Here is a 57671-nt window from a genome sequence, read left to right on the forward strand (position 1 = left end):
ATGGACGTGCCAAGCCTGGGCGCGCGCGAGGGCCGCACGCAGTGGCGCCATACCCACGTGCTCAACGACCCCGTGCATCCCGTCGAGGTCGTGCCGGGCTCGTTGCTGGAGCGCGCGCTTGGCGGGCACAGGCTTATCCAGACCAACTCCGCACACCACTGCTGCATCGATCGTCTGGGTAAAAGCACGCGCTTGGTCGCCAAGGCAACCGATGGCGTGCCCGAGTGCATCGAAGTCGAAGGCCAACCCTTCTGCCTGGGCGTGCAATGGCATCCCGAGTACACCTGGCAGACGCTCGAAACCGACTTTAACCTCTGGAAGTCGTTTGTCGAGGCGGCGGCAAAGGTTAAGCAGGCTCGCTAGCTCTTATTCAGCCGCCTCGCGCAGGGCCGACATCGTAGCCGCATATTGCTGCTGCAGCGCATGCATCCCCTCGCGGGCGCCGTCAACGGCATCGGCGCCGCGCAGCGCTTCGGTTACCACGACCGCCGGCTCGTACAGATTATCGAATCCCAGGTTCTGGCTCACGCCCTTGAGCGTGTGCGCTGCCATAAACGCACCTTCGGCGTCTCCTGCCGCCATGGCGGCCTCCAGCTTGTCCATGCTCTCGTCATCCAAAAACTTGAGGGCAAAGCGGGCAAGCATTTCCCCGCCCATCAGCCGAGCGCACGCGTCGTCATAATTAGCGCCGATCTTCTCATACGCCTCACGCATGGAAATCATGGATTAAAAACTCCTTTGGTCAAACTAAATCGTGGGAAACGCGACGACGTCGGCGGGGCGTGCCAACGTCTCGGCAATTTGGTCTTGCACCTCGAGCAGGCAATCGAGCAGCAGCGGGTTAAAGGTGCCGCACTTACCGTCCAGGATCATCTGGATCGCCTCCTCGTGCGGGATAGCGTCCTTGTATACGCGCACGCTCGTCAGTGCATCGTACACGTCAGCCACCGAAACCACCTGCGCGGCGATGGGAATTTCGTCGCCCTTAAGGCCATCGGGATAACCCTTGCCGTCCCAGCGCTCGTGGTGCCAACGCGCAATCTGGTACGCATATTCCAAAAGCGCATTGCCGGCGTGATGGCTGCCCAGCTCGAGCAGCATGTTGGCGCCAATCGTGGTATGCGTCTTCATAATCTCGAATTCCTCGGGCGTGAGGCGCCCGGGCTTGTTGAGGATCGCATCGTCAATCGACATCTTGCCGATATCGTGCAGCGCCGAAGCCATGGCGATCGTGGAGCGTTCCTCATTGTCGAGGGAGATCGTGCCGCTACGCTGGACCAGATAGCCAAGCAGCAGCTCGGTCAGCTTTTCGATGTTCGTAACGTGCCTGCCGCTCTCGCCGTTGCGAAGCTCCATGACGCCGGCCATGATGTCGATGAGCATGCGACTGTTCTTGACGCGCTCGTTGTACTGTTGGGACAGCAGGTTCGTCAGGCGGCGCTGTTTGGCGTACAGGCGGATGGTGTTGCTTACGCGGCGGCGCACGACACGGGAGTCAAACGGGCGGTTGATATAGTCCGAGGCGCCCAGCTCGTACGCGCGCAGAACCATATCATCGGAATCTTCGCTCGAAATCATGATGAAAGGCAGATTGTCGATACCCGATCGGCGCGACAGATCGGCCAGCACCTCAAAGCCGCTTATGCCCGGCATGACAATATCCAGCAGCACGAGCGACAACTCATCGCCATAGCGGTCGACCATGTCGAGCGCCGTACGACCGTTGTCGGCCTCGAGGATGCAATACTCGTCCTTGAGCATCTCGTTGAGAATGGCTCGGTTCATCTCGGAGTCATCGACAATAAGCACCAAAGGCTTTTCGCTTTGGAAGGCTTCGATGGAATCGGCATCGGTCACGACCGTACCGGCTTTTGCCTTAGCGCGGCTCAATAACTGGACAGCGCGGCCAACTCCTTCATCGACCGTCTCGCCATGAATGCGAACACCGCCAACACATGCCGTCAAGCTCACGTACTCATGGCCCGGAACAATCGTGGCATGAACGGCATCGGACACCTGATGCAGGCGACGGGTGAAGTCATCGGAGGGAATATTGGGCATGACGACCACAAACTTGTCGCAGCCATAGCGTACAAGCTCGTCAGTCGAACGAATTCCGCTGCGTATGGCTGTCGCCACAGCACCGAGCGCAAGGTCGCCGGCATGACGGCCACACGTATCGTTGAAGACCCTAAAATCATCAAGGTCGATCACCGCAACGCCGGCATTCATGCGGGCGCTACGGAGCTTTTCCTCGTAATATCGGCGATTGCGCACACTCGTCAGCACGTCGGTGTAGACGAGGTCCTCTTCTGCAGCCTCTTGCTCATCGATCGGACGCACCATCAGCAGGACGTGAGGCTCGCCCTCGACCTTCAGAGGGCGCAGGCGAGCGCGGTACTCGGTACCATCATTGAGCAGCTGCTCCGATACATCATCGGAACCTGCCAAGGCCTCAAGACTCGACTGACGCAGACAAGGGCAGCGATCGCCGGCGAGCAAGCAGTTAGGCTCGCTCTTAATCTGATCGGCCGACAACAAACGCACCACGGGGTAGGTCTTCGCGACGCGGGCGACCTCGGCGGCAGCCTCCTCGTCGGTTAGATTGACCTCGTGATTATTGAGCATATGGGGCCCTTCCTATCGTTACGCACGGCAACGGTGCATATCAATTGGTACAAGGGTAGCATCTAACAGCTGAAGGCAAACGCGCGATTATCGTTACATTTTTATGACCTGGCAAACGGCGGTAATGGAGCCGCGGGCGCGCGGTTATGGGCGCATTCGTTAACAATGACGAAACGCTAACAGCCCCTCTCCCCGCAGGTCATCGAGCGTGCTAACGCTCCAAGACATCGCGAACGGCGTTTGCCGCCGTAACGGGGCGATCGCGCAGACCGTTATGCGCGCCCGGGATCGTCACAAGGGGGCAATCGAGATATTCGGCAGCCGCTCGCGTGCCAGCCTCGCGGGGTGTATCGACCGAAAGCTCGCCCAAAAACACGGCCGACACCGCCTTTGACGCGCGGACGCGCTCCCAGTCGGGAGCATATGTCATATTTGTTCCGTATTCATTAGCCATAAAGCAACGACCATTGCGCAGGGCATGTTTGGCTTCCGCTTCGGTCGTCCCGGGAGCTTCGGGGTCCAAGTCGCCGAGGGCTCCCAAGAAAAGCCGGAGCGCCCTTGAAACCTTTCCAGCCGCAATCATATCGAGCAAAACCGGAGCTGCGCCCATGCCGACGCCTTCGGCCGACACAGCCGGCTCATGCAGAATCGCACGGGCGACGAGATGGGGTTCGGCGCGAAGAAGCTCCAGCGCCACCAACGTACCGGCGCTATGCGCAAGCACATTTGTCGGAGCGCCAACGTGTTCGATCACGGCTTGCAGGTCGGCGGCCTGAGCGGCAAGATCATAGCTGCCGTCTGCCGCATCGCTGCTGCCACCGCAGCCGCGGCGGTCGTAGGCAATTACGCGGTAGTTGCGGCTGAGCTCACAAGCGATACCGTCGAAAAATGTGCCGTCGACACAAGCGCCGTGCACGCACACCAAGGCAGGAGCATCAGGCGACACATCTGGGCCGGCATATTCGCGACAGGCAATCGTGGTGCCCGCATTCTCGACCGTAAAATTCATGTTGTGCCCCCATCATCAATGCTCATCCAGTTGCACGTCAGCGCGGTTGGATGGACCCACATTGCCTTACACCTTGTTAACAGATTAACTTTACCCGACCCGAGGCTTTTCATGGCGCGGCATAATGGGCGACGTGAAAAAACGAAACTTGTAAAGCAAGAGCCCGCACCTTGCTTTGGAGCCGATGCTATGCTTAGGCACAATTGTCTTGAGGAGCATATGCCTATGTCTACGTTTTTGAATGCCAGCCCCATCTTTGGGCCCGTTCGCAGCCGTCGCCTTGGTCTCTCGCTCGGCGTCAACATGATGCCGGCCAGCGGCAAAATCTGCACGTTCGACTGCATTTACTGCGAAAACGGCCTCAACGCCGAGCGCCCCTGCCATGAGCCGTACAACACAGCTGCCGTGGTACTCGACGCGCTCGAGGCAAAGCTGCGCGAGATGGCAGCCGAGGGCGAGCTCCCCGATGTGATCACCTTCGCAGGCAACGGCGAGCCCACCGCCGCACCGGAGTTTCCGCAGGCCATCGCCGGCGCCGTCGCGCTGCGCGACGAGCTTGCCCCAAACTCCAAGATCGCCGTGCTCTCCAACGGCACGCGCGCCGACCGCCCCGAGGTGCACGACGCGCTCATGATGGTCGATGACAACATTCTTAAGCTCGATACCGTCGACCCGGCATTTATCCAGCTGCTCGACCAGCCCGTTGGCCCCTACGACGTCGAGCACCAGATCGAGACGTTCGCAAGCTTTGACGGTCACGTTATTATCCAGACGATCTTTTTGACCGGTGAGTATCAGGGCAAGCCCATCGACAACACCGGCGAGGAGTACGTCGCCCCCTGGCTCGCGGTGCTCGAGCGCATTCGTCCGCAGGAGGCGACCATCTACACGGTGGCGCGCGAGACACCGGTCGCAGGCCTTGCCAAAGCAGCACCCGAGGCCCTCGACGCCATTGCCGCGCGCGTGCGCGCCCTCGGCATTCCCTGCCAGGTGAGCTACTAGCAAAACCACGCAGCAGCTAGTGCCTGCCATCCCGCTCCATCAGTTGCGGTGATATAGTTCCTATTTATGCTGTTAAACCGCTTAAATCGGAACTATATCACCGCAACTTTTATGGACGCGTGGGTGGGCTATACTAGCTGCGAATGAAAGGAAGTTAGCCATGTTTGACAATGGACCCGTGCCCGGCCGCAACGACGCCTGCTGGTGCGGCAGCGGCAAAAAATATAAGAAATGCCATAGCGCCTTTGATGAGCGCCTCGAGCGCTTGTGGGAAGAGGGCTGGGAGGTTCTGCCCCGCACGCTCTACAAGACGCCCGCCGATATCGAGGGCATCAAGCGCTCGGCCGCCATCAACGTGGGCGTGCTCGATTACGTAGGCGAACACATCGCCGCGGGCATGACCACCAACCAGATCGACCAGATGATCTACGACTACACCGTCGAGCACGGTGGCACGCCGGCCGACCTCAACTATGAGGGCTACCCCAAGAGCGTTTGCACCTCGATCAACGACGTGGTCTGTCACGGTATCCCCTGCGATACGGACGTGCTGCATGAGGGCGATATTATCAACGTGGACTGCTCCACGATCCTAGACGGCTACTTTAGTGATTCGAGCCGCATGTTCTGCATCGGCGAGGTCTCTGCCGAGCGCCAGCGCCTGGTCGACGTCACCCGCGCCAGCGTGGAGGCGGGTCTGGCTGCCGTCAAGCCGTGGCTGCCGCTCTCCGTGATGGCTGAGGCCGTGCAAAAGACGGTCGAGGACGCCGGTTTTAGCGTAGTGCGCGAGTACGGCGGACACGGCATTGGCAAAGAGTTCCACGAGGACCCGTTTGTGGGCTTTACCACCGAGGCGCCCGATGTGGACACCATCATGGCCCCGGGCATGGTCTTTACCATTGAGCCCATGGTCAACGCCGGAGCGCCCGACATCAAGATCAGCAAGGGCGACGGTTGGTGCGTGCGCACCAAGGACGGCAGCGATTCGGCCCAGTGCGAGGTACAGCTCGTGGTGACCGAGGACGGCTACGAGCTGCTGAGCTGGTAGCCGTGGATGCGCCGGGCTTCGCGATGGATATGTTAACCATCGCGAAGCCCGGCGTTTTTATAGCGTTTTGCCTGATAAAACCTGCCAAAATAAACCTGTCCCCTTTTGGCAGGTTGGGCGGAGAGGACCGTTTGTGAACATCCTGGTTTTGTTGCCCGTCAACGACCGTCATCGCGCAATTCTTGAGTCGAGCGCTCCGGGCGAGGACTTTATCTACACGAGTGCCGACGCCATCACGCGCGAGCAGGTCGCCGATGCCGACGTGATCTTGGGCAACATCGACCCTTCCCTGCTGACCGCATGCGAGCACCTCCAGCTGCTGCAACTGCAGACCGCCGGCTATGACGACTATCTCGCCGCCGGCACCGTGCCGGCTGAAGCCAAGCTGTCTTGCTCAATCGGCGCCTACGGCCAGGCCGTGAGCGAGCACATGTTTGCCATGGTCCTTTCCATGATGAAGCACCTGCCCGGCTATCACGACTTGCAGCGCGAGCATCGCTGGGAGGACTTAGGCCCGGTCACCTCGCTCAAAAATGCCAATGTGCTGGTGTTGGGCGCGGGCGACATTGGCGGCCACTTTGCCACGCTCTGCCGCAGCATGGGCGCGCACGTCCGCGGCATCAAGCGCCATCCGCTCGTCTACCCCATTGTGTTTGAGGACATGGACGGCATGGATGCCCTGTCTGAGCGCCTGGCGGAGGCCGACATCGTCGCATCCTTTATGCCCAGCACACCCGAGACCCGCGGTCTGGCGAACGCCGAGTTCTTCGCCGCGATGAAACCGGGCGCCTTCTTTGCCAACGGCGGCCGCGGCGATCTTGTGGTTGCCGACGATCTGGTTGCCGCTCTTGAGTCCGGACACCTTGCCGGTGCCGCGGTCGATGTCACCGACCCTGAGCCACTGCCCGCAACAAGCCCGCTGTGGGATGCGCCCAACATGCTCATCACGCCGCACGTCTCCGGCTGGTTCCACCTGGCAGCCACGCTCAACAATGTGGTCGACATTGCCGCAGAGAATCTGCGTCACCTGCAAGCCGGCGAGACCCTGCGCTGTTGGATCGAACATTAGGGTTCCGCCGTTCTAACGAACGGCGGACCGGTCGACGCTACGCGCCGCCCAGAGCGACAATTTGTCATTCAAAAGGCAAGGCATGACCAGAAGGTCTATGCCTTGCCTTTTTCATGCCAACTTGTTCGCTCTGGACATCGCTCGCTGACGCTTGCTCAACCTGCGGTGTCATAACAATTCTGTCCAGCTGTTGGCTTTGCGGCATTTGCCCAGATAAAACCTGCATAATAAACCTGTCCCTTTTAGCAGGTTTTAGAGCTCCACGCTTTCGGCGCCGTTGATGGTTAGGTTTCGCTCGTAGAAAGCCGTGAGGGCGCGAATGGCGTACATCACGTCGCGTACGCCGCCGGTCTCGTAGCTTGAGTGCATGGCCAGCTGCGGCAGGCCCACGTCCACGGCATGCATGCTCGCCTGCATGTTCGACAGGTTGCCAAGCGTGGAGCCACCCGCCATATCGCTCTTGTTGGCGAAGGCCTGCGTGGGCACGTCGGCGTCATCGCAAATAGCCTGGAACACTGCGCGGCTAAAGGCATCGGTGCAGTAATGCTGGTTGGCGGCTTCCTTGATAACGATACCGCCGTTGAGCACAACCTGATTGCGGGCGTCGCACTTCTCGGCGTGGTTGGGGTGCACGGCATGCGCATTGTCGCAGCTCACGAGCATCGAGGCAGCAAGTGCACGATGGTACGACTCGTCGTCAAAGCCCAGCGATCCGTTGATGCGGCGCAGTGCGTCGGCCAAGAACGTCGACATGGCGCCCTGCTTGGTCTCGGAACCAACCTCCTCGTTATCAAAGCAGCAGAAGACCGAGACGTCGCGCGCGTTCTCGGCACCCAAAAATGCCTGCAGTGAGGTGTAGGCGCAGGCCAGGTCGTCGAGCTTGGGCGTCGAGATGAACTCGTCAGCCCAGCCCCAAATGCGCGCATCCTGGCGGTTGACCAGGAACAGATCGCGGCTCAGGATCTGCTCGGGCTCAACGTCCAGTTCGTCGGCAACCAGGGCATCAAAATCGCCCTGCTTAAGCTCACCGGCGCTGATGAGCGGGCACAGGTCGACGGCGCGGTTGGGCGCAAAGCCCTCGTTAACGCCGCGGTTCATATGGATGGCAAGGCTCGGGATAATCGCGACTTCGCGCTCGGTGGCAAGCAGGCGGCTCTCAATACGGTCGCCTTCGCGTACCAACACGCGGCCCGCGAGCGCCAGCGGGCGGTCGAACCAGGTGTAGTCGATCATGCCGCCGTAGGCCTCGGTGTTCAGGCGCAGCGTCTCGCCTGCGCCGTCGAGCTCGGGCACGGCCTTGACCTTAAACGTCGGCGAATCGCTGTGCGACGCCGTGAGCTGAAAATGATAGTCACCGGCAACGCCGTCCTCGCCCCACGTCGCGGTCAGGTCCTCGCCCACCTTAAAGGCAATAACGCTCGAGGCATTGCGCTGCGTGTAATAACGCCCGCCCGGCTCGATGTCCCACGCCGCGTTCTCGGGCAGGTAGGTAAAGCCCGCCTCGTCGAGCTCGGCCATAATGGTCGCCGCCGTATGGAACATGCTGGGACATGCCTCGATAAAGTCGATGAGGTCGTTGGCGGCCTCGATATCGTCGGCCGTCACATGCGCGCGCTCGGGCGTTTCCTGATCCGTCATGCTCTCCCCTTTCGCTGGGTTGATGGTCCCCTCCAGCATACCCCGCCACGCCAGCGCCGCACTCTTCATTCCATGTTTAATCCCGCGCCGCTCACCAAGTTGAGCCATCATGCCCGCGCTCCTTTTGCGACAATTACGCTAACAGGACGAGAGGAGCCGTCATGAAGCCACGTAACATTGCCATCGCCTGCGGTGTCGCGGGAGTCGCCGTCGGCCTTGCCGCTGCCACCGGTATCGTTTACCGCAAGCAAATCAAGTCCGCCGCGTCGCTCAAACGCTTGACCGGCTACGCGGATAGCTATGACCTGTACGCAATCGACATCGCCTACGACTACGATCTTGATCGCATCATCGCCGCTGGCGTGCGCGACGACCAGGCCTACATCGATGCCGTGGTGGCGCAGGTGCTGCCCGGTGTGCCGGTACATGTCCAGGCGCCCCAGTTTGCCTGCAGCGCTTTTGTCGCCGTAGATGCCGAAGGCCGCGTGCGCACCGGTCGCAATTACGACTTTAAGGACGACACCTCGGCACTGCTGGTGCGCAATCACCCACGCGACGGCTATGCCTCCATCGGGTTTGCCGCCCTTAACAACCTGGGCGATAACACTCCGCTTGACTCCGTCGCCGGACGTGCCGCCGCACTCATGGGCCCGTTTGCCCAGCTCGACGGTGTTAACGAATGCGGCGTGTCCATTGCCGTACTCACTCTGGATTCCAAGCCCTGTGACCAGGACGCGCAACGCCCCGTCATCAATACCTCACTCGCCATCCGTCTGGTGCTCGACCGTGCCGCCACCACGCAAGAAGCTGTCGACCTGCTTTCCGCCTACGACATGCACGCCATGGCAGGACGCGATTACCACTTCTTTATCAACGACGCCGCCGGTGACGCGCGGGTGGTGGAGTGGGATCCGCGCGACCCCGACCGTGCATGCAAAGTGACTCCTGTACGCCAGGTTACGAACTTCTACGCCTGCTATGGTGACGAAGTGCTGCCCAACCAAAAGAATGGCGAGCTGGGCCATGGTAAAGAGCGCGCCGTCGCAATCGCCGATGTCCTTGACGCCCATGTCGGTGCCCAGGACGAGGCAGTCGCTTGGAAGGCCCTACGCGCTGCGGCGCAAGAGCCCAATCCGGAAGACATCACCAGCAACACGCAATGGTCGGTCGTCTTTGACAATACCGAACCCGCTGCCGCTATTACGCTGCGCCGCCACTGGGGCGACGTCGACGCCTTCGCACTGTAAGGAGCTGGCACCGTCGTCCTTACGCTCGCCTGACGTTGCTTACATTTCCATACGCTTGAGCTAACACGTTTTACCCCCGCATCAACAGTGTGCGGGGGTAAACTTATGCGCATGTTATAACTTGCCCGGAAGGATTCATCATGCTTAGGATCGGTCTTCTTACCAGTGGCGGCGACTGCCAAGCGCTCAACGCCACCATGCGCGGCATCGTCAAAACGCTTATGACCAATAGCGAAGAGCCTATCGAGATCTATGGTTTTGAGGACGGCTACCAGGGCCTTATCTACAGCAGGTTCCGCGTCATGACGCCCGCCGATTTTAGCGGCATCCTCACCCGCGGCGGCACCATCCTGGGCACGAGCCGCACACCGTTCAAGCGTCTGGACACTCCCGAGGCCGACGGCGTCGAGAAGGTGCCCGCAATGGTGCACACCTATCACAAGCTGCAGCTCGACTGCCTGTTTATGCTGGGCGGCAACGGCTCCACCAAGACTGCCAACCGCCTGCGCGAAGAGGGCCTCAACGTTATCGCTCTGCCCAAGACCATCGATAACGACACCTGGGGCACCGAGATGACGTTTGGCTTTACGAGCGCCATCGACGTCGCCACCAAGTGCATCGACGACATCCACACCACCGCTTCGAGCCATGGGCGCGTGTTCGTCATCGAGATCATGGGCCACAAGGTTGGCTGGATCCCGCTGTACGCCGGCGTTGCGGGTGGCGCGGACGTCATCCTGATCCCCGAGATCCCCTACGACATGGACCAGGTCATCAAGACCATCGAGCATCGCATGGAGACCGGCAGCCGCTTTACCATCGTGGCCGTCGCCGAGGGCGCTATCTCCAAGGAGGACGCGGCGCTGTCCAAAAAGGAGTACAAGAAGAAGCTCGCCGAGCGCACGAGCCCGTCAATCGTGTACGACATCGCCAAGGAGATCGAGGCCAAGACCGGTCGCGAGACCCGCGTCGCCATCCCAGGTCACACGCAGCGCGGCGGCCAGCCCGACGCCCAGGACCGCATCTTTGCGACTCAGTGCGGCGTCGAGGCAGCGCTCGGCTGCCTGCGTGGCGAGTTTGGCTACATGATTGCCTTGCGCGACGGCAAGATGTGCCACATGCCGCTCGAGGAGGTCGCCGGCAAGCTCAAGTATGTCGACCCCCAGAGCGATCTGGTGCGCGAGGCCAAGGCGTTGGGCATCAGCTTCGGCGACGAATAGCCTCGGCTGGAACTGATCCCATCGGGCCCTCCGGCCTCTGCCTGACGTATTTCGATTTGGCTCCTCCCTTGACTCCGTCAAAGGTCGCCAATCGAAATCGTCAGGCGGAGGCCGGAGGGCCCTTCGCTTATATACTCGCCGAGGCTATTCGTCTTCTTGCTGCGGGTGCCTGGTCTGAGATTTTGGAATGATAGGGGCTCCTGGCTGTTACTTGCACTGACATTTGTCATGAAATGGCTGGTCGTTGGGGGTTGCCACCTATAGTTGCGGTAGGGTTGGAGCAGATTCTAACTAGAAATGGTGGTCGCTACCGGTTGTTCTCGGCATACTCGGCTCATTCGATTCGACCATCAAACGAAAGGAACCACCATGGATCTTGCGATGGCGCAGCGGCTCGTTGATCGCCGCAAGGCTGCCGGGCTTTCTCAGGAGGCGCTTGCCGCACAGCTGGGCGTGAGTCGTCAGGCTGTCAGTAAATGGGAGCGCAGCGAATCCTCGCCCGATACCGATAACCTTATTGCGCTCGCCGCGCTGTATGGCGTGTCACTGGATGAGTTGTTGTATGGGGAAGCGGCTAGCGATGCCGATAGCTCAGAGGACGGCAGCACCGAAACGGTGAATGAGGTTAAAGAGGCCGAAGATTCTGCCGAGCACGCCGATTGCGGCGACAAACCACTTGTCGATATTTCCCTCGCGCGCGGCATCCACGTCATTGATCCCAATAAAGGCGAGGAAGTCCATGTTGGCTGGAACGGCATCCATGTGACCAACGAGCGCAAGGGCGAAGAGGTGCATGTGGGGCCGGACGGCGTGCATGTCGATACGCTTGAGGACGATGGTCATAGCGTGCATACCAATGACGACGGCACCGTCACCATCGACGGCGAGACGTTCTCCAGCTGGAAGGAAGCACACGACAAGCTCGACCATCATGGCAAGCATTTCCACACCAAGGTCGGACGTACATGGAACAAATTACCCTTCCCCGCGCTTGTCGCCCTCGCCTATCTGGTGCTCGGCATTGTCTACGGCACATGGGCTGCGGGACTCTTCCTCGTCTTTTTGATTCCCGTCTACTACGCATTTGGCGACTTTATCGACCAACGCCACTTATCTAAGCTGATCGATGTCGTCTATTCAGTCAGTGCCGAGGCATGGTTCCTCTACATGTGGCTCTGCCTGGAACAACCCCATCCCGCCTGGGTAATCCTCATCACCATCCCGGTCGTAAAAGCACTCATGCGCTGGTGCCGCAAACAATGGAAGCATCGCGAGCGAGCCTAAACCATCCCAGCCCGACAGCAGCACCCAACTAGTACTCCCCCGCCCATCCCCCTAAGTTGCGGTGATATAGCTCCGGTTTTAGCCTTGAGTAGTCGAGTTTAGGAACTATTCCACCGCAACTTACGAATGGTCGGAGCGGCTACAGCACAAGCGTCGGCGTTCGTTTGATGGTCCGCCACGAAAAGGGGCAATCTACTACGTTTAACTCGATGGGGCCAACCATGACCGCCTTTTTCGAAAATCGACAGGCCTTCTACCTGCGGTTTTATTTTTCGTTTTCCCGGCATGGTTGAGGGTATCCAATTAAACGTAGTAGATAGGCCCGTTTTGTGGCATACGACCCATTCAAGCTCAATCTCGAAGGCTGAAGAGAGCCTCTCATCCATGCCTGCGAGCGAAAACCAAATAGAATGAAAGGCAAATGGAAAGCCCGTTTGACGAGCGGAGGACATATGCGCGACGTAGCCGAAAGCGACTGGAAGCTGTTTAAGAAAATGCTTCCCCAATGGCAAGAACGTTATATGGAAAAGCTCATCGGCCAGTACGTTGAGATGCTGAACGGCGACAGCGAAGCGTCCAGTAGATTTTGGGCACTGGAAGAGCGCCTCAATAGAGACAAGCTGTCCTCAGGCGTAATTGCAAACGACATTCGCCGCAGCACAATGCACCGCGAGATAGCCAATTTGCTTATCGACAGCGTGATCACCCTTGACGACCTTGACGGTTTTACCGAGGACATTAAGAGCTGTGCGCAACACTGGATTGGCCAGTAAGAGCACTGAACGACAGACATCCCCAGCAAAAACGGGGCAAACGCCGGGTCGCCCGTAGGTGCCCGGCGTTTGGCCAGGTAAAACCTGCCAAAATAAACCTGTCCCTTTTTTGCAGGCTACTCGGCACTCTTGAGGGCGCCGACCATGTCGATCTTGTTGAGGGTACGATTGGTGGCGAGATTGACGATAAACGTAAAGCCAAAGGAAAGCACCACGGCGAGCACGTAGCTTAGCGGCTCGACCTCAACGTCAAAGTACAGCGACGGCATCTGCAAAATGTAGGTAAAGCTCTCGGCCAGCAAGCCGCCTAACGGCACGCCCAGAGCGGCGCCAATCGCCGTGAGAATCAACGTCTCCTTGTTGACGTAGTGGTGCACCTCGCCGCGACGGAAGCCCAACACCTTAATGGTCGCCAGCTCGCGCTCGCGTTCGGAGATATTCGTGTTGGACAGCGTAAACACCACCACAAACGATAGGCACGCCGCCATAAAGGTCACGAGCACCACGACAGAATTGATAATCGTAAAGTTCGCCTCGTAGTTCTGCCAATGTTCGGCCGTGCTCGAGATGGTGAGCCAACCGTCGCTCTTAATTTTCTTGCTAAACGCAATCTGGTCGGCCGACGAACCCTTAAGCAGCACAAAGACGCCGTTGAGGCGTGCGCTTCGACCGAACGCACGCTCATAGGTACTCTGCGTCATGTAAAGCGTGTTGCCCAGATAGTTGAGCGAGATGTCGCTGACTTTGACCTTGGCAACATTGAGCGACGAATCCTGGACGTGTGCTGTATCGCCCGGCTGAATCCCCAGCACCAGCTGCGAGCTCTTGCTTAAATACACGTCCCCGTCACGCAGGGCGAGCGGTTCTTTGGACTCATCCTCCAGGCGCACGTAATCGCCCAAGTCACCCGTGCGGTCGTCGGGAATCACGATCAGCTGCACGGTCTCGCTCTTGCCGCCAAATGTAAAGGTGACGTTGTCGGTCATAATCGGCAGGGTCGAGGTCACGGTCACGTCGGAATCCTTGGCCGCGCTGCGCTCATCCAATGCCGCGCACGTCTGCGAAAAATCGTCGGGATTGGCGACCGCCAGCAAGTCATAGCGCGTGATATGCCCGTACTGCTTGGGCGACAGCGCGACCGACGTATCACGAATGCCCATGCCGCAAATCACAAGCGCCGTGCAGCCCGCGATGCCAAAGATGGTCATAAAGGCACGCTTTTTGTAGCGGAACAGGTTACGCGCTGCCACCTTGTTCAAAAAGCCCATGCGGTGCCAGATAAAGCCGATACGCTCAAGCAAGATACGCGAGCCGGCGCGCGGGGCCTTGGGACGCATGAGCGAGGCTGGGGTCTCGGCCATCTCGTGACGACAGGCGATAATCGTGGCGCCCACCACGCCCACGGCAAACAGCGCCACCGAGACGATTGAGGACACGATGTCGTACGAAAGCAGCATCTGAGGCAGCGAGTACATGTCGTCGAACACCGTAAACAAGAACAGCGGCAGGCCCACAAAGCCGATGATGTTGCCGAGCACGCCGCCGATCAGACACGCCCACAGTGCGTAGTCTACGTATTTGGACAGGATACGCCCGCGCGAATAACCGAGCGCCTTATACAGGCCGATGAGCGTACGCTCCTCCTCAACCATACGCGTGGCGGTGGTGAGACTGATGAGCACGGCGACGATAAAGAAGATGAACGGGAACACCGTGGCGATGGCCTCAATTGACGAGCTATCGCTCTCGACACTCGAGTAGCTTGCGATATTGCCGCGATCCTGGATGTACCAGGTGCATTCGCCCAGGTCAGAGAGCTCGGCGCGGGCATCGGCAAACTGTTGGTCGGCGGCGGCGCGGCGCTGGTCCAGGTCAGCTTGCGCCTGTGCACGTTCGTCGCTGCCCTCGGCCATGCGGTTGATGTTGCCCTGTTCAATCCCAAAGAGCATATTCGCCTGACGCTCGGCCGCATCCAAGCTTGCCGGCGTGTCGGCCGTCAGCTCCTGAGCACGCGCTTGCTCGCGCTCGTCGCGAATCTTCTCGATATTGCCCTTGACCTCGTTAATCCTTGCCGTATAGGCATCAGAATAGGAGTTGAGGTCCTTGGCTCCCTCGACGACTACGTGGACTGCGGAATAGGAAGAAGATGTCGCGGCATCCTCGCTCACATAGAACTTATAGTCCGCAGCCGAAGCAGCGCGAAAGGCGTTGACTGTCGAGTCGGAGCTCACGTCGGTGGGATCGAGAACCTCGGCCGTGATGGTGTAATCGCCCGCGGCAAACTGGTCCTTGGCGTTTTGGTTCGACGAGCTCGCGTCATTGGCAGCAAAACTCACCGTATCGCCGAGCTTTTTGCCCGAAGCCTTCAGGAACTTCGAAGTCACCGCGACCTCATCGGCACTCTCGGGCAAATCGCCGTTCACCAGCACCGGCTGATCGATGTTCTCCTTGGAGAGACTTTGCACGACCACGCGCTCGCGCGTTGTGCCCACGGCGGTGTAAGCGGTCTCGGTGTAGATGCCCTCGGCCGTCTCGACGCCGTCGACCTCTTGGATAGCCGCAAGATCGTCGCGCGTAAGGCCATAGGTCGACTGCACGTTAATGTCATAGACATTCTGCTGGTCAAAGTAGGCATCGACCGAATCGCACAGATCCTCACAACCCGCCTTAAGGCCGCACATCACACTCACGCCGAGCGCGGTGATGACCACGATGGACAAGAAGCGCTTAAGACTGCCGCGGATTGTGCGGTAGATGCCACGGCGAAATACCGTCGGCACCATATCGTTTGAACTTTGGGCGGTGCGATAGGTCGCGAACTCCCAGTCGCGGTCTGCGTGCTCCGTATCGTGGTTTTGGCTGTTTTGGCGATCTTGGTCCATGGGCGCTACCACTCGATTGTCTCGATCGGCACGGGATTTTGCTGGACCGTCTCGCTCTCCACGCGACCACTCTTAAAGCGAATCAGGCGATCGGCCATGGGCGCGAGCGCGGAGTTGTGCGTGATGATGATGACCGTAATGCCCTGCTTGCGGCAGGTATCCTGCAGCAGCTGCAAGATCTGCTTGCCGGTTTTATAGTCGAGCGCGCCCGTGGGCTCGTCGCACAGGAGCAGCTTGGGGTTCTTTGCCAGTGCGCGGGCGATGGACACGCGCTGCTGCTCGCCGCCCGAAAGCTGTGCCGGAAAGTTGCCCAGGCGCTCGCCCAGGCCAACCTGGCGAAGCGTCTGTTCGGCATCGAGTGAATCGGGGCAGATTTGCGCCGCGAGCTCGACGTTTTCGAGCGCCGTCAGGTTGGGGACCAGATTGTAGAACTGGAAGACAAAGCCGACGTCGGCGCGGCGGTATTCCACGAGCTGCGCCTCGTTGGCGGAGCTCACGTCGCGCCCGTCCACCGTCACGGTGCCGGAGGTTACCGTATCCATGCCGCCCAGGATGTTGAGCGCCGTGGTCTTGCCGGCACCCGAGGCACCCAGGATAATGGCGAGCTCACCGCGCTCAACGGTAAAGCTCGCGCCGTCGAGCGCATGGATGCGGGCATCGCCCTCGCCGTATGCTTTGATGACGTCTTTGAATTCGATATAGGCCATCGATCGGTTCCCATCTGGTCGGATAACTCTTTAGTATTACCCATTTCACGCCGACCAAAAAGGGACAGGTTCATTTTGGCAGGTTTTATATGGGGGAATGGCGGGTGTAGGCGGACGGCGAAGTATCGGAGTGGCTTTCGCCGAATTCGGGGGCCATTTGTTTAGCGCAAAGCATGCATCCCGACCCATTAGCAAGTTATTCGAACAGCTGTTCGTTTCTATGATATGATCCCGCTATCTAAGTAGGCCAATACGCAGAAAGGCGGCCAACATGGCGTTCGACTTTAAGAAGGAATGCAAGGAGCTCTACAAACCTGCAAGCAAGCCGAGTATCGTAACTGTCCCGCCTATGAGCTACGTTGCCGTTCGCGGAAAGGGCGACCCAAATACCGAAGGTGGCGAGTATCAAAACGCCCTGCCACTGCTTTACGGCATCGCCTATACCGTCAAGATGTCGAAGAAAGGCTCAAGGAGTATCGAGGGCTATTTCGACTTTGTAGTACCGCCGCTCGAGGGATTCTGGTGGCAAGACTCCCCGAGCGGCGACATCGATTATGTACGCAAGGACGATTTCAACTTTATCTCGTGCATCCGCCTGCCCGATTTCGTCACCCTAGATGACTTTGACTGGGCAGTCGCGGAAGCCACGACCAAAAAGAAACTGGACTTTTCTGCCGTCGAGCTGCTTAAAGTTGACGAGGGTCTCTGCGTTCAATGCATGCACACCGGGCCCTACGACAACGAACCGGCGACCGTAAACGCTATGAATGAATACACGACCAAGCAGGGCTATGTCCCCGACTTCTCAGACACCCGTTTCCATCACGAAATCTATCTCTCCGATCCACGCAAAAGTGCACCGGAGAAACTTAAGACTGTGGTTCGTCATCCTATCAAGCGCGCCGAATAGCATGGAGCGTCATTTCACGCGCTAGGTTTTAAGCCAGTCAACCAGCCGCCACCTAGGCCGTCCGGTAATTATCCTGACGTGGCCCGTCGCATCTTATAAGTTTGTTTTGCTAAAGCTGGAAAGCCTCTCAACGATGCGCAACTCCAGCCCTTTTTCTATCAAGAGGCTTAAATGAAATACCGGAAGTCGCGGATATCCATCAACGAACAGATAGCACTATTGACAGAAAACAAGGGTCTTAAGTGCTCTGATCAAAACGAACTCGAGCGAGCTTTGGTCGAAGTCGGCCACTACAAACTGTCGGCCTACTGGTTTCCCTGCAAAACCAAATGCAAGTCCGGGATTACCATCTTTCGCGAAGGCACAACATTCGAAACCATCATCTACACGTATGAATTTGACCGAGCCCTCCGGCAGTTAATGTTTGATGCGGTCGACAGAATTGAGATCTACCTCAGAAGCAGAATTGCCTATCTTGCCTCTGAGGAACGCGGGCCTTTCTGTTACCCAGATGTCGCCATAACGAGGCTCAACTCGACATGCCCATCGCGCTTTGCGCCGCGCTGGGATACGCCGCCGTCTTTGGCAGCGCCACCAATACGCTGCTCGCGCCGATCCTTATTGGCTGCGAAGTCTTCGGCTTTGGCGACTTGCCGAAGTTCTTTATTGTCTGCGTCGTGGCTTACCTGTTCAACATGGATAAGTCGATCTACGCCCTGCAGAAGCGGGCGTAGATGGATGTCCAAGCAGGTGGTCTCAACCGGAAACGGCGTCTTGGCTATGCAAAGTGCTCGAACGTTATTCCTCGTACGCGCCCTCAAGCCGGAGCAGCCACTCCTTACGGTCGAGGCCGCCGGCATATCCGTTAAGCGAGCCGTCGGCCGCGACCACGCGATGGCACGGCACGATAATCGAAATGGGATTACGCGCGACCGCGGCCCCCACGGCACGGGGAGACACAACGGGTGCTTCGTTTCCCGGTACACGATGTCGAGCCGCAACACGCTGGGCGATCTCACCATACGTAGCGACCTCGCCACGCGGGATAGAAAGCAGCTCAAACCAAACCTCGCGCTGAAACGCCGTACCAATCATATGCAACGGCGGCGTAAACCGAGGCTCCTGCCCCGCAAAATAAGCATTCAGCCAAGCCCAAGAACGCTCAAGCACCGAAGATGCCGCGCCATTTGCCGGACTCACCGACGACATGCCGCCAATACCGGAAACCGCGTCGGCGCCTTCAACATGTTCGGAGTCTTCCCGGAGAAGCGTGGAGCCAAAATGTTCCTGCCCCTCAAACCAAAGCCCCGTCAGACCGCGGCCATCAGCGGCAAGCAAGATTTCGCCCAAAGGCGAGGCAAACGTCGTCGTGACCACCAGCGGCTCCTTTCAAAACTCCGCAACATAATACCGCGAATTGTGCAGACAACCCCAATCGACCCCAAAGTCACCCAAGGCAGCAGGCGCGACAGCGCCCCAGCTGCCGCACGACCCCAAAGTCCCCGCAGGCAGCAGGCGCAACGCGCCGCAGCTGCCGGCCGCGCTCCGCAGCCCCCCCAAGGCGGCAGGCGCAAAGCGCCGAGGCCGCCGCCGGGACTAGGGCCCGCAACAACCACATGCCCCCACATCAGCCCAGCGGCCCCAACCAGCAACGGCTCCATCGCAGGCCGCTCGCAGCCGAGTCGCCGCAGGCGGGGGCCGGGCTTAGTTTTCAGAACACTCCGCAGACCAGTGTGGCGCCTTGTCCGCAGCTCCGAAGGAGCAGGACAAGGCGCCACACATGGTCGAGGACGTTCTGAAAACTAAGCCCGGACCCCGCCGGACAGGTCGCACTACTCGCAGAGCAGCTTAGCGATCTGGACGGCGTTGGTTGCCGCGCCCTTACGGATTTGGTCGCCGCAGCACCAGAAGGTGATGCCGCGCGCGGCCTCGGGGTTCGAGATGTCGCGACGCACACGGCCGACCCAAATCAAATCCTGGTCGGAGGTGTCCATCGGCATGGGGAAGCGGTCGTGTGCATCCTCGGCGCTCATGTCGTCAACCAGTTTCACTCCCGGAGCGGCAGCCAGCGCAGCACGGGCCTCTTCCACCGTGATATCGCGCTCAAACTCGAGCGTAACGCTCTCGGAGTGCGAGCGCAGCACGGGCACGCGCACGCAGGTGCAGTTCACGCGCAGCTCGGGCAGGTGCATGATCTTGCGGCCCTCGTTCTGCAACTTCATCTCCTCGGAGGTAAAGCCCTCCTCCTTGACACCGCCGATCTGCGGAATCAGGTTGCTCGCCAGCTGGGCGGCAAACGCGCGCGGCTCGGGAATCTCCTCGCCACGGCCCAGGGCGGCAAGCTGAGCCTCGAGCTCGGCCATACCGGGAGCGCCAGCGCCCGAAGCTGCCTGATACGTGGACACGATCATACGCTTCACGCCAGCAAGCTGGTGCAGCGGCCACGTGGGAACCAGGCCGATGATGGTCGCGCAGTTGGGATTGGCGATAAGGCCGTGATGCCACTTGATGTCGTCGGCATTGATCTCGGGCACGACCAGCGGCACCTCGGGATCCATGCGGAAGGCGTGGCTGTTGTCGACCACGACGGCGCCGCGCTTGACGGCCTCGGGCAGTAGCTCCTTCGCAATATCGTCGCCGGCGGCGCCGAGCACGATGTCGCAGCCCTCAAAGGCCTCGGGGCAAGCCTCCTCAATCACAACCTGCTCGCCGCGGAACTCGACGGTCTTGCCCGCAGAGCGCGCGCTCGCTAGCAGCTTGAGCTTGCCGACCGGAAACTCCTGCTCGTTGAGGCACTCAAGCATCTGGGTGCCCACGGCTCCCGTCGCGCCCAAAATAGCAACCGTGTACTGTTTCATGCTTCCCCCTTTAAAGGCTGTGGCTTTTGCCCGCACGCCGAGCAGGCCGATTATTGTTGCCAGTGTATACAAGAACAGGGCGGGCACGAAACCCGCCCCGTCGAAACGAAACCGAAACGAAACGCCCCGCCGTAGTTTTTGAAGCAAGTCCCAAAAATCTACTGGGATAGCAGCTACTTGTGGAGCGCGGCCGGGGCGGGATCGACCGGCACGGGAGCCTCCAGGTCGGAGACCTTCACAATGCCGTTCTCGTCGGAGAAGGCGCGGTAAATGGTCCGAATCGCCAGGTCGAAGTCCTTCTCCTCTACGCCGATAATGATGTTGATCTCGTCGCAGCTCTGCGAAATCATACGTACGCTCACGCCGGCTTGACCAAGCATGCCAAACAGATGGCCCGAGATACCTGCGCGGCCGCGAAGGTTACGGCCGACGGTCGCGATGAGCGCCAAACCCTCGACAACCTCGATCTCGAGCGGCTCGACCTCCTGCTGAATGTCGCCCACGAGCGAGTACAGCGAGTCGTGCACATCCTGCTCCTGCACCACGGCGCCAAAGCGGTCGACGCCGGTGGGCATATGCTCGACGGAAACGTCATAGCGTTCGAACACCGAAAGTGCACGGCGCATAAAGCCGACACGGGGCTTGGTGCGGTCGCGGGCAACGTTGATGGCGACAAAGCCGCGCTTGCCGGTCACGCCGGTAATGATAGGCTCCGCCTCACCCTCGTCAGCCGTCTCGCTAATGATGGTGCCGGGGTCCTGCGGCGCATTGGTGTTCTTGATGACCAGCGGAATGCCTGCCTCGCGCACGGGGAACACGGCCTCCTCGTGCAGGACGCTTGCACCCATGTACGAAAGCTCGCGCAGCTCCTCGTAGGTAACGCGCGCAATGGGCTGAGCCTCGGGAACAATACGCGGATCGGCAGAATAGAAGCCCGAAACGTCGGTCCAGTTCTCGTACAGGTCGGCACCAAGGCACTTGGCCAGAATCGAGCCGGAAATATCGCCGCCGCCACGGTCGAGCAGCTTGATCTGCCCCTCACGCGTCGCGCCGTAGAAACCGGGCATAACAAAGCCGCCCTGCTGGCCGTACTCCTGCACCAGCTCGGCGGTGCGGTTCATGCTGAGCGTACCGTCATGATGGAACGCCACGACCGTCGCGGCATCCAGGAACGGCAGGCCCAGGTACTCGGCCATCAGGTGAGCGGTAAAGTACTCGCCGCGGCTTACGAGCTCCTCGGTGGAGTAGCCGCCCGAGCGGGCGCGCTCGGCAAAGGCCGCGAACTCCTCACGGATGGGATAGGTGAGCTCCAACTCATCAGCGATATCAAAATAGCGCTGGCCGATGTCCTCGAGCAGCTCCTCACACGACACGTGGTACTTAACGTGCGCATTGACCAGATAGAGCAGGTCGGTCACCTTGGTGTCGCCCTTAAAGCGGCGGCCGCAGGCGGAAACCACCACAAAACGGCGGGCAGGGTCGGCGTCGACGATGGCCTTGATCTTTTTGAAGTGTTCGGCGTCGGCGACCGACGAGCCGCCAAACTTGGCAATCTTAATCATGGGCTGGAGGTTACCTTTCTAAAAAGCCTCTGCGAACCTATTTTGCGCGCTCTGATACCATGGTTTCACCGATTGGGACCAAGGCATCCGAGGAGCAGTGTTATATGGGAACTTATCATAGTACACGAGGACGCACTTTATCGTGCTCAAGTAAGGTGGCAATCCGTACCGGCATCGCTCCCGACGGGGGTTTGTTTGTCTCGGACGAGCTCGGCACCCAGCAGGTCGATATCAGCTCGCTTGCAGATAAATCGTACTTTGAAATCGCTCAAGATGTGTTGGGAATGTTACTGAATGATTACACGGCCGAAGAAATTTCGGCGTGTGTCGACGAGGCATACCGCGGCACGTTCGCGAGTGAAGAGGTTACGCCGCTCGTCAAACTCGACGCTGCGCCGGGCGCTGACGCCCCTCAGACCTATGTGATGGAGCTCTTTGGCGGTCCCACGAGCGCCTTCAAGGACGTCGCCCTGCAGATGCTCCCCCGCTTGATGGCCCGCACTTCCGCCAAGGACGGCGGCGCCGAGCGCATCATGATCGTCACCGCCACGTCGGGCGACACAGGCAAGGCAGCACTCGCCGGCTTTGCCGACGCCCCGGGCACGGGCATCACCGTCTTTTATCCCGAGGGCAAGGTCAGCCGCGTGCAGAATCTGCAGATGTCCACGCAGGAGGGCGGCAACGTCGCCGTCTGCGGCATCCGCGGCAACTTCGACGACGCCCAGAGTGCCGTCAAGCGCATCTTTGCCGATAAGGAGCTGGCCGAGCGCCTGGAGGCCGCCGGCACCGTGCTTTCGAGCGCCAACTCCATCAACGTCGGCCGCCTGGTGCCGCAGGTCGTCTACTACTTTGCCGCCTATGCGCAGCTGCTGCGCGCCGGCGCCATCGAGGCCGGCGATGCCGTGGAGTTCTGCGTACCGACCGGCAACTTTGGCGATATCCTGGCCGGCTACTACGCCAAGCGCATGGGTCTGCCCGTCGCCAAACTCGTCGTGGCCAGCGACAAGAACAACGTGCTCGCTGACTTCCTGACCACCGGCGTCTACGACCGCAACCGTCCGTTCTTCACGACCATTTCGCCGTCGATGGACATCCTTATTAGCTCTAATCTGGAGCGCATGCTCTACTTCCTGTCCGACGGCGACTGCGAGCTCGTTGCCGGCCTTATGGAGCAGCTTGCCCAGACCGGTCGCTACGAGGTGCCTGCCGAGCTGCTGGCCAAGATCCAGAGCGTATTTGGCTGCGGCTGGGCCAGCGAGGACGAGGTTCGCGCCGCCATCAAGAGCTGCTGGGATGCCAACGGCTACGTGATCGACCCGCACACCGCTTGCGGCTATCACGTCTTTGAGCAGGTCGCCCCCACCGAGGGCGCCAAGGCCCGCGTGCTGCTTTCGACCGCCAGCCCCTACAAGTTCCCGCGCGCCTGCTGCGATGCCCTGGGCCTCGACGTTCCCGAGGACGACTTTGAGGCCATGCGCGTGCTCGAGCAGGCAACCAACACGGTCGCCCCAGCCCAGCTCGCCGAACTCGAGTCCAAGCCCGTCCGCTTCGAAGACGTCTGCGACGTCGATGAGATGGCCAGCTACGTAGAGCAGGCTGCAAAAAAGATAGCAACCAACTAAACCCCTTATAAGGCGCCGGCGAAAGCCGGCGCACCTTCTTTTATCAGATACCTACCGGGATGATGACGAACGTGCATAGCGTGCCTGGCTGTTTAGTTCGTCGCGAGTTCCGCACGCAAAGGAAAGCACTTAATGTGCTTTCCGTCTTGCGCAGGACTGCCCGAGCAGCGAACTAAACAGCCAGGCACGCCAGGAGGACTCACATGATCAAGATCACCGTCCCAGCAACAAGCGCCAACTTGGGCATTGGCTACGATACCCTCGGCATGGCCGTCAGCCTCTACTCGCACTTCACCTTCGAGCGCGCCGACAAACTCACCATCACGGGCTGCCCCGAGGAATTCCAAAACGAGAACAACCTGGTCTACGTGAGCTTTGTCGATGCACTGGCTGCATGGGGCGAGCCGGCTTTTCCCGTTGCCATCGACATCCAGACCGACGTGCCCGTCGCCCGCGGCCTGGGCTCCAGCTCCACCTGCGTCGTCGCCGGCATTATGGCCGCCGCCGCACTGACAGGCCACACCGTCGACCGCGCCGAGCTGGTTCGCATTGCCACCGAAGTCGAGGGCCATCCCGATAACGTCGCCCCCGCTATCCTGGGCGGCGCCGTCTGTTCCTTTACGCCGACCGATTCGCTCCCCCAGTGCCTGCGCTACGAGGTGAGCGATCGCCTGCGTTTTATTACCGTGATTCCGCCCTACGAGGTGCATACGAGCGAGGCGCGCAAGGTTGTGCCGCAGGAGATTCCACTCTCCACCGCCGTGTGGCAGATGGGCCGCATCGCCGGCATGACGCGCGGCTTGGAGACTGGTGACCTCGACCTGATTGCCGCCGCCAATGACGACCGCATCCAGGAACCCTATCGTCGCCGTCTGATTCCCGACTACAACGCCGTGCGCGACACCTGCCTTAACGGCGGCGCCAAGACCATCTGGATCAGCGGCTCGGGCTCGACTCTCATGGCCGTGACTGACGACACCATCGTGGCAAAGTTCCTGCAGGTCAAGCTGCGCGAGCAGTTCCCTAAGTGTGATACGCATATTCTGACGTGCGACACGGAAGGCGCCCAGATCGAATACCTGTAGTCGCCGTCCCGTATACTCGCCGGGGAGGCCAGGGGGCTTTGCCCCCAAATCGTCCTCGGACATGGCAGGACCCCCGCTGCGCACTTCGTGCGGCGGGGGTCCTGCCGTCCTGCGGAAAGATTTGGGGGCAAAGCCCCTGGCCTCCCCTACGTTAGCTTCGCTGACGGCGGCTACAGGGACCTACGCTTTGGAAAGTCGCCGGGCTGATTTTTTGGCTTCTATTTGATAAAGGCGCACTTCCCAGCATCTCATTCGTCCTATAGCTCTGTTTTAATTTCTAATTGATGATCGATGCGTGGCGTCATCTAATTATCTTCGTTACTCAAAACAGCCCCAAGTTTATGTACTAGCGTCTCAACAGTAATTCCGAGTGCATCCGCATAGACAAACTGCTCATAAACCCTAAGGCTGCGTTCCCCGGTCTCGACCTTTGAGATGAACGACTGAGGTACCCCCAGTTTCTTTGCGAGTTCAACCTGAGTGATACCTTGCTCCCGACGAATCTGGGAAAGGCATTTTCCGCATGTCCTGTTAGCATCAACGTTCATGCCGTTTACGCTATATTCCATTTTGATATATCCCAAACTGGGATATATTTATGTCACCAGCTATTCCGCTTATCAAAAATGCCCATCGCAGATTCATAGCTAGGAAGGAGCCTCGATAAACATGAATGACGAGATGAAGGAGCCCGACGAGGAAAAGGCGCTCAACGAGTCCGACGAGCGGAAGCCAGATTTCAAAGCCGAGCAGTTTTCTGATGGTGCTAGCGACACCCCCTCCTCTGAAATTACGCCATCAAACGAAGATGGCGGCGCACGCAAAAATGAAGAAAACGACTCACTTCTAACGCGGGCCATTCATAAATTAGGCAATAAAAAACGAGCGGCAATCGCAGCCGCCGTGGCAGTTGTCATCATCTTCAGTTTGCCCATGCTGTTTCCTCAATTGTTTTGTAGTCACAAACTATGGGCCAATGCAACCTGCACTAGCCCTCGTGTATGCAAAAGTTGCGGCAAAACCGAGGGAGAACCTCTCGGGCACGAATGGGAAGAAGCAACTTGTACGACACCGAAGACCTGCCAGCGTTGCGGCGAAACGAAAGGGGAGCCACTCGGACACCAACCGGGCTCGTGGACCAAAGAAGTCGACTACGTAGATGCCACTTCGAAGGAAATACGAGAATGCGAGAGATGCGGAGAGGTCGTTGACACCCGCAACGAGAAGGAAATCACATCTTTTCTTGGCGACGGAAAGTTTTCAATTTCCCCAAAAGGCTTTATTGAGCGGCTTAACGAAGAATTTTCAAATCTACCCAACTGCAGCAGCATGAATGCGGATTACGAACTAGACGATAGCGGCATGGGGCTCGAACTTCAGATCAAAAACGGTTCAAAGATTGCCGGTATTGGAGGCTTCTTTTCGGACTCGAGTAACCCGGTGCTACTCAGCTATCTTGGATCCGAAAACTGCTTCAAAAACATAGTCATGTACTTCGAAAACTCCGACTATGCCGCGGCGACAGCATTGGCAACTATACAAGCAATCGATCCAACACTTTCGTTTTCAGACGCCAAGGAAGTTGGTGCTGCCTGCGTAGATACGCCAACTGTCAAAAATGGAATTACGTACGCAATCGTAGCTTCGAATGGAGAGTACTGGCTAAGCGCTCGAATTGAATAATTTTCTTTGATTACTAAATTCAGACGCCTCTTACTCGCGACATATTAAAACTCAACCCCTGGCAGCATCGTCAATCGAAAATTGCCCCGCCGAGCACTTTAGCTTGGCGGGGTATTTCAATATGAAAGCGGATTAAAATATCAACAAGGCCTGCACGCCCCAACGAGACAGCCGGCTTCGCTGCTCAAATTGCCCTTGATGAACCACAAGTTGAGCAATCAGTGGCCAGAATCCCCTTTAGGCGGCGCTTGTTTCTTTGTATTCGAAGACTGGTTCTAGGAGGTCTTCGATGTTGCAGTGTAGGACTTTTGCAATATCCCTCACTGTCGTTACCGAGGCTTCGTTGATGTTTCGCTGGCGCTGTTCGTACATTTGGATTGAACGGAGCGATACACCCGATTCGTATGCCAGGTCTTGTTGGGTTTTTTTAATCCTCTTTCTTGCTAGCGCCAGTTTAGTCTGACGCGGCGCCTTCTTCGCCATATCACAGACAAGGCGCGCCACGCGCTCCTCCGAGGCCTCATGCCAGGGGTAGTACAGGTTTCGCAGCGCATCAAATGGAACAACATGAAGCAGATCTTCGAACGATTCCCCTAGGCGCCACTGCAAATATGCCAGTATCCAGCCCGTCCAATATTCCGGTGTCTTCTCAAATCGGTAGGTCCGATCTGGCATCGACCCTGTTTGGTAACCAGATCTTTCGGAGATGAGCGCAAATAGTTCAACGCCCGACTTTCCCGACACTACCCATGCGTTGCCGCGTTCGAACTCGCGAGCTACGCCGCTCAGGCAAAAGAGTTCAGCAACTTCCGATCCTTCTGCTCCGTAATCGTTAACGGCATAGTCGAAGCAATCCCCGAGGTTGTTCATTGCGTCCTCAAGGTAATAGACGGGATATGTCCTACTCGGCCCACGATCCGTTAACTCTTGGATCATTTAAATCAACCCTCCCTGCCATCAAATCCCTAATGTCGACACCATCAGAGTCAAATCCGTTTACCGTATCCAGGTACTTTCGTCGAGCGTTCTGTTCTCGCTCAAATCGTTTGGGATAAAACTCAGCTCCCGAAGCCTGCTTCCAATCGCGGAACTTAATCGCCGAGAACGCACGCTCACTCATAAGCGCATATTGAATGCCTAGATCGCCCAGGCGCATAATGCGCTGAAGTTGTCGGAGCGAAATCATGCCATTAACAAACTGCCTTGCAAAAGAAAAATACGAGTCGTCGGCACGATAGCCCCGAATAACGTCGTAAGAAGAAATATCAATCAAACAGTTATCAAGCAGAAATCGAAGTCCGTCGCGTGCTAGCGGCGTCGAGACATTAAACTCCCGGTTGTCGGCCAAAATCGCAAGCCAATTGAGGATTGAAAACTCCCCAGACTCTAAATCCAAGACCGAAAGGTCATCTAAATCAAGTTCATATCGATTTGCAATGCCATCCGACTCGGTCCGGCATGCCCATTCCATCGCCATTTCTTCATGTGGCGTGCAATAAAACCCACACCCATAGTCATTGAATTGTCTGCATTTATCCAACGACGGATGCTCGACAACAACCTCCGACCCGTGCCAAAGCTCCATATCGACCTCCAAACAAAAATATCACCCCAGTGATAGTTTACCAATAACTATCACTGGGGTGATATAGATAGACAAAAGTTGTTTGACAGTGCGGCATGCCCTAGAGGCAGGCCTCGGCGATGCGCTTTTTGAGTTCGTCGATGCCGGTACCGGTCTGGGAGCTTGTGATGATCACGTTTTCGGCCGGGACGTTGAGCTGCTTTTTGATGGCTGCTGCCTGGCGGGCCTGCTGGGTGCGGCTGAGCTTGTCGGCCTTGGTGAGGCAGACGATAAAGTTGAACTCGTTGCCCCGCAGGTAGTCGATCATGTCATGGTCGAGCTTGCTCGGGTCGTGACGAATATCCACCAGCGACACGACCAGGTTAAAGCTGCGCTCCGAGTCGAAGAAGTCGCCGATAAGCTCGGCCCAGCGGTCGCGCTCGGCCTTGGAACGACGGGCGAAACCATAGCCCGGCAGGTCGACGAAGTGCACGTCGTCAGCCTCAAAGAAGTTGATGTTGCTCGTCTTGCCCGGCGTGCTCGAAACCTTGACGAGGTTCTTGCGGCCAAAAAGCTTGTTCATGATCGACGACTTGCCCACGTTGGAGCGGCCGACGAAGCTCACCTCGGGGCAGGTGGACTCGGGAATCTGCGAAACCTTGCCATAGCTGGCAACGAACTTGGCAAGCTGGTAGTTAATGGAATCGGCCATGGACACTCCTTGGTCGTAGGTTCTTACAAAAGAGCGCGCTAATAGATAGCAGCGATACGGCGAACGATATCGAGCGTAATGCCACTCGCGGTGCGAGCATACTCGAACAGGTCGAACTCGCGGTCGCAAATCGCATCGTACGCCTCATCACAATTATCGCTGATAGCGCGCAACACCAGGCAATCGACACCATTTTTAGTTGCGACATGGGCAATCGCCGCGCCCTCCATGCCGACACAATCGGCGTGCGTCGCCTCGATAGCGTCGTTGCGCATGGCGGTGCCCGTCACAAAACGGTTGCCCGTGGCAATCGTGCCGACCAGGAACTGCTTTGCGCCCTCGTTCGAGGCGGCCGCATTTGTCGAAGCATCAACAAACCCATGCTCAGCAAGTACATCGGCAGCGATATCGACCAGCGCAGACGTCGAGCCAAACTCCTCGAGCCCCGGTGCAGACTCGGCGATAAGCGCGGTATCGGTATCCAGATAGCGCAGGCACTTGCCAATGACGATATCGTCAATATGGAGCTTGGGATTCAGGCCACCTGCGATACCCGAAAGCACAACTGCCTGTGGAGCATACTTGCTAATGAGGTGCTGCGTCGCAGCAGCGGCGTTCACCATGCCCATGCCCGCCGTTGTGGCGACAAGCGTCAGGCCGTCGAACTCACCGCTCACAACGGTCAAGCCTGCCTCCTGTGCCTCGCAAACGTCGCTCAGCTCTTCCTTAATCTGCATGATCTCTTTTTCGAGTGCACCGATAATCGCGATGGTAGCCATGCCATTCCCCAAACCTATACGAAATTCTCAACCACGGTATGGTACCAGCATTTTGTTTGACCTCGTCAAACGAACACGCTAGGCCAGCACAGCTCGCGTATCAAACAGAGCCTTTGCAATCGCAGCCGTAACCTCGCTCGAGCGATCGCTCCACGGCATCGATGTCATGATGCTCATAATGTAGGTGTCGCCATCGACATCGATGAGGCCCGCATCGCATGTCGAATAGCAACCATCCTCGCTTATCCAGCCTGCCTTGTTGCGCACCAAGGCTTGGTCGTCCGCAATGCCATCGCGGATAAATGAGCGCGATGTTGATGACAGCAGTTCAGATAACCACTGGGAGGTCTCACTGCCACAGCTCAGATACTCGCTCATCTCGCGCCACAACTTGGCCGAGGTGCGCGGGCAGTAGGTTGGGAAATCGCTCATTGGATCGAGCGCGACCTCGTCTTCGACGCCGAGTGCGGCAATCCAATCCTCGTAATCGACACGGTCAAACGCCGTGCGTAACGCAATAAACGAATCGTTGTCCGAATTAACGACCGCGGCCTCGATCAGGTCGCGCACCGTCTGCCAGCCCATGTTGTAGCCGCCATAGGTGCCAAGGGAATCATCGAGTGAGACCTGGCCCGTCTCGACCAGAGATTCGCAGACGTAGAGTACATAGAGCGCCTTATAGCTGCTCGCACCGTACACCTCGGCGTCCGCGTTATACGTCACGCCCTTGCCGCTCGATAGGTCGTAGAACACTACGCCCACATCCCCCAGCTTCTGCGCCTGACTCAGGGCATCTTGGAGCACGACGAGGCTCTCATCCTCCAGGGCGGGGATCTGGTCATCAACCAGTGAGAAGGTCTGCACGGTATCGCCTGAGGGAATATCGTTAAAGTCCGCCTTCGAAAGCCTCGTCTTGAGGCTCGCTGTCGACAGGGTTTGACTTGCGGTGGCTTTAGATTCAGAGACCTTTTTGTTTTGCGTCTGTACCGTTGACGCATCTGAGTGTGCCATTCGCTCCGACGCGTAGGTTTTGGCGGTAATTCCGAGGATAATAACCGCCAACGTTAGCATCCCAATGGCGGCAATCTTCGTCACGCGGATGCGAGCGTCAGCGAGGCCACGCGAAGGCGTGCCCTTCGTCCCATAGCTGCTGCCATGCTGCGGCACATACTCGTCCCGCGATGCGTTGTTTCGCACGTGGTCTCCTGACTGCTACCGTTCATATATGAGCAGCATAATACCGAGCAGGCATTTCTTTCCAAAGATATTCAACGACGCTTAAGGTGTCTTTAAAGAAACCACAAGCGTATTTATCCAAATGGCACGATTCTGTTGCGCATCTCCGCCCAAAACGCAGTTGCGGTGGAATAGTTCCTGCTTGGGCGGCATAAGCCGAAAAACAAGAACTATTCCACCGCAACTTGACGGGACTCTTTGGCAATCAACTTGGTGTCCAGGGGCACTCATTTAAGTCTGTCCCCAATGAGTGCCCTTGGGGAACGAAAATGGCACGCTAGCCGATGGCCGACCTGAGCTCCGCACGGCGCTTTTTCATGCCGGTCATAACGGCATTGCGCAACTCGGGCATGCGCGCGGTATCCATCTGGGGCACGCCCTCGAGCTTATAGGGAATCCCCAGCTGCTCATACTTGACGACACCCATCGTGTGATACGGCAGCATCTCCAGGCCGACCACGTTATGCCACGGGGCAATCAAGCGACCGAGCGCCTCGCACTCCTCCACCGTATCGGTAATGCCGGGCACCACCACATGGCGAATAACAACCTTAATCTTGCGACGGGCAAGCTCATCACCAAACGCCAGAATACGTGCGGGATCGCAACCGGTCAGCTTTTTATGCTCGACGGGATCGGCGTGTTTAATGTCGAGCAGCACCATATCGGTCTCGTTGAGTACGGCATCGAACTTCTCAGGATGCGCGGGATCGAACGCATAGCCGCAGCTATCCAAGCAGGTATGCACGCGACCATCGGGGTTATTGTGCATGGCGCGGAACAGGTCGGCTAAAAACGCGGGCTGCAGGAGCGGCTCACCGCCGGACACCGTAATACCACCGCTGCGGTAAAACTCATGGTTGCTCTGGAACTCGTCCATCAGGTGCTCGACGGTCACCATGGTACCGCCGTTAACCGACCAGGTATCGGGGTTGTGGCAATACGCACAGCGCATGGGGCAGCCCTGAACAAACACCACAAAGCGGATGCCAGGTCCATCGACCGTTCCCATCGTCTCAATCGAATGTACGCGGCCCAGGGCAAACGCAGAGTCCTCGGGACGAGCGTCCACACCCTCGAGCGTCATCTCAGCCATTCCCGCTACCTTGCCTCTCATTGGTTTTAGCTACATAAATGCCAGAGCCATTCTAGCCCATACGTTTGCGTTTAAACGTCTTGGGCTAGAATGGCACGTTTTAATCTATCCCCCATTACCGTGACGGGAGCCCATGTCGAGATGTGAAGCCGAAGAATGCTCGCCTACAGCCTTTACGCCTTAAGCGTGAGCACCGCACCGAAGGCGGTCGGGCCGCAATGGCTCGAGATGACACCGCCGACCTGAGTCCAGGTAACGTCTTTAAAGCCCAGGTCGTGCGCATAGACTTCCATGTCGTCGCGCAGCTCCTGGGAAAGGCCTACCGAATACGCCAGGCCAATGTGCGAGTAGTCTATCTCGCCCTTCGCAACCATGTGGTCAATAAAGGCGCGGGCGCACTTGAGCATAGAGCCGCGGAACTTCTTGGTCGCCACAAACTTACCGCCCGTTACTTCAATGCAGGGCTTAATCTTGAGCAGGTGGGCGCCAAGGAACGCGACGTTGGACAGACGACCGCCCGCCTTAAGAAAGGCCAGGTCGGTAGGAACAAAGCCCAGCAGCACGCGGTCCATGACGGAGTTCGTAAATGCAAAGATCTCGTCGACGGTGGCGTCGGGGTGAGCCTCGATGTATTTGGCGGTCTCGACGGCAACGAGCGACTGGCCCACCGAGACAAAACGCGTATCCATGGAGAATACGTAGTCGCGGCCCTTAGCCGCAATCTTGGAGGACTGATGCGAGCAAGTCGTGACTTCGGAGTACGCAAGATGCAGAATGGTCGCATCGGGCTGCTCGGCATGGATACGGTCATATACGTGCGCAAAATCTGCAGGCGCGCAGCCGCTGGTCTTGGGCATTACGCCAAACTCGTTGCAGCGCGAGTAAATCTCGAGTGGATCGATGGAGCCGTCCTCGACGGTCTCGTCACCAATTGTGACATGCATGGGCACGCGCACGATGCCGTAGCGCTCGCAGAGCTCCGGCGTCACATCCGACCCAGACTCAACCACGATTACGTACTTGCCCATTATTATCACGACCCATCTCGACATTGGCTTTTCAATACATGGCACGCGCCGCCGCACTGTTGCACAACGGCGTCCAAGCGCCAAAGAGACGCCGCCCCTTGCGCACAACAAAGGACAGCGTCTCCCTGGAAAACTCCGTGCTAACCTGAGATTCTACACGGTTTATTACTAAGTGTTACTTACTCCGCAAACGGTCGCTATACGCGATAAACGGTAGTTGGCCGCGGCAACTGCGATTCATTTCGCCCAGCAAGTCCAATCGTGCCCCATGCACGGTTAATGCACGAGGCGGTAGAAATTCATCGATGCCGCACCCTCGGCATGCAACCCCATCGCCGAAACCGCCGGCGAATAGGTACGGCTCGTAAGTGCCGCCTCGCCGCCATTTGCAAAAATCTCGACAATCGTAGTGTCCGAAAGCACGCGCAGGTCGCGAAGCTCGCTGAGCTCGATCGACCTCTGGTCGCGCCCATAGCCTTCGTCACCCATGTCGAGGGTAAGCATCCCGCCTGCATAGCGCACAAAGACACCCTTGCGGATTTCGAGCTCGACCATCTTGGTGCCCTCACAGGAAACCACAAGATCAAACAGGCGGCCCGGCTCCTCAACGGTTTCACCGCCTGTCGCGCGAACGCAGTCGCCGCGCATCCTCTCAATCTCGTGCGCCGGCTGCTGACAGAGCTTACCATCGCGCATGCTCAGCTCTCGCGGCACCGTCAACGCGCACTGCCAGCCGCGCGCCACCGTCGGGTTTTCCGCCGTCGCATCGGGGCAACCCGACCATCCGATCATCAAACGCCGGCCTGCAGCATCCTCAAAGGACTGCGGAGCATAGAAATCAAAACCGGCATCGACCATCGGGGGCATGCCCTGCCCGACGATTTTAAAGCTCGGCGCCTCCCAATCGGCCTCGATGGGGAACCACACGCACTGATGCGGATTGCGGTAACGCCAACCATCGGCAGGCACACCCTGCGGACAGCAAACGAGAACAAGCTCACCATCGAGCTCAAACAGATCGGGGCACTCCCACATAAAGCCAAACTTCTCGCCCAGCTCAATACGCGTCGCATAGTTCCAGTCCTCTAGATCGCGCGAGGTATAGACAAGCACGCAGCCGCGGTCGTCTTTCGTACGAGCGCCCAGAACCATGTAGTAGATACCATCGTGCTCAAGGATCTTGGGGTCGCGCACGTGCGTACCGATATCGTCGGGGTAATCGACCGGTCCAACAGCTATGCGCTTCTCGCCCAATTCGTCGGGGTTCTCCGCAACCATATGAATCTGGTTTTGCTCACGACCCGTCAACACGTAGTCGTAATCATCGCGATCAAAATGCTTGACGTTGCCGGTATAGAAGTAGTGAATCTTGCCATCACGTACAAAGGCAGAACCAGAATACGCTCCGTTCGAATCCAAATCGGAATCGGGGAACAGCGCGGGGCCGTGATTCTCGTACGTCACAAAATCCTTTGTCGTCAGATGGTTCCAAAGCACTGGACCGCCATGCGCAGCATCGAACGGATCGTATTGGTGATAGATGTGATACGTATCACCAATCTGCACCAAACCGTTGGGGTCGTTGAGCCAGCCAAGCTCAGGCTCCACATGGAACAGGAGTCTATCGGGGTCGGACGCGATGCGAGCCGCCGTCTCATCCTGTCCGGCTCGCCACTGCTCATAGTCCGCGCGTGTCACCTTATTTTTTTGATTAAACATCGCCATTGGCCTTCTCGTCTATAGGGAAGGACGCTCGACTCACACGAGCCGAACGCCCCTCCTCAAATGGACTTATCCGCACGTTACGCTGAACGGCTCAACTAGAAGCTAACGTCGAAGCCAGCGCCAGCGCCCTCTTCATCGGTGGTCGGAACGCCCTTTGCCTTGTTGTAGGCAAAGATCAAGACGATCGGCACGATAAAGGCGATGAGATTGCCAGCCACATACCACACGAGAGTCTCGGGCGTGACGATGAGCAGGCCAAGCACGCCGGTCAGACCCTGACCGATAGCGCGCACCTCAAAGAGCTTGACGAAGGCACCGCCGCAGCCTGCACCGATGCATGCGCAGATGAACGGAATAATCGAGTAGCGCATGTTTGCAGCAAAGATAGCGGGCTCGGAGATTCCGACCAGCGTCGGGATAAAGGACGACATGCAAATGTTGCGCTCTTTGGAATGCTTCTTGTGAATGAGGTACATGCCGATGGCGCCGCCGCCCTGGGCGATGATGGAAACCGACCAGATGGCCTGGATGTAGTTGAAGCCAGTCGTGGCAACAAGGTTTGCCTCGATACCCTGGATGAACTGATGCGTACCGGTAACGACAAGCGGCTGCAGGAACGCGGCGAAGACAAAGGCACCAAAGACGCCCATCCTGTTGTACAGGATATCGATTACGCCGGCGAGGACGTCGCCGATCAGGTTGCCGAGCGGGCCGAACACGGTGAACAGAGCGACGTTAGCAAGAATCAGGGTAACGGTCGGGACAAAGACGAACGAAACGACCTCGGGGATGTACTTCTGGGCAATCTTCTCGACCTTGGCCATAAACCAGGCGGTCAGGATTGCGGGGAACACGCCGCCCTGGAAAGCAACCATGGGAATGGAGAGCGGACCGAAGTTCCAGTACTCAGCACCCGTCGGGTCCATAACGAACGTGTTACGGTTCATAAGACTCGGGTGAACCATGACGATACCGACGAGGATGCCCAGGATCGGGTTACCGCCAAAACGCTTGACCGCGCTATACATAACCAGGACAGGCAGGTAGTCAAAGGTGGTGGCGATAATGGCAAAGAAGCTTGCGAGGTTCTTGAGGAACTCGCTGTGATCGGCGAGGCTGCCCTCCATGCCGAAGAGGCCGTTGGCAACGATCAGCGACTTAAGGCCGATGATGATTGCAGCGCCGACGAAGGCGGGAATGATGGGGATAAAGATGTCCGAGAATACCTTGAGGACCGAGAAGAACTTGCCCTTCTTGTCCGCCTCGGCGCCCTTGACCTCGGAAGCACTGATCTCCTTAACGCCCGTCAGAGCCATAAACTCATCGTAAACCTTGTTGACGGTACCGGTACCGAAGATGATCATGAGCTGGCCGCTGTTGTACAGCACGCCCTTGACGCCATCGATGTTCTCGAGCTCGGCCTTGTTGTATTTGCTCGTATCCTTGAGCACCAGACGCAGACGGGTCACGCAATGCGTGGCGCCCTCGATGTTCTCCAGTCCGCCGACGTTGTCGACGACTTGCTGGGACACTGCCTTGTAGTCCATGTTCCTCTCCATTCCTTTTCTAAATCATAAAACGGTTCGTTGCCGCTACAGAGACGCGATCGTTGCGTTTGCGCACTTGAGCGTACCGTCGGTGACCGTCAGCGCCACACCCTGGCCCTGCTTATTGCAGAAGCGAGCGTTAAGCGCAACATCATCGACAAAGATGGTCGCGATATCGTCGTCAACGACCAGGCGCACATGATGAGTGCCCTCGCCCTTAAAGAACAACGGACGCTCGAGGCCCATGTTGTTGACCTGGAACCACGGGTACTGGGGAGCCGGCGTGAACTCGAGCTTGCCCTCGCGCAGGTTGGCGCGGAACTCATAGGCAAGACCGGTCTCGGCGTCCTCAGCGAACTTGACCGAGAAGCCGGCAGCGTTACCGCCGAGCTCAATGTCGGCATCGAGCAAGTAGGTGGAGCCGGCATCCGCGGCGAGCACCTGCTCGACCTTGCCCGACTCGCAGGAAAGCTCAAAGGTCTCGACTGCCTTAGCCTCGCCAAAGGCGCCAAGCATGCTGTCGGGGAGCTTGGTGCCGAGCGTTCCGTCGGCACGCTGAACGATCTCGAGGGGCATAAAGGTGCCACCCCATAGGTAAGAGCTGGGGTCGCCGCCCTCGTCACGCGTAGGAACCCAACCAAAGAGAACGCGACGCTCGCCATCGAATGCGGTGCGAGCGGCGTAGTACGCGCGGCCGTCGAAGGAGTCGTCAGCGGGGGTAATCCAAGGACCGTTGATAGACTTGGACATGCGGTAACGGGTCTTGTTGCCGTCGCTGTACTCGGAAAAGACGAGGTACCACCAGTCGCCCATCTTAAAGAGATCAGGCATCTCAAACATGGTGTACAGGCCCGGGTTCCACCAGTCGCCCTGGAACTCCCAGTTGCTCAGATCCTTGGAGGTGAACTTGACCAGACGGCCGGTCATCAGGCGCTTGTCCTCGCCCACGCGCGTACCGAGGATGAGCATGTACTCCTGGTTCTCCTCGTCCCAAAGCACAAAGGGATCGCGCCAGTTGCGGTCGTCGTAGCCCTCCTGGGGCGGAAGCAGCGTCTCGGCGATGTTCTTCTCCCACGTGACGGCGTCGTCGCTCGTGGCGTGGAGCAGAACCTGCTTCATCAGACGTGCCTTAACCTTGTCACGGTTGCAGCCGGTGTAGAGTGCATGGTACTTCTCGCCCACCTTAAAGACGGTGCCGGCGTAGATGTATTGGTCGACTTCTTCGTCGCCGCCACGCTCGAGGCTCTCGCCAAAGTCCTTGTAGTTCACGAAGTCCTTGGTCGTAGCAAGCGCCCAACCAAAGGGCTCGCCGAAAGGTCCGGGGTTGCGCGTATCGCGCTGATGATAGAGATAGAACGTGCCATCCTCGCCGTAGGGCATGATGTCGCCCACCCAAATTCCCTCAGGCTGGTAATAGACCTTATGCATCAGAGGCTTCCTTCCCACACGATGCCGACTCGAAACAATTGAAAGATATGTCAATCGTTTTCATGTGTCAAACGTTTTCATACTGTTGCAGCTTTTTGCAGGTCAATTCGTCGGCAAACGGTTGACATACGCCGGTGAACGGTTTTGGGTGGCGTTTACGGGAAACTTCTGTTATGGAATTGCTTACGCGGTTTTGCCCTCGATGAGCTCAACGGGGAGCTGAATATTCGACTCGGGCGCCTCTCCATTAACGAGAGCAATGATGGATTGAGCCGCAAGCTCACCGATGCGATCGACGTCCTGGCGCACGGTCGTCAGGTCGGGCATAAACGTCATAGTGCGACGAGCACCGTCTGCACCCACGACCTTGATATCATCCGGAGCGCTCAGGCCACGCTGTTTCATAACGTTGAGGCAAATGGCCGCCATCGTGTCGTCGCCGGCAAAGATGCCATCGATATCGGGGTTTTCGTCGAGGATCTGCGCGACGGCCTTACCCTTCTCGTCATCGGACTTAACGAACTCAACCTCGCGAACAAGCGCGGGCAGGCCAGCCTCGGCAACGACATCGCGATAGGCCTCGGAGCGCTTATTTGCGGGCATCCTCATGCGGCTATTGTTACGAAGACACAAAATGCGGGAGCAGCCATCATCAATCAAACGACGCGTGGCAAGCTCGCCAATGCCATAGCTGTCGCTCGCAACCTGCACAGAGCCCTCGCCCAGGTCACAGTCGATACCGACCAAGCTCAGACCCATCTCGGCATATGCCTCGGCACCAATGTTGAGCGAGTTGACGATGACGCCATCGACCATATTGCGACGCAGCATATCGATATAGGAACGCTCAAGATCAGGTCGATTGGCGCTGTTGCACAGCAACATCTTAAAGCCGTTTTCCGCCAACGTGCGCTCGACCGCCTGCACAACCTGAGCATGGAACGGGCTGCTCACAAAGGGAACAATCATGCCGATAAGGTTCAGGCGGCCATTGAGCATGGCACGGGCGATATCGTTGGGCGTGTAATTGATGCGCTCCATCGCCGCATGGACTTTATCGCGGGTTTCCTGGCTAATGTAGCCGCGATTATTAAGCACGCGAGATACCGTAGTAGGCGAAACCCCCGCCACCGCTGCAACTTCCTTGATGCCAGGCTTAGCCGTATCCTTAGAACGAGCACTCTCGCGAGCCATAGCACCCTCCCCCATCAACATGTCATACGTTTACATACGAACAAAGCATACCCCAACAACAGCGGGAAGACGGTAACAGCACAAGTAAGTAAACGACTCATCCAAATAATTAGGAGAGTTCCGCCTAAAGGGTGACTCCAAAGGACCCCACATGGCCGGTTTTGGGTTATTTTCCAAAACATCCCGCAGGACGCGAGAAGCCCCCGCCGCACGTAGTGCGCAGCGGGGGCTTCTCGCATGTCCGAGGACGTTTTGGAAAGTAACCCAAAGCGGCCCGGCGATCCTGCGGGAGTTAAACCCCTTTAGAACTTGTCGTGGAAGGTACGCGAAATGACCTCGTCCTGCTGCTCCTTGGTGAGAGTGTGGAAGTTCACGGCATAGCCGGAAACGCGAATGGTCAGCTGCGGGTACTTCTCGGGGTGAGCCTGAGCATCGAGCAGCGTCTCACGGTTGAAGACGTTGATGTTCAGGTGATGGCCACCCTTCTCGGCGTAAGCGTCGAGCATGTGGACCAGGTTATCGGCCTGAGTCTCGGAAACTTCAGAAACCTTCATAATGTGTCTCCTTCGATCGATAGGCGCCGGCCGAAACCGGCGCGCTAATCAGTAATCGTTATTGTTAGTATAGCACTAACAATAGTTACTCGCCCAGCTGATCAAGGTCGATATCGCCAAAGAACACCTGGTCCTCCTTGCCGAGCGCACCCGGGATGATGGAGAAGGTGTTGGAGATGCCGTCCTGAGCATCGCGGAACGGGAGCTTGGAAACCGAAGACAGCGAAGCGATGGCGCCGTGGCTATCGCGCTTGTGCATGGGGTTAGCACCCGGGGCGAACGGCTGGCCAGCCTTGCGGCCGTCAGGCGTGGAACCGGTCTTCTTACCGTACACGACGTTGGAGGTAATGGTCAGAACCGAGGTCGTGGGCACGGAGTTGCGGTAGGTGTCGTTCATGCGGATGTACTCCATGAACTGGTGCACAACGTCGTGAGCGATCTGGTCGACGCGGTCGTCGTCGTTACCGTACTTGGGGAACTCGCCCTCGGTCTCGAAGTCGACGATGATGCCGTTCTCGTCACGGACGGGGTGGACCTTGGCGTACTTGATGGCGGACAGGGAGTCAGCCACGACGGAAAGGCCAGCGATGCCCGTAGCGAACCAGCGGTGCACGTGCTTGTCGTGCAGAGCCATCTGGATGCGCTCGTAGCAATACTTGTCGTGCATGTAGTGAATGATGTTCAGCGAGTTGACGTACACGCCAGCGAGCCACTTCATCATGTCGTTGTACTTGGCCACAACGTCGTCGTAATCGAGCGTATCGCCCTCGACGGCACGATACTTGGGGCCGACCTGCTTCTTGGAGACCTCGTCAACACCGCCGTTGAGTGCGTACAGCAGGCACTTGGCCAGGTTGGCACGGGCGCCGAAGAACTGCATCTCCTTGCCAATGCGCATGGAAGACACGCAGCAGGCAATGCCATAGTCGTCGCCGTGGTAAACGCGCATGAGGTCGTCGTTCTCGTACTGGATCGAGGAGCTGGCGACGGAAGTCTTGGCGCAGAACTTCTTGAAGTTCTCGGGCAGACGGGTCGACCACAGAACGGTCATGTTGGGCTCGGGGCTGGTGCCCATGTTCTCGAGCGTGTGCAGGTAGCGGTAGCTCATCTTGGTAACGAGCGTACGGCCGTCAACACCCATGCCACCGATGGACTCGGTGACCCACTGCGGATCGCCGGTGAACAGGGCCTGGTACTCGGGGGTACGGGCAAACTTGACCATGCGGAGCTTCATGATGAAGTGATCCACGAACTCCTGGATCTGCTCCTCGGTGAAGGTGCCGTTGGCAAGGTCGCGCTCAGCGTAGATGTCAATGAACGTGGAGGTACGGCCGATGGACATAGCGGCGCCGTTCTGCTCCTTGACGGCAGCGAGGTAGGCGAAGTACATCCACTGGATGGCCTCCTGCGTGTTGGTAGCAGGGTTGGAAATATCGAAACCATAGGTCTCGGCCATCATCTTGAGCTCGCCGAGGGCGCGAATCTGCTCCTGCAGCTCCTCACGATCGCGGATGTTGTCGGCGGTCATGACCGTCGGGGTGGAAGCCTTCTGGGCCTCCTTGTCCTTGATCAGGTAGTCGACGCCGTACAGGGCAACACGACGGTAGTCACCGATGATGCGGCCGCGGCCATAGCCATCGGGCAGACCGGTGATGATGTGAGCCGAGCGGCAAGCACGCATCTCGGGGGTGTAGACATCGAAGACGCCGGCGTTGTGGGTCTTGCGCTCGAAGGTGTAGCGCTCGACAACGTTCTCGTCGACCTTGTAGCCGTGCTGGCTGGCAGCCTGGCAAGCGATGCGGATACCACCGTTGACGTGCAGCGCGCGCTTGAGCGGCTTGTCGGTCTGGAGGCCGACGATGGTCTCCTTCTCGCGGTGGGCGTTATCGATGTAGCCAGCGGGGTGGCTCACGATACCCGTGACGGTCTTGGTGTCCATATCGAGGACACCGCCCTGCTCGCGCTCCTTAAGCAGCAGGTCGAGAACCTCGCCCCACAGCTCCTTGGTACGCTCGGTCGGGCCGGCGAGGAACGACTCGTCGCCCTCGTAGGGGGTGTAGTTCTTCTGGATGAAGTCTCGGACGTCAACCTCTCCCGTCCAGATGCCTTCCTTGAAGCCTTCCCATGCCTCCTGCATTGTGTAACCACGCTCCTAGTTACGTGTAATGCGGCGCTCTCTCACACCGCTGCTTATTGAATTCTTGAATGTTCGGCTTGCACTACCGGCTTCTTCCGTTCTTCACCACACGTTGGTGTAGGGAAAACGTTTATCCACCTTGGAACTACAACCCAAAACCCAAGATTTCACCCGTTTGAGAAGGATAACATAGCGACCCTCTCCATCTGGGCTGTTATATGTTTCTTTTTTTATATCATAAGGACGTTTTTTACAAACCCGCAGGAAATGCGAGTGCAAACAACTACCGTTCACCGATTTGTATGGTATTTTTCCTTGCCTTTGTACGACGTTCGCTCTAGCTGTTATGCCAGCTTTAGCAGGGTAAAGTGTCCCAGAGACCCTACAGAAACTGCAGGGCAGCCACGGAATCCCCCGTGGCCGCCCTGTGGCATGGCTAGTTTTTAGCTTTGATTGCCGCTTGGCATTAGGCGGCTGCGGCGGCCTTGTCGGCCGTTGCCTTGCTATCGCCGTTGCCCTGGCCCTCAAAATGCTTGTAGCACCAGCTGGTGACCAGCGGGGTCAAAATAGCCGTAACGATTGCGCAGGCAGCAACCTGTGCCGTAGCCGTCGCGAGCACCGCACCGCCGTACATGGCCCCGTTGACGCTTGCCATGGCAGCAGGCGTGGCCACATTGGCTCCGGCGCAGCTCGAAATGGCCGCACCTGCGACACCCGTACCACCCGTGAGCTTATCGACCGCGATGACGGGAATTGCAAAGATCACCGAGCAGATCACGCCGAGCAGGATGCCGGGAAGACCGCCGTTGATAAGCTGGCCAAAAGTCATGGTCGAGCCCATGGCAAAGAAGACGAGCACGATGATGGCGGAAAGTGCCGGTGCCATCATCTTCTTAAAGCTGGGGAACAGGTTACCCAGAATAATGCCGACGACGATCGGCAGAATGGCGCCCACGAGCGACCAGCCGATCGGGGCCTGGCCGGCAGCGCCGAGCACGATCATCGTGACCGGAGGGCCGACAACCAGCGTGGTGATGGCGACAGCGCCACGCTCAGCCTCGTTGCCCATGGTACCCATCAGCCCAGCGTACATAGCGTTGTTGGCGCCGGTGCAAGCCGCCAGCATCACCATGGCAGAGATGCCAAACAGGTTGTCGTTGAACACATAAAGGATGAGCAGCGACATGGCAACGACCACGATCTGCTTGACGGCGATGATGATGGCGCCGCGGGCAGCGGCGGCAGGAGCGCTCTTAAACGAAATCGTCGTACCGACGATGAGCAAAAAAGCGCCCACGAGCGGGCCAGCGCCCTGCTGGGTCATGCCAAGCGTAAAGCTGCCGAGCGTTTTGAACAGGTCGGGGAATAGCGTGTTGAGCAGACAGCCCAACAGAAGCGGCACCAAGATATTGGCGCCCGGGATGGAGGACATCTTAAAGAACGGCTCCTTTGCCGCCGGCGCCTCCACCGCAGTCGATTCACTCATATATATCTCCTTTGGATGCATGCGAATCGTAGCCGCATGCGCCTATATCAGAAAGAAGGCGACGGTCCCGAGTCGCAGGAGCCGTCGCCGAATAATCGTCGCGGAGTATTACCCGTCCAGAACGATGCCACCGTCGCAGTCACCGATCTCGCCGTTCACGAAGCTGGCGAGGTCGGAAGCGAAGAACAGCACCATCTGCGCAGGCTCGCTGGCCTGGGCGGCGCGGCCCAGAGGAATACCGTTGATGATGCGCTGAGAGTTCTCGTCAGAGAGGATCGAGGTCATATCGGTAAGCGTGAGCGACGGGCATACAGCGTTGCAGCGAACGCCAAACTTGCCGCCTTCCTTGGCGACTGCCTTGGTTAGACCGTTAACACCGGCCTTGGAGCTCGCGTAAGCCGCGGTGCCGAGCAGGCCGCCGCCGATCTTGCCAGCAACAGAGCTCACGTTGACGATAGTGCCGGCATGGGCTGCCTTAAAGTGCGGGTACACGGCGTTCATCATGGTAAAGGTGCCGTTGAGGTTGATGTCGATGGTACGGCGCCACTCGGTGTCATCGATCTCGTCGAACTTCTTGGTGCTGATGACGCCAGCGCAGTTAATCAGGATGTTGGTCTGCGGCAGATCGGTGAAAATCTGCTCGACGGTCTCGCGCGCCTTGGGTGCATCGGCGACATCGAGCTGATAGAACTTGTTGCCCTCGCCAAGCTCGGCCACAGCGGCCTCGCCCTTAGCAGCGTTCCTTGCGATGAGCGCGACGTGTCCGCCGCCCGCAACGATACCCTTGGCAATCTCGAGGCCAATGCCCTGAGTGCCACCGGTAACGATCGCGGTCTTGCCCGTGAAGTCAAATGCCATGACTCCATCCCCCTTTATGTAAGGTGTCTCCTTGCGGGAAGTTGGAGCATCGCACGTGGCGATTATATGAGTCCCAGTCGTCATGGTGGTGACAACCCCTCGCCTAACCGCGTGCATGATAGTTCTTTAAAACGCTTCAGCAATTGAATGATTTTAAGTCTTTATGCGCTCTTTATATTGCCCACTGTATGAGGCCCGCGTATGGGGGTATCATCTTTCACCGAAAATAGTTTCTAGTGTTAGGGGTTTTCGGTGGAAGATACCGATTTCCATGAGCTTGGGAGTCAGCTCCTTACCGAGTTTGGCGGCATTCACCAGCGCGTTTCGCGCTTTGTGGACAAAGCTCTCAGCGGCGAGATGGCTGTCATGCGCGCCCTTATGCTCGCTGGCGGTTCGCTCACGCCGAGCGAACTCGCTGATCGCGCCTGGGTCTCGAACGCCCGCATTGCCAATATCCTACGCGCTCTCGAAGCCAAGGGCTGGGTTGAGCGTGAGCACTCAAAGACCGACCGTCGTCGCGTACACGTCATAGTGACCGACAAGGGATTCCAGGATCTCGAAATCAAACGCCGGGAATTCGAGGACCGCACCGCGGCTTTCCTCGAACAGCTCGGCGAAACAGATACCCAAGAGATGGTGCGTCTTCTAAGGCGTGCCAACGAAATTATCGACCACAATCAAGAAAGGAGAGATGCCGAGTGAGGATTCTCAAGCTCTTTAAAAAGCATGTCCTGGCACTGCTCGCAGCTATCGTACTTATCGTAATCAGCTGCAACGCCGATCTGGCGCTGCCTACCTATATGAGCGACATCGTCGACGTGGGCGTGCAGCAAGGCGGCATCGCCTCGCCCGTGCCCGACACCATTCGCGCCGAATCGCTCGACGACCTCGAACTCTTTATGAGCGCCAAGGACGCCAAAGCTGTGGAGGCCGTGTTTAGTAAGGCGGACAATAACGGCATTCGAACGTACAAGGGCACCGAGGAGGAGCGCGGCGACGGCGACAAGATTGCCGACATCATGAGCCTGCCTGAGACCGTCGTCCTTTCTCTCAACCAAGGCATCGACGCCAGCTCCATGGGCGACATGACCGGCGCATCCACCGAGGCAAGCAATGGCGGCGGCGCCCAGGCCATGCCCACCCCCGAGCAGATGGCGGCAATGACGCCCGAGCAGCTCGCCGAGATGCAGCAGAAGGCCGCAGCGACGCAGAACATGCAAAAGCAGATTGATGCCGACGGCGGTAAGATCACCATGAAGAGCCTGCGTCTGGGCATCGAGGGCGGTCTGGTAGACCAAAGCAAGCTCGTCGAGGGCGCCAACCAAATGGCGGATAAAATGGGCTCCATGTCGGGCTCCATCGTCACTCAGCGCGCCGTGAGCTATGTGCAGGATGAGTACAAGGCGCAGGGCATCGACCCCGCCGACGTGCAGAACGCCTACCTGGGCCGCATGGCGACCACGATGTTTGGTCTGTGCCTGATCTCACTGGTCGCCACCATCCTAACCGGCGCCGTGGCCTCGCGCACCGCCTGTTCCATCGCACGCGACCTGCGCCGCGAGACCTTCAACAAGGTCATGCACTTCTCGCCAGCCGAGGTGGGCAAGTTTAGCCAGGCCTCGCTCATCACTCGCTGCACCAACGACATTCAGCAGATTCAGATGGCCGCAACCCTGTTTATCCGCATGTGCCTCATGGCGCCCGTCATGGGCATCGTCGCCGTCATGCGCGTCCTGGCCAACCACACCGGCCTGGAGTGGACCATCGCCGTGGCCATCATCGCGGTCTCGGCCGTCGTCGGCGTGCTTATGGGCCTCACCATGCCCAAGTTCAAAAAGATGCAGAGCTTTGTGGACCGCGTGAACCTTACCGCCCGCGAGCTGCTCGACGGCCTTATGCCCATCCGCTCGTTTAACCGCGAGGAGCATGAGCTCGAGCGCTTTGACCAGGCGTCCCTCGACCTGATGACCACGCAGCTCTACACCAACCGCGCCATGAGCTTTATGATGCCGCTCATGATGCTCGTCATGAACTGCATCACCGTGCTTATCGTCTGGTTTGGCGCGCAGGGCGTGTCCGACGGTGTGATGCAGGTCGGCAACATGATGGCGTTTATCTCCTACACCATGCAGATCGTCATGGCGTTTATGATCCTCACCATGGTTTCGGTTATCCTGCCCCGCGCCGAGGTCGCAGCAGAGCGCGTGGAAGAGGTCATCACCTGCCCCACGAGCATCAACGACCCTGCCTCGCCCAAACTGCCCGCAGCCAGCGCGCCGCGCGGTGAGCTCACCTTCCGCGACGTGAGCTTCCAGTACCCCGATGCCCGCGCCGATGTCATCAGCGGCGTGAACTTCACCACACATGCCGGCCAGATGCTCGGCATCATTGGCTCAACGGGTTCGGGCAAGTCCACGCTCGTGCAGCTGATTCCGCGCCTGTACGACGTCACGGGCGGCAGCATTTCGCTCGACGGCATCGACGTGCGCGACATGACCCTTTCCGAGCTGCGCCACCGCATTGGTTACATCCCGCAGCAGGGTCGCCTGTTCTCGGGCACCGTCGCGAGCAACCTCAAGTTTGCCGGCGACATGGTGAGCGATGATGATATGCGCCAGGCGGCACGCATCGCCCAGGCCGAGGACTTTATCGCCGAGCGCGAGGGCGGTTACAACTCCCCCATCAGCCAGGGCGGCTCCAATGTTTCGGGTGGTCAGCGCCAACGCCTGGCCATTGCCCGCGCGTTGGCCAAAAAGCCCGAGGTCGTGGTGTTCGATGACTCGTTTAGCGCCCTCGACTACAAGACCGACGCGCGCCTGCGCGAGGAGCTGGCCAAAAACGTCACCGACGCCGCACTCGTGGTCGTGGCCCAACGCATCGCGACCATCATGCACGCCGACCAGATCATCGTGCTCGACGACGGTCACGTAGTGGGCACCGGCACGCACGAGGAGCTGCTGCACGGCTGCCCGGCGTACCTGGAGATTGCACAGTCGCAGCTTTCCGCCGAGGAGCTGGGGCTTACCCAAGAAGAAATTGCAGCCGTCATGGAAGGAGGCGAGCGCTAATGGCAGACGAGACCAAGACTCAGATTCCCAAGCCCACCCGCCAGCGTGGTCCCATGGGCCGCATGGGTGGCATGCGCCGTGGCGAAAAGGCCAAGGACTTTAAGGGCACCATGAGGCAGCTGCTCGGCTATATCGGCCAGCACAAGATTGCCGTGTTTGCCGCCGTCGCCTTTGCCGTGTGCTCGGTCATCTTTAACATTGTGGGGCCCAAGGTGCTCGGCCAGGTTACGACTAAGCTGTTCGAGGGCTTGGTTGCCAAGGTCAACGGCACCGGCGATGTCGACTTTGCCTGGATCGCCAAGACGCTCGGCTTTTTGCTCTGCCTGTATCTGGCAAGCTCTGTTTGCAGCCTCATCCAGGGCTGGCTCATGACCGGCGTCACGCAAAAGATTTGCTACCGCATGCGCAAGGAGATCGCCGCCAAGATCGCTGTCGTACCGATGAGCTACTTCAACGGCCACAGCAAGGGCGACGTGCTCAGCCGCATCACCAACGACGTCGATACGCTGGGTCAGTCGCTCAACCAGAGCGTGACGCAGCTCATCACGTCGGTGACGCAGATTATCGGCGTGCTCGTCATGATGCTGTCGATCAGCCTGCCGCTCACCGGCGTCACCGTGCTCACGCTGCCGGCAGCCGCGATTATCCTGACCGTGATGATTCACTTCTCGCAGCCGTACTTCCGCGAGCAACAGCAAGTCCTGGGCACCGTCAACGGCATTATCGAGGAGGACTTTGCCGGTCAGAATGTCATTCAGGTGTTCGACCGCGCCGAGGCCTCGATCGAGGAGTTCGACCGTCAAAACGACCGCCTCTTTATTAGTGGCTGGCGCTCGCAGTTCCTGTCGGGCCTGATGATGCCGCTCATGAGCCTGGTGGGCAACATGGGCTACGTGGGCGTCGTCGTGGTGGGCGCGCAGCTCGCGCTGACCGGCAATGCCACGCCCGGCGACATCCAGAGCTTTATCCAGTACGTGCGCAACTTTACGCAGCCGGTGCAGCAGCTGGGCAACGTGAGCAACACGATGCAGTCGATGGCCGCTGCCACCGAGCGCGTCTTTGAGTTCCTGGCCGCGCCCGAGGAGGAGCAGAAGGCTGACGCGCAGATTCCCGAGAAGCGCCCCGGCCACGTTGAGTTCGACCACGTCAAGTTTGGCTACACGCCCGACAAGACCATCATCCACGACTTTAGCTGCGAGGCACAGCCCGGTCAGACCATCGCCATCGTCGGCCCCACCGGCGCCGGCAAGACCACGCTCATTAAGCTGCTGCAGCGCTTCTACGACGTGGACGGCGGTTCGCTGCGCGTCGAGGGCGTCGACGTGCGCGACTGGGACCGCGCGGCACTGCGCGGCGAGTTTGCCATGGTGCTGCAGGATACCTGGCTGTTTAATGGCACCATCCGCGAGAACATCCGCTACGGACGTCCCGATGCGACTGACGCCGAGGTCGAGGCCGCCGCGCGCGCCGCACGCTGCGACCACTTTATCCATACGCTCGCCGGCGGCTACGACTTTATGATCAATGAGGAGGGCACCAACCTCTCACAGGGCCAGCGCCAGCTCGTGACCATCGCCCGCGCCATTTTGGCCGACCGTCCGGCGCTGATTTTGGACGAGGCGACCTCCAACGTCGATACCCGCACCGAGGAGCTCATCCAGCGCGCCATGGATGCGCTGATGCAGGGCCGCACGAGCTTTGTCATCGCGCATCGCCTGTCCACGATCCGCAACGCCGACGTAATCTTGGTGATCCGCGACGGCGACATCGTCGAGAAGGGCACACACGACGAACTGCTCGCCCAGGGCGGCTTCTACGCGGACCTGTACAACTCGCAGTTCGACGAGGCGGCGTAAAACCGGCGGCAAACAACCGCAATACCCAAAAACGGGGGCGCAGAATGAACTGTGCCCCCCGTTTTTTGTTCTGCGGCCCTCGAACCGCCCCCCCGGGGACCTGATTAACGACCTCCCTCAAGGCCCCGTGGACAAAAAATGGCAAATATGAGTACTGTCACCTTTTTAGTAACAGCCAAAACTGCCCCAAACGACCTCTTTGCGGCCTAGATATGCCTTCAAATTGATCAAAATGCCCGGTAGCATGCTTCTGTGTGCCAACGTTAATGAACATATTTACTATTGTGTCTATTATCTTGTAAGATCGATATGATACTACGCTAGCAACAGTACTCATATTTGCCATTTTTTGTCCACAGGGTATGCCGCAGAAGATCCAACTTGCTCCAGCGTGCCGTACGCTGGCCCTCCCCTTCCGGCGAGCGCCGACATTTCCCCAGATAAAACCGACCAAAATAAACCTGTCCCTTTTCGGCAGGTTTCGCTTGCACTTTAGCGTGCGACAGCGGATAATGCCGAGCATTCGAGAATTCGCCAATTGTTGCCGTTAATTGATAAAGGAGGCCCCATATGGCCATGGATTTCAAACGCAGGCTGCCGATCCCCATGGAGATCCGCGAGGAAATGCCGCTTTCCGCCGAGCTTACCGCCAAAAAGCAGGCATTCGACGCCGAGGTCGCCAAGGTCTTTACCGGCGAGGACGCACGCAAAGCGCTCATCATCGGCCCGTGCTCTGCCGACCGCGAGGACTCGGTGCTTGAGTACATGAACCGACTGGCCAAGGTCGCCGAAGAGGTCAAGGACAAACTCATCATCATTCCGCGCGTCTACACCAACAAGCCGCGCACCAAGGGCACTGGCTACAAAGGCCTGCTGCACAACCCCGACCCCGAGGCGCCCGATGACCTGCTCGAAGGCGTCAAGGCCATCCGCCACATGCACCTGCGCGTCATCGAGGAGACCGGTTTCTTTACCGCCGACGAGATGCTCTACCCGTCCAACTACCAGTACCTCGTCGACTTGCTGAGCTACGTTGCCGTGGGCGCGCGCTCGGTCGAAAACCAGGAGCATCGCCTGGTGTCGAGCGGCATTTCGGTGCCTGTGGGCATGAAAAACCCCACCGCCGGTTCCACCACCGTTATGCTCAACTCCATCTACGCCGCCCAGGCACATCAGAGCTTTATCTTCCGCAACTGGGAGGTCGAGTGCGACGGCAACCCGCTCGCACACGCCGTCATGCGTGGCTACATCGGTCTCGACGGTCGCACCTACCCCAACTACCACTACGAGCACCTGGAGCGCCTGGCCGAGCGCTATACCGAGCATGCCGGCTACGCCAACCCGGCGGCGGTCATCGACTGCAACCACGACAACTCGGGCAAGCGCCCGCTGGAGCAGTACCGCATTTGCAAGGAGGTGCTCGACAGCTGCCGCCGCAACGAGTCCATCTCCAAGCTGGTCAAGGGCTTTATGATCGAGTCCTACCTGGAGGATGGCAATCAGCCAGTCGATGGCGGCGTCTTTGGCAAGTCGATCACCGACCCGTGCCTAGGCTGGGAAAAGACCGACTACCTCATCCACGAGATCGCGGAGCGGGTTTAGTTACGCGGGCCGCATTTGGACAATCTGACGTTCAACTTCAAGGGCGCGACCGGAAGGTCAGCGCCCTTTCGTTTCACGTCACCTTGTCTCAAATGCGACCCGCTCGCTGTCCGTCCTCTACCTGCGGCGTTGTCTTACTCCGGATGCGGCAGTTAGGGACGTTCCTTTTCTGCCGGCAGTCTGGGACATTCCTTGGGGTAGTCGTTGGGGACGCTCTTGTTTGACTGGTCGTTTAAGAACGTCCCCAACGACTACCCAGAATGAGAGTGGATAATCTCCCGTTTTTGGCCTATACCAGCGCTAAAAGTGGGAGATTATCCACTCTCATCGAGCAAGTGTCCGAAAATCCGCCCTCATTCCTTCTTAGGGCCCTCCGTCCCCGAGGTATCGTGGCTCGTCTGCCGAATGATTGATGCGGGCGCTCTGCGGCCATGTCACACTCAGAGGTGGCCTGACCCAACTTGGAAGGAGCCTCCATGAGCCTTGACAACGTAACCCTGCGCGCCGCCACGCTCGATGACCTGGCCGGCATCGCCGCCATCTACAACCAGCTGTGGTGCAACACGCTGCGCAACCGCGGCGACGTCGAAGCTGCCGATTTCTGCGCGCGCTTTAACATCGCCATGCAGCTGCAGCGTTCCCCCATCGCACTCGTCGCCGAGACCGAGGGCCGCATTATCGCCGCCTGCTGCATCGGCATCTTCGAGGACGGCAAGCCGCGCACCAATCCCACGTGGGAGCCCTGCTATAACGAGATGTTCGCCCAGGCAACCGAGATGGCAAAGACCGCCGATGCCAAGCTCGAGGGCTCGCTCTTTGGAGACAGCCGCGAAAAGGCCACAGCGGATCGCTTTGCCGCCACAGGCAACGAATATGCCCAGGGTCAGCTCAACTTGATTATCATCGTGCCCGAATGGCAGGGCAAGGGACTCGGCCGCGCGCTCATCGACCTTGCGCGCGCCGAGCTCGCCAAGGCAGGCTGCACCAAATTCTTTCTGATGAGCGACTGCAACTCCGACTGGCAGTTTTACGAGCACCTCAACATGAAGCGCATCCTAGAGGACCACAGCCAAGACACCGGTGACGGATTTATCGTCTATATGTACGGAGGCACGCTCTAAGTACCCCTTCAATCAAGGTGCGCCGGGCACCCGGCCCTTGGCCTCTGCCCAGGAATAACCCAGGGGGCCGGACCGCCCGTCCCTAAACCTGCCCGACAGCGCGATATCTCGTCGCCCGAGCGCGCCCCTCTTTAACGAGTGCGCCTTCCTCAAGCAAACCGTTGATAACCCGCAGCGTCACGTCGCGCCCAGTTCCCAGAGCGTCCGAAGCATCCTGGCGCGTAAAACCGCGGGGCCGCTCAAGGGCAAAGCGAATCAAGGCGCGAGCGTATCCACCACGTCGCTCGTCCGAGACATCCTGTAGCATCGCGGACGCCTTGCACGCAACATCAAAGCCAAGCTCCTCCACGAGCTTGGCGCGCACCTCGTGGCCGCAGTCGCCATTCATCGACACGTGCCCCTCTCGCTGCGCTCGCACGGATGCAAACGCCTGCGAAACATCGGGCGGCAGCGCCCCTTCCCGCTCGAGCTGCTCATAATCGCTGTAATCCCCACGCAAGTTGGGACCGCTATTGCCACGAGGCGTCAGATAGGAATTGCGCACGGCGTTGACGTTGGGCAGCGACAACCTAAACATTGCAGGGTAGGCGCAGACTTCGGGTTCCAACCCTTCCGCCTCATAGAGCGCACGGATCCCCTTGAGGCCCGTTCCAAACGCCTCAACCATCCCCAGACGCAAAAAGAGCAGTTGCAGCTTTGGATTCCGAGCGTCCGAGCCGCCCGCAAGCGCCTCCTCGACGCTGATGTGCTGCGGCCCTCCCGCATTGGTAAATTCAAGCGCCGTACGGCTCATCTTGATAAGAGACGCCACCGAAGATTCGTAGTCGCGATGGATAAACAGGTTCAGAATTCCCTCTCGAACAGCCTCGCGGGGATAGTCGTCCTTATCTATGCGATCGAGCCTTCCCGGCACAAAGTACATACGCGTCGCGTTCGATATATTGAGGAACCGTTCGATATCCTCTATCTGCCTGAAGATCGAGCCCTCGCCATCCTGACGGTCGATAAACTCGGTATACGCATCGTCGTTGAAGAGGCCAGCGCGGACTGCAAAGGGGTTTTGATCAGAGACCAGCAGTGCCAAATTGGTGTAAAAGCCCAGCTCATCGATAAGGCCGAGATTCTTTTGCGAGGTTTGGTCAAACGTAATCTCCGCGCGCCTAAAGGCCCGCTCGGCTTCAAAAAACGTCAAGCTCTGTTCATGAGAGCGCGCGGTCTCAAAATAATCGCCGTCGGTGCGCTTGATCATCGAGCGGATCTGGGCCATCTCGATGGGCACGTTGGCAGGACCCAGGCGCCGATATACCCCGGCGGGAACAAATCCCTTCGAACGCAGGCAGTACGGCTTGTGAGGACCCGCTTCAACCTCGATTTTCACCAACGCCGCGCCATCGATGTCCAGTGCGGAGACCGTCGTGATTTCAGAAACGTCGGGATACACGCCATCGGTTATTGCATTAGAGCATTGAAGCATGGTGGCATCGATATCGTCCACGCCGATGATGCTGCCAAAATCGTCGATTCCGATATACAAGGTACCACCATTTGAATTGGCAAACGCCACCACAGCTTTGAGCAGTTTAGGGGTAAATGTGCACTTGAACTCCACGGTCTCACTTTCAACAAGCTGCATGCTACCCCCTATCATCGACTATCGACGATTCTAGACCAACTATCGACGATAAGCAAGGCCCCTGGTACCCTCGCTTAGACCCGAGTGCCCGCGTGCAACGCTGCCCGCCGCACGCAAAAGGGCCCGCCAGCGTGTGCGCCAGCGGGCCCCAGGTCATATCGACACTACCCCGTGTGCCTGCAACCGCATCTACTTGCAGCGCGCCTTGGGCTGCTGCTGGGTGATGCAGTGAATGTTGCCGCCGCCGTAAATAACCTCGCGAGTCATGATACCGATGACTTCACGGTCCGGATAAGCAGCCTGGATATCCTTGAGCGCCTGGGCGTCATTGGGATCGCCGAACTGCGGTACAAGCACTGCGCCGTTGATGGGCAGGAAGTTGAGGTAGCTCGGCTCGAAAGCGTCCTCGGGAGTACGCGGCAGCACACCCTCGACCGGATCGATGGTCGATGCCTCCTCCTCGGTCATATACACCGAGGTCGCAGGCATAATGACCTTGTGCACCTTAAGCTTGCGGCCCTTGGCATCGGTCGCCTCGGAGAGCGTCTTGAAGGCCTCCTGGCACTCCTTGTAGAACTTATGGTTGGGATCGTCGGTCCACATGCAGCAGACCTCGCCGGGCGCACTAAAGCATGCAACATCGTCCACGTGCCCGTTGGTCTCAAACGGGTCGATGCCGTCCTTGATCCAAATGACTTTCTCGATGCCCAGGTACTCGGCAAGCTTCTCCTCAATCTGCTCCTTGGTGTACTGCGGGTTGCGGTCCTCGTTGAGCAGACACATCTCGGTGGTCACGACGGTGCCTTGACCATCACAGTTGAACGAGCCGCCCTCGAGGATATAATCCTCGGGACGATAGCGGTTAACCTGCTCGAGCTGTGCCACCTGCAGGCCAATGGAAGCATCCTTGTCCCACGGGAAATACAGGCCGTCAATGAAACCGCCGTAAGCATTAAAGTGGAAGTGCGAAAGAGCAACCTCACCATTGTCATTAACAAGGAACGCCGGGCCGGGATCGCGAATCCAGCTGTCGTTGTACTCCATGTGGATAACGCGCACGTTCTCAACGCCGTCGAAGATCTCACACACCGCGGGGAAGTCTTCGGTGTTGACGCCCACAGTGATGGGCTGAAAACGTGCAACGGTCTTGATGATCTCGGTGAAGACCTTCTGCGCCGGCTTGGCACCGCAGCGCCACACATCCGAGCGATGCGGCCACAAAATCCAGGTGCGCTCCTGCTCTTCGTACTCGCCGGGCATGTAGAATCCGTCCTTCTTTGGCGTAGACTCGCTCTCGTAAATGGTCTTCATGTTGGCTCCTAACGATATGGACGACCCTTTGTGATGACGGCCCCATTGTGCGGCTCCGGAAGCCCACTCTCAATGGGCCTAGGGGACCCTTTCGCCACCCAAAAGGACACCGTTCACTGACCTAAAGTTCTAGTGGCGCGTGAGACGTGTCATACTGACAAAGCCGCATGAAAGGACATCCATGACCAATACCACGCATACCCGCTTTAACCCCGATGAGATCCACGGGAGCCGCTGGTCCGCCCTCAACGAATGCGCCTTATGGATTCATGGCTGCGACGACTTCGCCACGCTTCAAGCCGGGCTTCTTGATAGAGTTAATCAGGTGATATCGCACCGGGCCTCGATGTTTGATATCGCACGCGCCGGCACACACGGACAGACAGAATTCGTAAGCCCCGTTGCCCGTGGCATGGCAGAAGACCAGCTCGAGAGCTACTACGAACGCTATGCCGCCTTTGACTACACCCTTTGGAGCTTTGACGTTCACAACGTGCATGTTTATCGCGACCTGGACCTTGTGGATGTCGAGCGCCGCAACGCAACGCCCATCTATCAGGAGTGGATGAAGCCGCTCGGCATCTACTATGGCTGCACTGCCACGCTCGCGCACGGGAGCACATCCCTGGGGTCGCTCACGCTGTTTCGCGCACGAGAAGCGGGGGATTTTTCGGACGAAGAGCTCGAAGCCCTACGCCAGCTCGCGCGGCACCTGAGCCTGCGCCTGTACGGGATCCTTGCGCAGAGCACCGCACAGCAAGCTTGCGAGAACCCCTTAGAGGCGCTCATCAGCGAGCTCGAAGTCCTCCCCCGCGAGGCAGAGGTGCTCAAGATGATGCTTGCCGGCAAGACCAACCGCGAAATGTCCGAGGAGCTCTATATCTCGGAGTCGACCGTAAAAAAGCATGTCAACGCCCTCTATCACAAGCTCGGCGTCAAAAACCGCCTGGGCCTCATGGCATTGGTTCGAGAACAATCATAAGCCGGCCTTTAATTTGAAAGTAGCGCTGGTAGATTGCCTATTTGAACCTCGTTGCAAAGAACCGCCGCAGACGCCTTGGGAGCATCTGCGGCGGCTTGCATTAAACAGTCGCTGTCATGTGTCGCAAGCGCGCGTTGGCTACGCGGGAAGCCCGCTCAGGCGCTTGGACTCATGCGCGGCGAGCGCAATGGAGATGATACCGGTAATGGCGTCGGCCACCACCAGGGCGATCCACACGCCCTCAACACCCATCATGTTGCCGAGGAGGTACATAAGCGGCACCGAGCAGATCACATAGCGAAGCAGGCCGGTAAACGTGGCGACGCCAACCTTCTCGACCGCCTGGAAATATATCGACATGGTCATGGCAAGATAGCCCAGGGCAACAGCCAGGATGACGGTACGCGTGGCGTTGGCGGCAACCTCAACGAGCACAGGATCGCTGCCGGCAAAGAAGGCGCACACCGGAGTGGCGGCAAGCCAGAGCGCGACGGTGACCAACGCCAGCGTCACAACCTGGTACTTAAGCGTGCAGGAGAGCGTCTCCTTAAGGCGCGCCCAAGCCTTTGCGCCGGCGTTGAAGGCAGCGATGGGCTGCAGGCCATAGGAGAAGCACTGGGCAACCATCATGGTGATGTAGAGGATGTAGCCGTTGATCACGCCAAAGGCTGCGATGTAGAGCGAACCCATGTCGCCGCCGAACGAGCCCAAAAGCGAGTTGGCAACGGTGTTAAAGATAAAGGTCGCGCCCTGGACCAGGAAGAACGGGAAGCCGATCTTGAAGATCTGGCTGCAGATGGCGAGGTCGAGCTTAAGGTCGGCCAGGCTAATCTGGAGCTGGGACTTTTTGCCCCCGATGAACCAGAAGATACCGATGGCCCAGATACCGATGGAAAGCCCGTAGTACACGCCGGCGCCCATAACGCCAAACTTGAGCACAAACGTGGAAAGCGCGAGCCAACAGATGGCGACGATGGCCGAAACGGTCATAAGGTTGGCCTGGATCTGAACCTTCTCGTCCACACGCATCACAGCGGTGATCATCTGGCCAATGACCGTGAGCGGCAGCAGCACGGCGAAGGTGCGCACGCCGGCAACGGTATCGGCCATGATGTCGGGCGTGGCGCCAAAGAATGCGCAGATGGGCTCGGTAAACACTGCCATCACCACAGCAAGCAGCACACTCACGATCGTGGTGAGCCAAAAGCCCTGGCTAAAAGCCTTGCTTGCGCCCTTGATGTCGCCGGCACCCAAAAGGTTGCCCACCACGGCGGGCACGCCGGTGCCAAACAGGTTGCCAAAGGCCAGGTTAATGTACTCGACCGACATGATGATCGAGACACAGGCCAGGCCGTGGGCACCCAGGCCCCAACCCATCACGAGACCCTCGAGGACCACCATGATGATCTGGGCGAGCATGCCCTGGCCGGTGACGATGGTGTACTTGCGCACCAGGCCGGGAATCGGTTGGGAGGCGAGCTCGCGCTCCTCCTCCACGGCAGCGGTTACTTCTTCTGCCATTGTTCTCCCCTTTCCTTGAGAGAGTAGTGCTGAATGGATGTCAGGCGGCTGACAACTGGCGCCAAGCCGCCCAATCAAACGATGGCGCTATGCCTCAAAGACCACCTTGCCGGCGATCATCGTGAGGGCTGCGGTAGCCTCGAGCACCTCGGCCGGCTCACAATCAAAGAGATTGCGGTCGAGTACGCAGATGTCGGCTTGCTTGCCGCAGGCGAGTGTGCCGATGCGGTCCTCAGCATGCATAGCGTAGGCAGCGCCGTAGGTGTATGCGCGCAGGGCCTCGGCCATGGTGATTCGCTCCTCGGGGAACCAACCCTCAGGATTAGATCCATCCTCGAGCATGCGGTAGACCGCTCCATAGACTTCCTCCATAGGCTCAAGCCCCACGACCGGGAAGTCGGAGCCCAGATGCACGCAGGCACCGCTCGCGAGCAGGCTATGAATTGGCCACGAGAGCGCCGCGCGCTCGGGACCAACGGCGTCGTCCTTTGCCAAGTCGGCCATATCAAGCAGCATATGCCACGGCTGCATGGCCGGACAGACGCCGAGTTCCGCATAGCGCGGCAAATCCTCAGGTTGAACAGTCTCGTTGTGCTCCATGGAGTGACGACAGCCCATAAGACCGTAACGCTTCTCACCCTCCTCGAAGCAGTCCAGGATAAAGCGTACGGAACGATCGCCTATGGCATGGATGCGCGTGTCGACACCCCACTCAAGCGCTTTAAGGATGGCTTTGCGCACACGCTCCGGTTCCTCAGCCGGCTCGCCACAGGTCTCGGGAGCATTAGCATAGGGCTCGAGCATCCAAGCAGTATGATCGGAACACACGCCGTCAATGAACTGCTTAAAGCCATGCCACTCGACTTGCGTGCCCGGGAAGTCGTATTTCGCCCGAATCTCCTCGAGCGTCATGGCCTCGTTCTCAAAAAGGTCTGTGTACATGAACACGCGCAACGGATGTTCGCCCTTGCGGTTGAGTTCCGTGAGGAATTTATAGGGGTTATCC

At 58.5% G+C, this 57671-nt stretch carries 48 protein-coding genes (2 of these 48 cut by a window edge); 19 read left to right on the forward strand and 29 right to left on the reverse strand.

Annotation, left to right across the window (positions count from 1 at the left end):
* A protein-coding gene (locus OIL88_09615) for a gamma-glutamyl-gamma-aminobutyrate hydrolase family protein (protein ID HJI72611.1) crosses the window boundary here: on the forward strand, positions 1-363 show its end. The gene continues 447 nt to the left of window position 1, outside the view; only the last 363 of its 810 coding nucleotides appear in the window; its start codon lies beyond the left edge, outside the window; it ends in the stop codon at positions 361-363.
* A gap of 3 nt (positions 364-366) precedes the next feature.
* Here the strand turns inward: OIL88_09615 and OIL88_09620 are convergent, their stop codons facing one another.
* The 3 genes from OIL88_09620 to OIL88_09630 form a co-directional block, all read right to left on the reverse strand.
* Complete coding sequence (locus tag OIL88_09620) at positions 367-723, reverse strand: Hpt domain-containing protein (protein ID HJI72612.1); 357 nt, start codon at positions 721-723, stop codon at positions 367-369.
* A gap of 24 nt (positions 724-747) precedes the next feature.
* Positions 748-2628 carry a diguanylate cyclase gene (locus OIL88_09625; GenBank protein HJI72613.1) on the reverse strand — a complete coding sequence of 627 codons (1881 nt, stop codon included), beginning with the start codon at positions 2626-2628 and terminating at the stop codon, positions 748-750.
* A 211-nt stretch (positions 2629-2839) separates the two neighbouring features.
* The gene (locus tag OIL88_09630) at positions 2840-3637 is read right to left on the reverse strand and encodes an alpha/beta hydrolase (protein HJI72614.1); all 798 of its coding nucleotides are present in this window, start codon (positions 3635-3637) and stop codon (positions 2840-2842) included.
* A gap of 225 nt (positions 3638-3862) precedes the next feature.
* Between OIL88_09630 and OIL88_09635 the strand changes: the two genes are divergently transcribed.
* The 3 genes from OIL88_09635 to OIL88_09645 all read left to right on the forward strand — a co-directional run bounded on the left by OIL88_09635 (position 3863) and on the right by OIL88_09645 (position 6756).
* Entirely contained in the window at positions 3863-4639 is a 777-nt protein-coding gene (locus OIL88_09635) for a radical SAM protein (GenBank protein ID HJI72615.1), read from the forward strand.
* Positions 4640-4799: 160 nt separating this feature from the next.
* Entirely contained in the window at positions 4800-5687 is an 888-nt protein-coding gene (gene map / locus OIL88_09640) for a type I methionyl aminopeptidase (protein ID HJI72616.1), read from the forward strand.
* A 133-nt stretch (positions 5688-5820) separates the two neighbouring features.
* Positions 5821-6756 (forward strand): D-2-hydroxyacid dehydrogenase, encoded by a 936-nt coding sequence (locus OIL88_09645; protein HJI72617.1) that lies wholly within the window; start codon positions 5821-5823, stop codon positions 6754-6756.
* A gap of 252 nt (positions 6757-7008) precedes the next feature.
* Here OIL88_09645 and OIL88_09650 read toward each other — a convergent pair whose 3' ends face one another.
* Complete coding sequence (locus OIL88_09650; GenBank protein ID HJI72618.1) at positions 7009-8394, reverse strand: M18 family aminopeptidase; 1386 nt, start codon at positions 8392-8394, stop codon at positions 7009-7011.
* Between the two features lie 161 nt (positions 8395-8555).
* Between OIL88_09650 and OIL88_09655 the strand changes: the two genes are divergently transcribed.
* The 4 genes from OIL88_09655 to OIL88_09670 all read left to right on the forward strand — a co-directional run bounded on the left by OIL88_09655 (position 8556) and on the right by OIL88_09670 (position 12918).
* Positions 8556-9641 (forward strand): linear amide C-N hydrolase, encoded by a 1086-nt coding sequence (locus OIL88_09655; protein HJI72619.1) that lies wholly within the window; start codon positions 8556-8558, stop codon positions 9639-9641.
* A 140-nt stretch (positions 9642-9781) separates the two neighbouring features.
* The gene (locus OIL88_09660; GenBank protein ID HJI72620.1) at positions 9782-10861 is read left to right on the forward strand and encodes a 6-phosphofructokinase; all 1080 of its coding nucleotides are present in this window, start codon (positions 9782-9784) and stop codon (positions 10859-10861) included.
* A 369-nt stretch (positions 10862-11230) separates the two neighbouring features.
* On the forward strand, positions 11231-12145 hold the full coding sequence (locus OIL88_09665; GenBank protein ID HJI72621.1) for a helix-turn-helix domain-containing protein: 915 nt from the start codon (positions 11231-11233) through the stop codon (positions 12143-12145).
* Positions 12146-12597: 452 nt separating this feature from the next.
* A complete protein-coding gene (locus tag OIL88_09670) occupies positions 12598-12918 on the forward strand; it encodes a hypothetical protein (protein HJI72622.1) in 321 nt (106 codons plus the stop codon).
* A gap of 116 nt (positions 12919-13034) precedes the next feature.
* On the opposite strand, the gene OIL88_09675 is transcribed toward OIL88_09670, so the two are convergent.
* Positions 13035-15800, reverse strand: coding sequence for a hypothetical protein (locus tag OIL88_09675; GenBank protein ID HJI72623.1), 2766 nt, complete (start codon positions 15798-15800; stop codon positions 13035-13037).
* Between the two features lie 5 nt (positions 15801-15805).
* Positions 15806-16507, reverse strand: a complete 702-nt coding sequence (locus OIL88_09680) for an ABC transporter ATP-binding protein (GenBank protein HJI72624.1) — start codon at positions 16505-16507, stop codon at positions 15806-15808.
* A gap of 271 nt (positions 16508-16778) precedes the next feature.
* On the opposite strand from OIL88_09680, the gene OIL88_09685 reads away from it, so the two are divergent.
* On the forward strand, positions 16779-17417 hold the full coding sequence (locus tag OIL88_09685) for a GyrI-like domain-containing protein (protein ID HJI72625.1): 639 nt from the start codon (positions 16779-16781) through the stop codon (positions 17415-17417).
* Between the two features lie 539 nt (positions 17418-17956).
* Positions 17957-18151: a chloride channel protein gene (locus tag OIL88_09690; GenBank protein ID HJI72626.1), complete on the forward strand. Its 195-nt coding sequence runs from the start codon at positions 17957-17959 to the stop codon at positions 18149-18151.
* Between the two features lie 64 nt (positions 18152-18215).
* Here the strand turns inward: OIL88_09690 and OIL88_09695 are convergent, their stop codons facing one another.
* The 3 genes from OIL88_09695 to OIL88_09705 all read right to left on the reverse strand — a co-directional run bounded on the left by OIL88_09695 (position 18216) and on the right by OIL88_09705 (position 21837).
* Positions 18216-18794, reverse strand: a complete 579-nt coding sequence (locus tag OIL88_09695; protein HJI72627.1) for a methylated-DNA--[protein]-cysteine S-methyltransferase — start codon at positions 18792-18794, stop codon at positions 18216-18218.
* A 455-nt stretch (positions 18795-19249) separates the two neighbouring features.
* Complete coding sequence (locus tag OIL88_09700) at positions 19250-20275, reverse strand: aspartate-semialdehyde dehydrogenase (GenBank protein ID HJI72628.1); 1026 nt, start codon at positions 20273-20275, stop codon at positions 19250-19252.
* A 173-nt stretch (positions 20276-20448) separates the two neighbouring features.
* The gene (locus OIL88_09705) at positions 20449-21837 is read right to left on the reverse strand and encodes an aspartate kinase (protein HJI72629.1); all 1389 of its coding nucleotides are present in this window, start codon (positions 21835-21837) and stop codon (positions 20449-20451) included.
* 104 nt (positions 21838-21941) lie between these two features.
* On the opposite strand from OIL88_09705, the gene thrC reads away from it, so the two are divergent.
* Together thrC and thrB are read left to right on the forward strand one after the other, a co-directional pair.
* Positions 21942-23459, forward strand: a complete 1518-nt coding sequence (gene thrC / locus OIL88_09710) for a threonine synthase (GenBank protein ID HJI72630.1) — start codon at positions 21942-21944, stop codon at positions 23457-23459.
* A 203-nt stretch (positions 23460-23662) separates the two neighbouring features.
* A complete protein-coding gene (gene thrB, locus OIL88_09715) occupies positions 23663-24544 on the forward strand; it encodes a homoserine kinase (protein HJI72631.1) in 882 nt (293 codons plus the stop codon).
* A 305-nt stretch (positions 24545-24849) separates the two neighbouring features.
* Here the strand turns inward: thrB and OIL88_09720 are convergent, their stop codons facing one another.
* Complete coding sequence (locus tag OIL88_09720; GenBank protein HJI72632.1) at positions 24850-25092, reverse strand: helix-turn-helix domain-containing protein; 243 nt, start codon at positions 25090-25092, stop codon at positions 24850-24852.
* 121 nt (positions 25093-25213) lie between these two features.
* Here OIL88_09720 and OIL88_09725 point away from each other — a divergent pair, with 121 nt between their 5' ends.
* Complete coding sequence (locus OIL88_09725; protein HJI72633.1) at positions 25214-26227, forward strand: hypothetical protein; 1014 nt, start codon at positions 25214-25216, stop codon at positions 26225-26227.
* Positions 26228-26464: 237 nt separating this feature from the next.
* Here OIL88_09725 and OIL88_09730 read toward each other — a convergent pair whose 3' ends face one another.
* The 15 genes from OIL88_09730 to OIL88_09800 all read right to left on the reverse strand — a co-directional run bounded on the left by OIL88_09730 (position 26465) and on the right by OIL88_09800 (position 43571).
* Positions 26465-27163: a helix-turn-helix transcriptional regulator gene (locus tag OIL88_09730; GenBank protein HJI72634.1), complete on the reverse strand. Its 699-nt coding sequence runs from the start codon at positions 27161-27163 to the stop codon at positions 26465-26467.
* A complete protein-coding gene (locus OIL88_09735; GenBank protein ID HJI72635.1) occupies positions 27129-27812 on the reverse strand; it encodes a DUF3990 domain-containing protein in 684 nt (227 codons plus the stop codon). Before OIL88_09735 ends, OIL88_09730 begins: the two co-directional genes overlap by 35 nt.
* A gap of 100 nt (positions 27813-27912) precedes the next feature.
* Positions 27913-28503, reverse strand: a complete 591-nt coding sequence (gene yihA / locus OIL88_09740) for a ribosome biogenesis GTP-binding protein YihA/YsxC (GenBank protein HJI72636.1) — start codon at positions 28501-28503, stop codon at positions 27913-27915.
* Positions 28504-28541: 38 nt separating this feature from the next.
* A complete protein-coding gene (gene mtnN / locus OIL88_09745; GenBank protein ID HJI72637.1) occupies positions 28542-29282 on the reverse strand; it encodes a 5'-methylthioadenosine/S-adenosylhomocysteine nucleosidase in 741 nt (246 codons plus the stop codon).
* A gap of 78 nt (positions 29283-29360) precedes the next feature.
* Complete coding sequence (locus OIL88_09750; GenBank protein HJI72638.1) at positions 29361-30479, reverse strand: class A beta-lactamase-related serine hydrolase; 1119 nt, start codon at positions 30477-30479, stop codon at positions 29361-29363.
* Between the two features lie 316 nt (positions 30480-30795).
* Complete coding sequence (gene pflA / locus OIL88_09755) at positions 30796-31614, reverse strand: pyruvate formate-lyase-activating protein (GenBank protein ID HJI72639.1); 819 nt, start codon at positions 31612-31614, stop codon at positions 30796-30798.
* A 173-nt stretch (positions 31615-31787) separates the two neighbouring features.
* Positions 31788-32642 carry a DegV family EDD domain-containing protein gene (locus tag OIL88_09760; GenBank protein HJI72640.1) on the reverse strand — a complete coding sequence of 285 codons (855 nt, stop codon included), beginning with the start codon at positions 32640-32642 and terminating at the stop codon, positions 31788-31790.
* 276 nt (positions 32643-32918) lie between these two features.
* Complete coding sequence (locus tag OIL88_09765; GenBank protein ID HJI72641.1) at positions 32919-34361, reverse strand: glycoside hydrolase family 32 protein; 1443 nt, start codon at positions 34359-34361, stop codon at positions 32919-32921.
* Positions 34362-34462: 101 nt separating this feature from the next.
* Entirely contained in the window at positions 34463-35914 is a 1452-nt protein-coding gene (locus tag OIL88_09770; GenBank protein HJI72642.1) for a PTS transporter subunit EIIC, read from the reverse strand.
* 45 nt (positions 35915-35959) lie between these two features.
* Positions 35960-37342 carry a family 43 glycosylhydrolase gene (locus OIL88_09775; protein HJI72643.1) on the reverse strand — a complete coding sequence of 461 codons (1383 nt, stop codon included), beginning with the start codon at positions 37340-37342 and terminating at the stop codon, positions 35960-35962.
* A gap of 183 nt (positions 37343-37525) precedes the next feature.
* Positions 37526-38536 (reverse strand): LacI family DNA-binding transcriptional regulator, encoded by a 1011-nt coding sequence (locus tag OIL88_09780; GenBank protein ID HJI72644.1) that lies wholly within the window; start codon positions 38534-38536, stop codon positions 37526-37528.
* Between the two features lie 302 nt (positions 38537-38838).
* A complete protein-coding gene (gene grcA3, locus OIL88_09785; GenBank protein ID HJI72645.1) occupies positions 38839-39090 on the reverse strand; it encodes an autonomous glycyl radical cofactor GrcA3 in 252 nt (83 codons plus the stop codon).
* Between the two features lie 85 nt (positions 39091-39175).
* Positions 39176-41227, reverse strand: coding sequence for a formate C-acetyltransferase (pflB, locus tag OIL88_09790; protein HJI72646.1), 2052 nt, complete (start codon positions 41225-41227; stop codon positions 39176-39178).
* A 466-nt stretch (positions 41228-41693) separates the two neighbouring features.
* Positions 41694-42713, reverse strand: a complete 1020-nt coding sequence (locus OIL88_09795) for a 2-keto-3-deoxygluconate permease (protein HJI72647.1) — start codon at positions 42711-42713, stop codon at positions 41694-41696.
* A gap of 108 nt (positions 42714-42821) precedes the next feature.
* Positions 42822-43571, reverse strand: a complete 750-nt coding sequence (locus tag OIL88_09800; protein ID HJI72648.1) for an SDR family oxidoreductase — start codon at positions 43569-43571, stop codon at positions 42822-42824.
* Positions 43572-43823: 252 nt separating this feature from the next.
* Between OIL88_09800 and OIL88_09805 the strand changes: the two genes are divergently transcribed.
* The 5 genes from OIL88_09805 to OIL88_09825 all read left to right on the forward strand — a co-directional run bounded on the left by OIL88_09805 (position 43824) and on the right by OIL88_09825 (position 51218).
* The gene (locus OIL88_09805) at positions 43824-44273 is read left to right on the forward strand and encodes a winged helix DNA-binding protein (GenBank protein ID HJI72649.1); all 450 of its coding nucleotides are present in this window, start codon (positions 43824-43826) and stop codon (positions 44271-44273) included.
* On the forward strand, positions 44270-46639 hold the full coding sequence (locus OIL88_09810) for an ABC transporter ATP-binding protein/permease (protein ID HJI72650.1): 2370 nt from the start codon (positions 44270-44272) through the stop codon (positions 46637-46639). The genes OIL88_09805 and OIL88_09810 overlap by 4 nt, the downstream gene beginning before the upstream one ends.
* Positions 46639-48495 (forward strand): ABC transporter ATP-binding protein/permease, encoded by a 1857-nt coding sequence (locus tag OIL88_09815; GenBank protein ID HJI72651.1) that lies wholly within the window; start codon positions 46639-46641, stop codon positions 48493-48495. Before OIL88_09810 ends, OIL88_09815 begins: the two co-directional genes overlap by 1 nt.
* Before the next feature lie 570 nt (positions 48496-49065).
* Positions 49066-50097, forward strand: coding sequence for a 3-deoxy-7-phosphoheptulonate synthase (locus tag OIL88_09820; protein HJI72652.1), 1032 nt, complete (start codon positions 49066-49068; stop codon positions 50095-50097).
* A 476-nt stretch (positions 50098-50573) separates the two neighbouring features.
* Positions 50574-51218, forward strand: coding sequence for a GNAT family N-acetyltransferase (locus OIL88_09825; GenBank protein ID HJI72653.1), 645 nt, complete (start codon positions 50574-50576; stop codon positions 51216-51218).
* 82 nt (positions 51219-51300) lie between these two features.
* Here the strand turns inward: OIL88_09825 and OIL88_09830 are convergent, their stop codons facing one another.
* Together OIL88_09830 and aguA are read right to left on the reverse strand one after the other, a co-directional pair.
* Positions 51301-52851, reverse strand: coding sequence for a putative DNA binding domain-containing protein (locus OIL88_09830; GenBank protein HJI72654.1), 1551 nt, complete (start codon positions 52849-52851; stop codon positions 51301-51303).
* 189 nt (positions 52852-53040) lie between these two features.
* Positions 53041-54162 carry an agmatine deiminase gene (gene aguA, locus OIL88_09835; protein HJI72655.1) on the reverse strand — a complete coding sequence of 374 codons (1122 nt, stop codon included), beginning with the start codon at positions 54160-54162 and terminating at the stop codon, positions 53041-53043.
* A gap of 181 nt (positions 54163-54343) precedes the next feature.
* Between aguA and OIL88_09840 the strand changes: the two genes are divergently transcribed.
* A complete protein-coding gene (locus OIL88_09840; GenBank protein ID HJI72656.1) occupies positions 54344-55144 on the forward strand; it encodes a LuxR C-terminal-related transcriptional regulator in 801 nt (266 codons plus the stop codon).
* A gap of 138 nt (positions 55145-55282) precedes the next feature.
* On the opposite strand, the gene OIL88_09845 is transcribed toward OIL88_09840, so the two are convergent.
* Together OIL88_09845 and OIL88_09850 are read right to left on the reverse strand one after the other, a co-directional pair.
* Positions 55283-56665, reverse strand: coding sequence for an MATE family efflux transporter (locus OIL88_09845; GenBank protein HJI72657.1), 1383 nt, complete (start codon positions 56663-56665; stop codon positions 55283-55285).
* A gap of 87 nt (positions 56666-56752) precedes the next feature.
* A protein-coding gene (locus tag OIL88_09850; protein ID HJI72658.1) for an amidohydrolase crosses the window boundary here: on the reverse strand, positions 56753-57671 show its 3' portion. The gene runs 710 nt beyond the window's last position; only the last 919 of its 1629 coding nucleotides appear in the window; its start codon lies beyond the right edge, outside the window; its stop codon occupies positions 56753-56755.

It is taken from the genome of Coriobacteriaceae bacterium, from assembly GCA_025992855.1.
Classification (GTDB): domain Bacteria; phylum Actinomycetota; class Coriobacteriia; order Coriobacteriales; family Coriobacteriaceae; genus Collinsella.

Coding starts and splice junctions, on each gene's coding strand:
- pflA (HJI72639.1), bottom strand. CDS start 31,614: ATGGCTGAGATGACGCTCGAGGGTGTGGACGCTCGTCCCGAGGACTCT.
- OIL88_09685 (HJI72625.1), top strand. CDS start 16,779: ATGGCGTTCGACTTTAAGAAGGAATGCAAGGAGCTCTACAAACCTGCA.
- OIL88_09675 (HJI72623.1), bottom strand. CDS start 15,800: ATGGACCAAGATCGCCAAAACAGCCAAAACCACGATACGGAGCACGCA.
- OIL88_09795 (HJI72647.1), bottom strand. CDS start 42,713: ATGAGTGAATCGACTGCGGTGGAGGCGCCGGCGGCAAAGGAGCCGTTC.
- OIL88_09845 (HJI72657.1), bottom strand. CDS start 56,665: ATGGCAGAAGAAGTAACCGCTGCCGTGGAGGAGGAGCGCGAGCTCGCC.
- OIL88_09680 (HJI72624.1), bottom strand. CDS start 16,507: ATGGCCTATATCGAATTCAAAGACGTCATCAAAGCATACGGCGAGGGC.
- OIL88_09770 (HJI72642.1), bottom strand. CDS start 35,914: ATGGACTACAAGGCAGTGTCCCAGCAAGTCGTCGACAACGTCGGCGGA.
- grcA3 (HJI72645.1), bottom strand. CDS start 39,090: ATGAAGGTTTCTGAAGTTTCCGAGACTCAGGCCGATAACCTGGTCCAC.
- thrC (HJI72630.1), top strand. CDS start 21,942: ATGGGAACTTATCATAGTACACGAGGACGCACTTTATCGTGCTCAAGT.
- OIL88_09635 (HJI72615.1), top strand. CDS start 3,863: ATGTCTACGTTTTTGAATGCCAGCCCCATCTTTGGGCCCGTTCGCAGC.
- OIL88_09630 (HJI72614.1), bottom strand. CDS start 3,637: ATGAATTTTACGGTCGAGAATGCGGGCACCACGATTGCCTGTCGCGAA.
- OIL88_09705 (HJI72629.1), bottom strand. CDS start 21,837: ATGATTAAGATTGCCAAGTTTGGCGGCTCGTCGGTCGCCGACGCCGAA.
- OIL88_09840 (HJI72656.1), top strand. CDS start 54,344: ATGACCAATACCACGCATACCCGCTTTAACCCCGATGAGATCCACGGG.
- OIL88_09820 (HJI72652.1), top strand. CDS start 49,066: ATGGCCATGGATTTCAAACGCAGGCTGCCGATCCCCATGGAGATCCGC.
- yihA (HJI72636.1), bottom strand. CDS start 28,503: ATGGCCGATTCCATTAACTACCAGCTTGCCAAGTTCGTTGCCAGCTAT.
- OIL88_09780 (HJI72644.1), bottom strand. CDS start 38,536: ATGGCTCGCGAGAGTGCTCGTTCTAAGGATACGGCTAAGCCTGGCATC.
- OIL88_09720 (HJI72632.1), bottom strand. CDS start 25,092: ATGAACGTTGATGCTAACAGGACATGCGGAAAATGCCTTTCCCAGATT.
- OIL88_09625 (HJI72613.1), bottom strand. CDS start 2,628: ATGCTCAATAATCACGAGGTCAATCTAACCGACGAGGAGGCTGCCGCC.
- OIL88_09655 (HJI72619.1), top strand. CDS start 8,556: ATGAAGCCACGTAACATTGCCATCGCCTGCGGTGTCGCGGGAGTCGCC.
- thrB (HJI72631.1), top strand. CDS start 23,663: ATGATCAAGATCACCGTCCCAGCAACAAGCGCCAACTTGGGCATTGGC.
- OIL88_09700 (HJI72628.1), bottom strand. CDS start 20,275: ATGAAACAGTACACGGTTGCTATTTTGGGCGCGACGGGAGCCGTGGGC.
- pflB (HJI72646.1), bottom strand. CDS start 41,227: ATGCAGGAGGCATGGGAAGGCTTCAAGGAAGGCATCTGGACGGGAGAG.
- OIL88_09760 (HJI72640.1), bottom strand. CDS start 32,642: ATGGGCAAGTACGTAATCGTGGTTGAGTCTGGGTCGGATGTGACGCCG.
- OIL88_09670 (HJI72622.1), top strand. CDS start 12,598: ATGCGCGACGTAGCCGAAAGCGACTGGAAGCTGTTTAAGAAAATGCTT.
- OIL88_09800 (HJI72648.1), bottom strand. CDS start 43,571: ATGGCATTTGACTTCACGGGCAAGACCGCGATCGTTACCGGTGGCACT.
- map (HJI72616.1), top strand. CDS start 4,800: ATGTTTGACAATGGACCCGTGCCCGGCCGCAACGACGCCTGCTGGTGC.
- OIL88_09830 (HJI72654.1), bottom strand. CDS start 52,851: ATGCAGCTTGTTGAAAGTGAGACCGTGGAGTTCAAGTGCACATTTACC.
- OIL88_09665 (HJI72621.1), top strand. CDS start 11,231: ATGGATCTTGCGATGGCGCAGCGGCTCGTTGATCGCCGCAAGGCTGCC.
- OIL88_09815 (HJI72651.1), top strand. CDS start 46,639: ATGGCAGACGAGACCAAGACTCAGATTCCCAAGCCCACCCGCCAGCGT.
- OIL88_09725 (HJI72633.1), top strand. CDS start 25,214: ATGAATGACGAGATGAAGGAGCCCGACGAGGAAAAGGCGCTCAACGAG.
- OIL88_09775 (HJI72643.1), bottom strand. CDS start 37,342: ATGCATAAGGTCTATTACCAGCCTGAGGGAATTTGGGTGGGCGACATC.
- OIL88_09650 (HJI72618.1), bottom strand. CDS start 8,394: ATGACGGATCAGGAAACGCCCGAGCGCGCGCATGTGACGGCCGACGAT.
- OIL88_09825 (HJI72653.1), top strand. CDS start 50,574: ATGAGCCTTGACAACGTAACCCTGCGCGCCGCCACGCTCGATGACCTG.
- OIL88_09765 (HJI72641.1), bottom strand. CDS start 34,361: ATGTTTAATCAAAAAAATAAGGTGACACGCGCGGACTATGAGCAGTGG.
- OIL88_09730 (HJI72634.1), bottom strand. CDS start 27,163: ATGATCCAAGAGTTAACGGATCGTGGGCCGAGTAGGACATATCCCGTC.
- OIL88_09620 (HJI72612.1), bottom strand. CDS start 723: ATGATTTCCATGCGTGAGGCGTATGAGAAGATCGGCGCTAATTATGAC.
- OIL88_09660 (HJI72620.1), top strand. CDS start 9,782: ATGCTTAGGATCGGTCTTCTTACCAGTGGCGGCGACTGCCAAGCGCTC.
- aguA (HJI72655.1), bottom strand. CDS start 54,162: ATGAAGACCATTTACGAGAGCGAGTCTACGCCAAAGAAGGACGGATTC.
- mtnN (HJI72637.1), bottom strand. CDS start 29,282: ATGGCTACCATCGCGATTATCGGTGCACTCGAAAAAGAGATCATGCAG.
- OIL88_09690 (HJI72626.1), top strand. CDS start 17,957: ATGCCCATCGCGCTTTGCGCCGCGCTGGGATACGCCGCCGTCTTTGGC.
- OIL88_09735 (HJI72635.1), bottom strand. CDS start 27,812: ATGGAGCTTTGGCACGGGTCGGAGGTTGTTGTCGAGCATCCGTCGTTG.